This window comes from Pseudomonas sp. O230 (genome assembly GCF_045447035.1).
GTDB lineage: Bacteria > Pseudomonadota > Gammaproteobacteria > Pseudomonadales > Pseudomonadaceae > Aquipseudomonas.
Genome location: NZ_JBJGXN010000012.1, coordinates 1 through 57671, shown reverse-complemented (window position 1 = coordinate 57671; position 57671 = coordinate 1). Strand labels below are relative to the sequence as shown.

General features: G+C 59.8%; 52 protein-coding genes (1 of these 52 running past the window's edge). 27 read left to right on the top strand and 25 right to left on the bottom strand.

Going from position 1 to position 57671, the window contains the following annotated elements; genetic code table 11:
- On the bottom strand, positions 1-765 hold the 5' portion of the coding sequence (locus tag ACI77H_RS25290) for an ATP-binding cassette domain-containing protein (RefSeq protein ID WP_017336546.1). 45 nt of this gene lie to the left of the window's left edge; the window shows 765 of its 810 coding nt (coding positions 1-765); it begins with the start codon at positions 763-765; the stop codon falls past the left edge of the window.
- Between the two features lie 276 nt (positions 766-1041).
- On the opposite strand from ACI77H_RS25290, the gene ACI77H_RS25285 reads away from it, so the two are divergent.
- From ACI77H_RS25285 to ACI77H_RS25240, 10 genes are all read left to right on the top strand, one after another.
- Entirely contained in the window at positions 1042-2016 is a 975-nt protein-coding gene (locus ACI77H_RS25285) for a KpsF/GutQ family sugar-phosphate isomerase (RefSeq protein ID WP_150633259.1), read from the top strand.
- Complete coding sequence (locus ACI77H_RS25280) at positions 2016-2540, top strand: HAD family hydrolase (protein WP_019647657.1); 525 nt, start codon at positions 2016-2018, stop codon at positions 2538-2540. Before ACI77H_RS25285 ends, ACI77H_RS25280 begins: the two co-directional genes overlap by 1 nt.
- A gap of 7 nt (positions 2541-2547) precedes the next feature.
- Entirely contained in the window at positions 2548-3120 is a 573-nt protein-coding gene (gene lptC, locus ACI77H_RS25275) for an LPS export ABC transporter periplasmic protein LptC (RefSeq protein ID WP_407014345.1), read from the top strand.
- A complete protein-coding gene (lptA, locus tag ACI77H_RS25270; protein ID WP_407014344.1) occupies positions 3107-3655 on the top strand; it encodes a lipopolysaccharide transport periplasmic protein LptA in 549 nt (182 codons plus the stop codon). The genes lptC and lptA overlap by 14 nt, the downstream gene beginning before the upstream one ends.
- A complete protein-coding gene (lptB, locus tag ACI77H_RS25265; protein WP_407014343.1) occupies positions 3655-4380 on the top strand; it encodes an LPS export ABC transporter ATP-binding protein in 726 nt (241 codons plus the stop codon). Before lptA ends, lptB begins: the two co-directional genes overlap by 1 nt.
- Positions 4381-4564: 184 nt before the next feature.
- A complete protein-coding gene (locus ACI77H_RS25260) occupies positions 4565-6058 on the top strand; it encodes an RNA polymerase factor sigma-54 (RefSeq protein WP_032828652.1) in 1494 nt (497 codons plus the stop codon).
- A 74-nt stretch (positions 6059-6132) separates the two neighbouring features.
- Positions 6133-6441 (top strand): ribosome hibernation-promoting factor, HPF/YfiA family, encoded by a 309-nt coding sequence (hpf, locus tag ACI77H_RS25255; RefSeq protein WP_007941242.1) that lies wholly within the window; start codon positions 6133-6135, stop codon positions 6439-6441.
- Positions 6442-6453: 12 nt separating this feature from the next.
- Positions 6454-6918 (top strand): PTS IIA-like nitrogen regulatory protein PtsN, encoded by a 465-nt coding sequence (gene ptsN, locus ACI77H_RS25250; RefSeq protein ID WP_407014342.1) that lies wholly within the window; start codon positions 6454-6456, stop codon positions 6916-6918.
- A gap of 2 nt (positions 6919-6920) precedes the next feature.
- On the top strand, positions 6921-7778 hold the full coding sequence (gene rapZ, locus ACI77H_RS25245) for an RNase adapter RapZ (RefSeq protein WP_407014341.1): 858 nt from the start codon (positions 6921-6923) through the stop codon (positions 7776-7778).
- Between the two features lie 15 nt (positions 7779-7793).
- Positions 7794-8069: an HPr family phosphocarrier protein gene (locus ACI77H_RS25240; RefSeq protein WP_407014340.1), complete on the top strand. Its 276-nt coding sequence runs from the start codon at positions 7794-7796 to the stop codon at positions 8067-8069.
- A gap of 7 nt (positions 8070-8076) precedes the next feature.
- Here the strand turns inward: ACI77H_RS25240 and ACI77H_RS25235 are convergent, their stop codons facing one another.
- The 6 genes from ACI77H_RS25235 to pmbA all read right to left on the bottom strand — a co-directional run bounded on the left by ACI77H_RS25235 (position 8077) and on the right by pmbA (position 13423).
- On the bottom strand, positions 8077-8970 hold the full coding sequence (locus ACI77H_RS25235) for a ZIP family metal transporter (RefSeq protein WP_407014339.1): 894 nt from the start codon (positions 8968-8970) through the stop codon (positions 8077-8079).
- Positions 8971-9000: 30 nt separating this feature from the next.
- Entirely contained in the window at positions 9001-9612 is a 612-nt protein-coding gene (locus ACI77H_RS25230) for a superoxide dismutase (RefSeq protein ID WP_407014338.1), read from the bottom strand.
- Position 9613: 1 nt separating this feature from the next.
- Entirely contained in the window at positions 9614-10045 is a 432-nt protein-coding gene (locus tag ACI77H_RS25225; RefSeq protein ID WP_407014337.1) for a hypothetical protein, read from the bottom strand.
- A 27-nt stretch (positions 10046-10072) separates the two neighbouring features.
- Positions 10073-11449, bottom strand: a complete 1377-nt coding sequence (locus ACI77H_RS25220) for a class II fumarate hydratase (RefSeq protein ID WP_407014336.1) — start codon at positions 11447-11449, stop codon at positions 10073-10075.
- Entirely contained in the window at positions 11430-11837 is a 408-nt protein-coding gene (locus tag ACI77H_RS25215) for a FagA protein (protein WP_407014335.1), read from the bottom strand. Before ACI77H_RS25215 ends, ACI77H_RS25220 begins: the two co-directional genes overlap by 20 nt.
- A 239-nt stretch (positions 11838-12076) precedes the next feature.
- Positions 12077-13423 carry a metalloprotease PmbA gene (pmbA, locus tag ACI77H_RS25210; RefSeq protein WP_407014334.1) on the bottom strand — a complete coding sequence of 449 codons (1347 nt, stop codon included), beginning with the start codon at positions 13421-13423 and terminating at the stop codon, positions 12077-12079.
- Positions 13424-13531: 108 nt separating this feature from the next.
- Between pmbA and yjgA the strand changes: the two genes are divergently transcribed.
- The gene (gene yjgA / locus ACI77H_RS25205; protein ID WP_007901505.1) at positions 13532-14056 is read left to right on the top strand and encodes a ribosome biogenesis factor YjgA; all 525 of its coding nucleotides are present in this window, start codon (positions 13532-13534) and stop codon (positions 14054-14056) included.
- Positions 14057-14104: 48 nt separating this feature from the next.
- On the opposite strand, the gene tldD is transcribed toward yjgA, so the two are convergent.
- The 8 genes from tldD to mreB all read right to left on the bottom strand — a co-directional run bounded on the left by tldD (position 14105) and on the right by mreB (position 25346).
- Complete coding sequence (gene tldD, locus ACI77H_RS25200) at positions 14105-15547, bottom strand: metalloprotease TldD (RefSeq protein WP_407014333.1); 1443 nt, start codon at positions 15545-15547, stop codon at positions 14105-14107.
- 18 nt (positions 15548-15565) lie between these two features.
- A complete protein-coding gene (locus ACI77H_RS25195) occupies positions 15566-16414 on the bottom strand; it encodes a carbon-nitrogen hydrolase family protein (RefSeq protein ID WP_407014332.1) in 849 nt (282 codons plus the stop codon).
- A 70-nt stretch (positions 16415-16484) separates the two neighbouring features.
- The gene (locus ACI77H_RS25190; RefSeq protein WP_407014331.1) at positions 16485-20288 is read right to left on the bottom strand and encodes a YhdP family protein; all 3804 of its coding nucleotides are present in this window, start codon (positions 20286-20288) and stop codon (positions 16485-16487) included.
- A 75-nt stretch (positions 20289-20363) separates the two neighbouring features.
- Positions 20364-21821, bottom strand: coding sequence for a ribonuclease G (gene rng / locus ACI77H_RS25185; protein WP_008008603.1), 1458 nt, complete (start codon positions 21819-21821; stop codon positions 20364-20366).
- Positions 21822-21878: 57 nt separating this feature from the next.
- Positions 21879-22475: a Maf family protein gene (locus ACI77H_RS25180; RefSeq protein ID WP_407014330.1), complete on the bottom strand. Its 597-nt coding sequence runs from the start codon at positions 22473-22475 to the stop codon at positions 21879-21881.
- 44 nt (positions 22476-22519) lie between these two features.
- Complete coding sequence (gene mreD / locus ACI77H_RS25175) at positions 22520-23011, bottom strand: rod shape-determining protein MreD (RefSeq protein WP_084318098.1); 492 nt, start codon at positions 23009-23011, stop codon at positions 22520-22522.
- On the bottom strand, positions 23011-24168 hold the full coding sequence (mreC, locus tag ACI77H_RS25170; RefSeq protein ID WP_407014535.1) for a rod shape-determining protein MreC: 1158 nt from the start codon (positions 24166-24168) through the stop codon (positions 23011-23013). The genes mreD and mreC overlap by 1 nt, the downstream gene beginning before the upstream one ends.
- Before the next feature lie 140 nt (positions 24169-24308).
- Complete coding sequence (gene mreB / locus ACI77H_RS25165) at positions 24309-25346, bottom strand: rod shape-determining protein MreB (RefSeq protein WP_002555108.1); 1038 nt, start codon at positions 25344-25346, stop codon at positions 24309-24311.
- A 214-nt stretch (positions 25347-25560) separates the two neighbouring features.
- Between mreB and gatC the strand changes: the two genes are divergently transcribed.
- From gatC to ACI77H_RS25135, 6 genes are all read left to right on the top strand, one after another.
- Positions 25561-25848, top strand: a complete 288-nt coding sequence (gatC, locus tag ACI77H_RS25160; protein WP_007901429.1) for an Asp-tRNA(Asn)/Glu-tRNA(Gln) amidotransferase subunit GatC — start codon at positions 25561-25563, stop codon at positions 25846-25848.
- A 16-nt stretch (positions 25849-25864) separates the two neighbouring features.
- Positions 25865-27316, top strand: coding sequence for an Asp-tRNA(Asn)/Glu-tRNA(Gln) amidotransferase subunit GatA (gatA, locus tag ACI77H_RS25155; RefSeq protein WP_407014329.1), 1452 nt, complete (start codon positions 25865-25867; stop codon positions 27314-27316).
- A gap of 10 nt (positions 27317-27326) precedes the next feature.
- Complete coding sequence (gene gatB / locus ACI77H_RS25150) at positions 27327-28772, top strand: Asp-tRNA(Asn)/Glu-tRNA(Gln) amidotransferase subunit GatB (RefSeq protein WP_407014328.1); 1446 nt, start codon at positions 27327-27329, stop codon at positions 28770-28772.
- A 149-nt stretch (positions 28773-28921) separates the two neighbouring features.
- A complete protein-coding gene (locus tag ACI77H_RS25145; protein ID WP_407014327.1) occupies positions 28922-29296 on the top strand; it encodes a septal ring lytic transglycosylase RlpA family protein in 375 nt (124 codons plus the stop codon).
- 46 nt (positions 29297-29342) lie between these two features.
- Positions 29343-30404 carry a calcium/sodium antiporter gene (locus ACI77H_RS25140; protein ID WP_407014534.1) on the top strand — a complete coding sequence of 354 codons (1062 nt, stop codon included), beginning with the start codon at positions 29343-29345 and terminating at the stop codon, positions 30402-30404.
- Positions 30401-30781 (top strand): carboxymuconolactone decarboxylase family protein, encoded by a 381-nt coding sequence (locus ACI77H_RS25135; protein ID WP_109627965.1) that lies wholly within the window; start codon positions 30401-30403, stop codon positions 30779-30781. The genes ACI77H_RS25140 and ACI77H_RS25135 overlap by 4 nt, the downstream gene beginning before the upstream one ends.
- Positions 30782-30938: 157 nt before the next feature.
- Here the strand turns inward: ACI77H_RS25135 and ACI77H_RS25130 are convergent, their stop codons facing one another.
- The 9 genes from ACI77H_RS25130 to ACI77H_RS25090 form a co-directional block, all read right to left on the bottom strand.
- Positions 30939-31880, bottom strand: coding sequence for an AEC family transporter (locus ACI77H_RS25130; RefSeq protein ID WP_407014326.1), 942 nt, complete (start codon positions 31878-31880; stop codon positions 30939-30941).
- Between the two features lie 185 nt (positions 31881-32065).
- Complete coding sequence (garD, locus tag ACI77H_RS25125) at positions 32066-33619, bottom strand: galactarate dehydratase (protein ID WP_407014325.1); 1554 nt, start codon at positions 33617-33619, stop codon at positions 32066-32068.
- A gap of 11 nt (positions 33620-33630) precedes the next feature.
- On the bottom strand, positions 33631-35091 hold the full coding sequence (locus ACI77H_RS25120) for an MFS transporter (RefSeq protein ID WP_407014533.1): 1461 nt from the start codon (positions 35089-35091) through the stop codon (positions 33631-33633).
- Between the two features lie 77 nt (positions 35092-35168).
- On the bottom strand, positions 35169-36614 hold the full coding sequence (locus tag ACI77H_RS25115; RefSeq protein ID WP_407014324.1) for an aldehyde dehydrogenase family protein: 1446 nt from the start codon (positions 36612-36614) through the stop codon (positions 35169-35171).
- A gap of 61 nt (positions 36615-36675) precedes the next feature.
- Positions 36676-37587 carry a 5-dehydro-4-deoxyglucarate dehydratase gene (gene kdgD, locus ACI77H_RS25110; protein WP_407014323.1) on the bottom strand — a complete coding sequence of 304 codons (912 nt, stop codon included), beginning with the start codon at positions 37585-37587 and terminating at the stop codon, positions 36676-36678.
- A 373-nt stretch (positions 37588-37960) separates the two neighbouring features.
- Entirely contained in the window at positions 37961-38710 is a 750-nt protein-coding gene (locus tag ACI77H_RS25105) for a FadR/GntR family transcriptional regulator (protein WP_407014322.1), read from the bottom strand.
- A gap of 177 nt (positions 38711-38887) precedes the next feature.
- Complete coding sequence (locus ACI77H_RS25100; RefSeq protein WP_407014321.1) at positions 38888-40615, bottom strand: ABC transporter ATP-binding protein/permease; 1728 nt, start codon at positions 40613-40615, stop codon at positions 38888-38890.
- Between the two features lie 96 nt (positions 40616-40711).
- Positions 40712-41272 (bottom strand): response regulator transcription factor, encoded by a 561-nt coding sequence (locus ACI77H_RS25095; protein WP_150633958.1) that lies wholly within the window; start codon positions 41270-41272, stop codon positions 40712-40714.
- Positions 41265-42527 (bottom strand): ATP-binding protein, encoded by a 1263-nt coding sequence (locus tag ACI77H_RS25090; protein WP_017336510.1) that lies wholly within the window; start codon positions 42525-42527, stop codon positions 41265-41267. The genes ACI77H_RS25095 and ACI77H_RS25090 overlap by 8 nt, the downstream gene beginning before the upstream one ends.
- A 335-nt stretch (positions 42528-42862) precedes the next feature.
- Here ACI77H_RS25090 and ACI77H_RS25085 point away from each other — a divergent pair, with 335 nt between their 5' ends.
- The 10 genes from ACI77H_RS25085 to ACI77H_RS25040 all read left to right on the top strand — a co-directional run bounded on the left by ACI77H_RS25085 (position 42863) and on the right by ACI77H_RS25040 (position 56542).
- On the top strand, positions 42863-43579 hold the full coding sequence (locus tag ACI77H_RS25085) for an SIMPL domain-containing protein (protein ID WP_407014320.1): 717 nt from the start codon (positions 42863-42865) through the stop codon (positions 43577-43579).
- A gap of 343 nt (positions 43580-43922) precedes the next feature.
- Entirely contained in the window at positions 43923-45524 is a 1602-nt protein-coding gene (locus tag ACI77H_RS25080; protein WP_407014319.1) for an ABC transporter substrate-binding protein, read from the top strand.
- Positions 45525-45783: 259 nt separating this feature from the next.
- Positions 45784-47409, top strand: coding sequence for an ABC transporter substrate-binding protein (locus tag ACI77H_RS25075; protein ID WP_407014318.1), 1626 nt, complete (start codon positions 45784-45786; stop codon positions 47407-47409).
- Positions 47410-47714: 305 nt separating this feature from the next.
- Positions 47715-49316 (top strand): ABC transporter substrate-binding protein, encoded by a 1602-nt coding sequence (locus ACI77H_RS25070; protein ID WP_407014317.1) that lies wholly within the window; start codon positions 47715-47717, stop codon positions 49314-49316.
- Between the two features lie 173 nt (positions 49317-49489).
- On the top strand, positions 49490-50902 hold the full coding sequence (locus ACI77H_RS25065; protein ID WP_407014316.1) for an OprD family porin: 1413 nt from the start codon (positions 49490-49492) through the stop codon (positions 50900-50902).
- Positions 50903-50980: 78 nt separating this feature from the next.
- On the top strand, positions 50981-52576 hold the full coding sequence (locus ACI77H_RS25060) for an ABC transporter substrate-binding protein (RefSeq protein WP_407014315.1): 1596 nt from the start codon (positions 50981-50983) through the stop codon (positions 52574-52576).
- A gap of 74 nt (positions 52577-52650) precedes the next feature.
- A complete protein-coding gene (locus ACI77H_RS25055; RefSeq protein WP_407014314.1) occupies positions 52651-53661 on the top strand; it encodes an ABC transporter permease subunit in 1011 nt (336 codons plus the stop codon).
- A 10-nt stretch (positions 53662-53671) separates the two neighbouring features.
- Positions 53672-54583, top strand: coding sequence for an ABC transporter permease subunit (locus tag ACI77H_RS25050; protein WP_407014313.1), 912 nt, complete (start codon positions 53672-53674; stop codon positions 54581-54583).
- 10 nt (positions 54584-54593) lie between these two features.
- The gene (locus ACI77H_RS25045; RefSeq protein ID WP_407014312.1) at positions 54594-55562 is read left to right on the top strand and encodes an ABC transporter ATP-binding protein; all 969 of its coding nucleotides are present in this window, start codon (positions 54594-54596) and stop codon (positions 55560-55562) included.
- Positions 55562-56542, top strand: coding sequence for a peptide ABC transporter ATP-binding protein (locus ACI77H_RS25040; protein ID WP_407014311.1), 981 nt, complete (start codon positions 55562-55564; stop codon positions 56540-56542). Before ACI77H_RS25045 ends, ACI77H_RS25040 begins: the two co-directional genes overlap by 1 nt.
- Positions 56543-56724: 182 nt before the next feature.
- On the opposite strand, the gene ACI77H_RS25035 is transcribed toward ACI77H_RS25040, so the two are convergent.
- On the bottom strand, positions 56725-56982 hold the full coding sequence (locus ACI77H_RS25035) for a hypothetical protein (RefSeq protein WP_407014310.1): 258 nt from the start codon (positions 56980-56982) through the stop codon (positions 56725-56727).
- Positions 56983-57671 lie beyond the last annotated feature (689 nt).

Genomic DNA, 57671 nt, shown 5'->3' with positions numbered 1-57671 from the left:
GTGGTACGCGACCGGACCGTCGGGATCGCCGGTCATGAATTGACGAATTCGAGGCTCCTGCGAATTCATCAGCTCCTCGGGAGTGCCCTGCCCCAACACTTGCCCGTCGCCCACCACATAAATGTAATCGGCGATGCTGGCCGTCTCCGCCAGATCGTGGGAAACCACGATACTGGTGATGCCCAGCGCATCGTTGAGCAAACGGATCAGGCGCACCAACACGCCCATGGCGATAGGGTCCTGGCCGACGAAGGGTTCGTCATACATGAGAATCTGCGGATCCAGGGCAATCGCCCGAGCCAGCGCGACACGGCGCTTCATGCCGCCGGACAGCTCGTCAGGCATCAAGTCAATGGCGCCACGCAGGCCCACGGCCTGTAATTTGAGCAGGACAATGTCCCGGATCATTTCTTCCGGAAGCTCGGTATGAACGCGCAGCGGAAAGGCGACGTTCTCGAACACGTCGAGGTCGGTAAACAGTGCGCCGCTCTGAAACAGCACGCCCATGTGCTTGCGTGCGTCGAACAAATCGCTGCGCGACAGCTTCGGCAGGTTTTGACCGTTGACCCAGACTTCGCCCTTGGTGGGACGCAGCTGTGCACCCATCAAACGCAGCAATGTGGTCTTGCCACACCCGGAAGGCCCCATGATGCCGGTGACCTTGCCGCGTGGAATACGGATATCGACGTTATTGAAAATGCTGCGCGCACCGCGCTTGAAGGTCAGTCCCTTCAGCTCGACCGCGTAGGCGTTATCGGCACTCATCTAAACTCCTTGCGATGCAGCCTCTCACTCGGACGCCTGACTTTCTGGCGAAAGCACATGCCTCCCGGGCAGGCCGAACTGGCGGCGAACTATATCACTGCAATTGCCAAGCGCCCAAGCGCCAAGCCAGGCCATGTTCAGCAACATGACAGGCAAAAAGCTTCATTAGGAGGGTTATCGGTAACAGGGAATGACAAAGCGCGACGAACTTGCGTGAGGGTTTCGATCATTACCGCTATAATCGCCGCCTTTTCATCAGGCTATACGATTTCTGACATGAGCCAATCCAGCGACCTGATTCAATCAGCACAACGCACCATCCGCCTCGAACTGGAAGCCGTACAAGGCTTGCTGCCCCATATCGACGCAGATTTCGTACGCGCTTGCGAGATGATTCTGGCCAGCAAAGGCCGCGTGGTCGTGGTCGGCATGGGCAAATCAGGGCACATCGGCAACAAGATCGCGGCCACCCTGGCCAGCACCGGCACCACGGCGTTCTTCGTGCACCCAGCCGAAGCCAGTCACGGCGACATGGGCATGATCACCCGCGATGACATCATCCTGGCCCTGTCGAACTCCGGCTCCACCAACGAAATCGTCACCCTGCTGCCGCTGATCAAGCGCCTGGGCATCAAACTGATCAGCGTGACCGGCAACCCCGATTCACCGCTGGCCAAGGCTGCCGAGGTCAACCTCAACGTGCATGTCGAGCATGAAGCCTGTCCGCTGAACCTGGCACCGACGTCGTCGACCACCGCGGCGCTGGTCATGGGCGACGCCCTGGCCGTTGCGCTACTCGAAGCCCGCGGTTTCACCGCTGAAGACTTCGCGTTTTCCCACCCCGGTGGCGCGCTGGGCCGACGCCTGCTATTGAAAGTGGAAAACGTCATGCACGCCGGGCAAGAGCTGCCGCAAGTCCAGCGCGGCACGCTACTCAAAGACGCTTTGATGGAAATGACCCGCAAAGGCCTGGGCATGACGGTGATCCTCGAAGCCGACGGCAAACTCGCAGGGATCTTCACCGACGGCGATTTGCGCCGCACCCTGGACCGCAGCATCGACATCCATAGCGCGACGATCGACCAGGTCATGACCGCCCACGGCAAGACCGCCCGCGCCGAGATGCTCGCGGCCGAGGCCCTGAAAATCATGGAAGACCATAAAATCAACGCGCTGGTCGTGGTCGATAGCGAAGACCGCCCAGTCGGCGCCTTGAACATGCACGACTTGCTGCGTGCGGGAGTAATGTAATGAGCACGGACCTGCTGCAACGCGGCAAACAGATCAAACTGGCGGTATTCGACGTCGACGGCGTCCTGACCGACGGGCGTCTTTATTTCCTCGAAGACGGCAGCGAATTCAAGACATTCAACACACTCGACGGCCAGGGCATCAAGATGTTGATGGCAGCGGGCGTGCAGACGGCTATCATCAGCGGCCGCAAGACCCCGGTGGTCGAGCGACGGGCGAAGAACCTCGGTATCCCCCACCTTTATCAGGGCCGCGAAGATAAACTGGTGGTGCTCGACGAGCTACTCGCCCAGCTCAACCTAAACTATGAGCAAGTCGCCTACCTCGGCGACGACCTGCCAGACCTGCCGGTGATTCGCCGCGTTGGCCTGGGCATGGCGGTGGCCAATGCCGCCAGCTTCGTGCGTGAACACGCCCACGGCATCACCCAGGCCCGTGGTGGCGAGGGTGCCGCTCGCGAATTCTGCGAATTGATCCTGCGCGCCCAGGGCCGCCTCGATGCGGCCAACGCCGCGTACCTGTGAGCCAACTATGCTGAGCAAGAAATTTCGCAACATCCTGGTGTTCGGTTGCATCGCAGCGATTTTTGCCGCGGTCGGCTACTGGAACATCAGCCCGGAACGCTTCCTCGATAAGCCAGTGGCTACGGTCGATGAAAGCGAGATCGATTACTACGCGATCAACGCGCACAGCGTGCAGTACCTGCCGGATGGCAAACTGCAATACGAAATGACGTCCGACAAGGTTGAACACCTGAAAGCGACAGAAGTGACGCTGTTGACGAACCCGGACCTGAACCTGTTTCGCGGCACCCAGTTCCCCTGGCACGTCCAGAGCGAACACGGCGAAGTCAACCCGGACGGCACTCAGGTCGAACTGATCGACTCGGTGCGCATCACGCGTTTCGACGAGAAAAACCGCAAGACCCTGATTACTTCCACCCGCATGACCGTGTTCCCGCAACAGCAATATGCGCAGACCGAGCAACCCGTTAGAATCGACGGCGCTGGCGGTGTATCGACTGGCAAGGGAATGAAAGCGTATTTGAAAGAAAGCAGGATACACCTGCTATCGAACGTAAGAGGACAGTATGAGGCTCGTTAAAACTCTCCCTATTTTGCTCGGTCTGGGCGCAGCACTGGGAAGCGTGAGCGCCTGGGCTCTGCCGAACGATCAACAGCAGCCTATCCGCATCCAGGCCGACGACGCCCAACTGGACGACAAGAACGGTATTGCCACCTATAAAGGTGACGTGATCATCACCCAGGGCTCGATGATCGTTAAAGGCAATACTGTGACCATGACCCGCACCCCTGCGGGCGACATCGACGTGGTGACTTCGGTGGGCAACCTCGCCTATTTCGAACAACTGCAAACGGCGGGCGACACCAAGCCGGTCCAGGGTTGGGGCGTCACTATCCAGTACCACGCTTCGCAAGACCGCGTCGTGCTGATCGATAAGGCAAAAGTTGTCGACAAGGACGGTAACGTCACCCAAGGCGAGAAAATCGTCTACGACACCAACAAAAAGCTTGCCAGCGCCGGTCGTGCCACAGGCACCAACGTGACCGAGTCGCGTCCGCGCATCGACATGGTGATCCAGCCGAAAAAGAAAACCGAAGAGCAAAAGGCCCCTTAATGGCAACTCTGAAAGCTCAGCATCTGGCCAAGAGCTACAAGAGCCGTCAGGTCGTGCGCGACGTCAGCCTGTCCATCGACAGCGGTCAGATCGTCGGCCTGCTTGGCCCTAACGGCGCCGGTAAAACCACCTGCTTCTACATGATTGTCGGCCTGGTTCAGGCCGATCAGGGCCGCGTCCTGATCGATGATCTGGACGTCAGCCACCAGCCGATGCACGGTCGCGCGAAGGCCGGTATCGGCTATCTTCCGCAAGAAGCATCGATCTTCCGCAAACTCTCGGTCGCCGATAACATCATGGCAATCCTCGAGACCCGCAAGGAACTCGACAAGGCCGGTCGTCGAAAGGAACTGGAAAGCCTGCTGCAGGAATTTCACATCACCCACATCCGCGACAACCTCGGCATGAGCCTCTCCGGTGGCGAACGCCGTCGTGTGGAAATCGCCCGCGCACTGGCAACCAACCCGAAATTCATCCTCCTCGACGAACCGTTCGCCGGCGTGGACCCGATTTCGGTGGGCGACATCAAACAGATCATCTACCACCTCAAGGCCAAGGGCATTGGCGTGCTGATCACTGACCACAACGTCCGTGAAACCCTGGATATCTGCGAAACGGCCTACATCGTCAACGATGGCCAACTGATCGCCGAAGGTGATTCGGCTACCATCCTGGCCAACGACCTCGTGAAAGAAGTCTATCTGGGCCATGAGTTCCGCCTGTAAGCACTGAGGTGTCTGGCTGGTTGCCCGAGCGCTTGTCTCGATAAAAAATCAATACTTTTTTATTGTTACAGCGCTCTAGGCAAACGCTACGGTTTCGGGCATATAATTTGCTTATGTTTGGCGCTTCGGCGCCCTGTAGTGGATGGCGCATGTGCGCCGGCGAATAAGGTGTTTAGCCCCTGCCATGAAACCATCGCTAGTCTTGAGAATGGGCCAGCAGCTGACGATGACACCGCAGCTGCAACAGGCCATCCGCCTGCTCCAATTGTCGACCCTGGACCTGCAACAGGAAATCCAGGAGGCCCTGGAGTCCAATCCGATGCTCGAACGCCAGGAAGAAGGCGACGACTTCGATAACGCCGACCCCTTGGCCGACAAAGCCGAACAGCAACCTAACGCCGACGTCTCAGAACCCTCTTATCAGGAAACCGCCCCGACGGTGGACAACCTCGAGGAAGGTGACTGGAACGAGCGCATTCCCAACGAACTGCCCGTCGACACCGCATGGGAAGATGTCTACCAGACCAGCGCTAGCAGCCTGCCGAGCAACGATGACGACGAGTGGGATTTCACTACCCGTACATCCGCCGGTGAAAGCCTGCAAAGCCATCTGTTGTGGCAACTGAACCTGGCGCCGATGTCCGACACCGATCGCCTGATCGCCGTGACCCTGATCGATTGCATCAACAATCAGGGCTACCTGGACGAAACTCTCGAGGAAATCCTCGAAGCCTTCGATCCGGAACTCGACATCGAGCTGGACGAAATCGAAGCCGTCCTGCACCGCATCCAGCAATTTGAACCGGCCGGCATCGGCGCGCGCAACCTGGGTGAATGCCTGCTGCTGCAATTGCGCCAACTGCCTGCCAAGACACCTTGGCTGGCCGAGGCCAAGCGCCTGGTCACCGATTACATTGACCTGCTCGGCAGCCGCGACTACAGCCAGTTGATGCGCCGCATGAAGCTCAAGGAAGACGAACTGCGCCAGGTGATCGAGCTGGTTCAGAGCCTCAACCCGCGCCCTGGCTCGCAGATCGAGTCCAGTGAAGCCGAGTACGTCGTACCCGACGTGATCGTGCGCAAAGACAATGAGCGCTGGCTGGTCGAGCTGAATCAGGAGTCGGTGCCACGGCTGCGGGTCAACGCCCAATACGCCGGTTTCGTGCGCCGCGCCGACACCAGCGCCGACAACACCTTCATGCGCAATCAGTTGCAAGAGGCCCGCTGGTTCATCAAGAGCCTGCAAAGCCGTAACGAAACCCTGATGAAAGTTGCCACCCAGATCGTCGAGCATCAGCGCGGTTTTCTGGAATATGGCGACGAAGCGATGAAACCGCTGGTCCTGCATGACATCGCCGAAGCGGTGGGCATGCACGAATCGACGATTTCGCGGGTGACCACGCAAAAATTCATGCATACCCCTCGGGGCATATATGAGTTGAAATACTTTTTCTCTAGCCACGTCAGCACCTCCGAAGGCGGCGAATGCTCGTCCACGGCAATCCGCGCGATCATCAAAAAACTGGTTGCTGCGGAAAATCAGAAAAAGCCGTTGAGTGACAGCAAGATCGCTGGTTTACTGGAGGCACAAGGCATTCAGGTGGCTCGCCGCACCGTCGCCAAGTACCGCGAATCCCTCGGGATCGCGCCTTCGAGCGAACGCAAGCGGTTGATGTAGAGCCACGCCACAGCGTTCCAGTGGTAGATCATCTGGTCTACCGCTTTATGCACTGGCAACGAAGGAGAAGCTGTATGCAAGTCAACATCAGTGGACACCAACTGGAAGTGACCGAACCTCTTCGCACCTACATCGGCGAAAAACTCGAACGGTTAGAGAGGCATTTCGACAAGATCACCAACGTGCAGGTCACGATGACGGTCGAAAAGCTGAAGCAGAAAATCGAAGCCACGCTGCATATTCCCGGCAATGAAGTGGTCGCAAACGCGGAGCATACCGATATGTACGCGGCGATCGACGCATTGACCGACAAGCTGGATAAACAACTCAAAAAGCATAAGGAAAAGACCCAAAGCCTCCTCCAGGGCGCGACCGGTCGTTAACACTCCCAACCCATGATCCGACTTGAAAGCATCCTGACCCCCGGCCGTTCCATCGTGAACGTGCCGGGCGGCAGCAAAAAGAAAGCCCTCGAGCAAATTGCCAACCTGATCGCCCGGGAAGTGCCGGATCTGGAGATGCAAGTTGTCTTCGAGGCTTTGATTGCCCGTGAAAAACTCGGTTCGACCGGTTTTGGCAACGGCATCGCCATTCCTCACTGCCGTCTCAAAGGCTGTAACTCGCCCATCAGTGCCTTGATGCACCTGGACGCCCCCATCGATTTCGACGCCATCGACGGTGCTCCGGTTGACCTGCTGTTCGTTCTGCTGGTCCCGGAAGCCGCTACCGATGCGCACCTTGAATTGCTCCGCCAGATCGCCAGCATGCTCGATCGCAAGGAAGTCCGTGATCGCCTGCGTAGCGCCGTGAGCAATGAAGCCTTGTATCAGGTTGTCCTGGACGAGCAAAACGGGCACTAATCATGCGCTTGATCATCGTCAGTGGCCGTTCCGGCTCAGGTAAAAGTACCGCGCTCGATGTTCTCGAGGACAACGGCTATTACTGCATCGACAACCTGCCCGCCGGGTTGTTGCCGGAACTGGCCGAGCGCGCGCTGATCCACACCGAACTGGCGCAGCCGCTGGTGGCCGTTTCCATCGACGCGCGCAACCTGCCCAGCCACTTGAGCCGGTTTCCGGAACTGCTCGAAGAAGTTCGCAGCCGGCATATCCAGTGCGATGTCCTGTACCTGGACGCCGACGAAGAAACCTTGCTGAAGCGCTTTTCGGAAACTCGTCGTCGCCACCCGCTGAGCAGCGCCAACCGCTCACTGGCAGAAGCGATCAACGATGAAACCAGCCTGCTCGGGCCGATTGCCGACCTCGCCGATCTCAAGGTCAATACCACCAACCTGAACCTGTATCAGCTGCGCGATACCATCAAGTTGCGCCTGCTGAACCAGCCGGAACCCGGTACTGCGTTTTTGGTGGAGTCTTTCGGATTCAAGCGCGGCATGCCGGTGGACGCCGATCTGGTGTTCGACGTGCGCTGCCTGCCGAACCCCTATTGGAAGCCGGAGCTACGCGATCAGTCCGGGCTTGATCTGCCGGTTGCCGAGTACCTGGCGGCCCAGCCGGACGTCGAGGAGATGTTCCAGGACATCTCCACGTACCTGCTCAAATGGCTGCCCCGCTTTGCCGCCAGCAACCGTGCTTATGTCACCATTGCCATTGGCTGCACCGGCGGGCATCACCGCTCCGTCTACCTGACCGAACGTCTGGGCCAGGTCCTGCAAAAATCCCTGAAGAACGTCCAGGTTCGCCACCGCGACCTCAGCTAAAGGATTCACATCGCGATGCCTGCTCTGGAAATCGAAATCATCAACAAGCTGGGCCTACATGCCCGTGCTTCCGCCAAGTTCGTCGGCGTGGCCGGTCAGTTCAAGGATTGCACGATCAGGGTAGGACGCACGCCGGAATCCACGGTCGACGGCAAAAGCATCATGGCCATGATGATGCTGGCTGCAGGCAAAGGGACCAAAATCCATCTGAGCACGGAAGGCCAGCAGGAACAGGAAGCGCTGGACGCGCTGGTCGCGCTGATCAACAACTTCTTCGACGAAGGCGAGTAACGCTCGCCTAGGCGAGCGCCGTATCCATCACCATCATCAGACAAAACCCGATCAGCAGCCCAAGGCTGGCAAGCTTGTCGTGACCATTGCGGCGCGACTCGGGGATGACTTCATGCGTGACCACCAGCAGCATGGCCCCAGCCGCCAGCGCCAGCCCCAACGGCAAGAGCAACTCGGCAAGGCTCACCAGCCAGGCGCACAACAGCGCAAAGACCGGTTCGACCAACCCTGATGCCGCGCCGATCAGGAACGCCTTGACCCGCGACATCCCTGCCCCGGCCAACACCAACGCAATCACCAATCCTTCCGGCACATCCTGCAAGGCAATGCCCATCGCCAGGCTATCAGCGTCGGGCATGCCGCCACCCGCCGAGACACCGACCGCCATGCCTTCGGGGATGTTGTGAGCAATGATGGCAAACACGAACAACCAGATCCGTGGAGGAATGACCGGCCGCTCCAAGGTGCCGACGAGCATTTCCGGCGAAGCGCCGGAGACCTTCCGATCCACCAGATACAACCCGAACGCGCCAAGCATGATGCCGAAACTGATCAGCCCGCTGGCCGCCCAGGGTGTCAGCCCCAGGCTTTCAGCGGCGGCAATGCCTGGAACGATCAGCGAAAATGCCGTCGCGGCGAGCATCACCCCGGCGCCGAAACCGAGCAGCGTATCGCTGACCGCCTGGGGCATGCGTCGAATCACCAGCACCGGCACCGCGCCGAGGGCCGTGCCCAAGGCGCAAATCGCCCCGCCTTGCAACGCACGCAGCAGTTTCGGCTCAAGATCCAGCCACGCCAGGCCTTGGACGACCAATAAGCTCATGCCCGCCAGCAGTAACAGCGATCCAAACGCGTAACGAAACATCCGCCCACTTCCGATCGCCAGTGTTTCAGTGCCCATAGTCCGCCCAGGATTGTTTTTACAGAAGACTTAAACCAGTGCAGCCCGATAGCGCGCAGCGACTTCGGGCCAATTGACCACGTTGTAAAACGCGCTGATGTATTCCGGCCGGCGGTTTTGATACTGCAGGTAATAGGCATGCTCCCAGACATCAAGCCCCAGAATCGGCGTATTGCCATTCATCAGGGGGCTGTCCTGGTTGCCGCTGCTTTCAACCACCAGTGTCTTTTGCGGCGTCACACTCAGCCAGGCCCAGCCACTGCCGAAACGGGTCAGCGCGGCTTTGGTGAAGGTTTCCTTGAAACGGTCCAGGCCGCCCAACTGGTCCTCGATGGCCTTGGCCAACTCGCCGTCCGGCTGCCCGCCACCGTTGGGCGCCATCACTTCCCAGAACAACGAGTGGTTGGCATGACCACCACCCTGATTGATCACCGCCGCACGGAGTTTTTCCGGCAGTTGCTGGACAGCTGCCACCAGTTTTTCCACCGGCCACTCGGCGAATTCGGTGCCTTCGACGGCAGCGTTGAGGTTATTGATGTAAGTCTGGTGATGCTTGGTGTAGTGGATTTCCATGGTCTGCGCATCGATGTGCGGTTCCAGGGCATCGTAGGCGTACGGCAAGGCAGGCAAGCTAAAAGCCATTTCAGTGGACTCCATGGTGTAGAGGCGCAGGGGGCGACGCGGCATCGATGTGCAGTAAACGATGAGTGCGTGGGTATTCGCCGTGCTCGCTGATGAAATTCAGCAGTTCGACGTAGGTTTTGCTGCTCTGACGCAGCGCGGCTTCACGCAATGCAGGCGCCAGTCGCGGGTCCTGCATGGTCTTCAATAACCGCTGGTGGATGGCACACAGGTATTCGGCGCTCTCCTCCGGCTGGTTCAGACGCAAATGCAGGTCCGCCAGGTTGTGGTGGGAAATGACGCAAGCCGCCACCGCTTCGCCGGCATCCGCCCAGCGCTCGAACAACACTTGGGCCAGGGCCAATGCTTGTAAATAAGCCTCGCGGGCATCGACGTATTCGCCCAGCATGAAACAGCGGTTTGCCCTTTCGATCGTGCGTTTCCAATGCTCCATGGTGAACCTCCAAAGCGGTTGCGGTGATTACACGCCGCCTGCGGTGAGCTTTTCCGGATTGAGCAACACTTCCAGTTGGCTGCGCGACAGATCGGTGTGCTCCAGAGCGACATCGATCACCGGCCGCCCCTGCTGATAAGCCTTCTTGGCGATCTCCGCAGCTTTTTGGTAACCAATGATCGGGTTGAGTGCGGTGACCAGAATCGGGTTGCGCGAGAGCGCTTCCTTGAGCCTGGCTTCGTTGACCTTGAAGCTGGCGATAGCCTTTTCACCCAAGAGGTGGCTGGCGTTGGCGAGCAATTCGATGCTGCTCAGCAGGTTCTGGGCGATGATCGGCAGCATCACGTTCAGCTCGAAATTGCCCGACTGGCCGGCGATGGTGATGACTGTGTCATTGCCGATCACTTGCGCGGCGACCATCGCGGTGGCTTCCGGGATCACCGGATTGACCTTGCCAGGCATGATCGAAGAACCGGGCTGCAGGGCTTCAAGTTCAATTTCGCCGAGGCCGGCCAGTGGACCAGAGTTCATCCAACGCAGGTCATTGGCGATTTTCATCAGCGAAACAGCGGTGGTTTTCAACTGCCCGGAGACCGCAACGGCGGTGTCCTGAGAGCCGATCAGTGCAAACAAATCGGTGCCCTGCGTGAATTGCACCTGAGTCAACCTGGTCAGTTGCTGGCTGAAAATCCCGGCGAATTCAGGATGCGCATTGATACCGGTGCCCACCGCCGTGCCGCCCTGAGCCAGGGATTGCAGGCTCGGCAACAGATCCTGCAGATGGCCGATGTTGGCCTTGAGTTGTTGCGCCCAACCGTTGAGCACCTGACTCATGCGCACCGGCATCGCATCCATCAAGTGAGTGCGACCGGTTTTGACGTGCTGGTGAACCTCTTCGGCCTTGTGCTCGATCACCTGTACCAGACGCACCAGCGCCGGCAGCAGTTGCTCATGCAACGCGAGTGCTGCACTGACGTGGATGGTGGTCGGGATGATGTCGTTGCTGCTCTGCCCGCAGTTGACGTGATCGTTGGGGTTCACCGGCTCGCCGAGCAGACGACTGGCGAGGGTGGCGATCACTTCGTTGGCGTTCATGTTGGAACTGGTGCCGGAACCGGTCTGGAAGATATCCACCGGGAAATGCTGCATGAAGTCGCCCTGAAGCAAGCCCAGTGAAGCATCGACGATGGCGGCGCCCTGGGATTCGCTGATTTGCTTGAGTTCGACGTTGGCGCGGGCGGCGGCGGCCTTGGCCAGGATTAGCGCGCGAATGAATTGCACCGGCATCGGTTTGCCGCTGATCGGGAAGTTGTCCACCGCACGCTGGGTCTGTGCGCCGTAGAGGGCGTCCACCGGGACCTGAAGCTCGCCCATGCTGTCGCGCTCAATACGAGTCTTGTTCATCAGAAAATCCTTGCACCAGTTCTATGAGAGGAATCGAGGGCTGCAACTCGCAGGTCGCCAGTTGCCAGGTGTAGCTTTGCCAGCACTTGAGGCGGCACTTGCACAGAGTGAGGCGTTCGAGTTCGCGCAGCGGGCGCCACGCCTGGTCCAGGCAATACGTTCGCCAATGCCACGGCAGCGCGACATCGGCGGCGGTGTCGAGCAGCAAACGGAAAGAGGTTTCGGCGATGGTCCAGGGGGAAGTCACGGTGCAACACGCCAGATACTGGCCTTCGGCCAGGTAGTGCTCGATCAGGCGAGGCTCGTCAGGGTCCATCCCGCAACGGATCTGGCGACTCATCCAGCGCCAGCTTTCGAGGTAAGGCTGCTCGTGCAAGGCAGAACTCATGATCCGGGCTCATTCGGTAATGAGATTTATTATTATATGATAATGAGAACCAAAACAAGAGACCAAGTACGCTCCCTTGTAGGAGCCAGCTTGCTGGCGATCGCGATCTGGCATTCAGCATCGCTGTCGACTGATTGACCGCAATCGCCAGCATGCCGGCTCCTACAGGTGTGTTGTACAGGCATAAAAAAGGCGCGCCACCCGTTGGGTGGCGCGCCTTTTGTGTAACGGTCAGAGGGTCAGCTACCCGCCACCGTCATCCGCTCAATCAACACCGAACCGGTGCGAATGTTGCTGCGCAATTCCAGGTCATTACCCACCGCAACGATCTGCTTGAACATGTCGCGCATGTTGCCGGCGATGGTCACTTCCTGGACCGCAAACTGGATTTCGCCGTTCTCGACCCAGTAACCCGCCGCGCCACGGGAGTAATCGCCCGTGACCATATTCAGGCCCTGGCCCATCAGCTCGGTGACCAGCAAGCCACGCCCCATACGGCGGAGCAAGGCCGCTTGATCTTCATCGCCATGGGTGACGAACAGGTTGTGTACGCCGCCGGCGTTGGCCGTGCTCGGCATGCCGAGTTTGCGACCGGAATAGGTGCCGAGGATGTAGGACACCAGCTCACCTTTTTCGACGAACGGTTTGGCGTAGGTCGCCAGACCATCGCCATCGAACGCCGAACTGCCCATGGCGCGCATCAAGTGCGGGCGTTCATCGATGGTCAGCCATTCCGGGAACAGCTTCTGACCGAGCGTGCCTTCAAGGAACGACGATTTGCGATACAGATTGCCGCCGGAAATCGCCGAGAGGAAACTGCCGAACAAGCCACCCGCCAGCTCAGCGGAAAACAGCACCGGCACTTCACAGGTCGGCACCGGACGCGCGCCCAGACGGCTCGCCGCCCGTTGCGCAGCACGCTGGCCAATGCTCGCCGGGTCGGCCAGCAAGCTGCCCTGGCGACTCACGTCGTACCAGTAATCGCGCTGCATCTGGCCATCGGCTTCGGCGATCATGACGCAGCTCAGGCTGTGACGAGTCGATGCATAACCGCCGATAAAACCGTGGCTGTTGCCGTAGACGCGGCAGCCCTGATGCGTGCTGAGGGTGGTGCCATCGGCATTCTTGATCCGACTGTCAGCGGCAAATGCCGCGGCCTCACAGCTCAGGGCCATCTCGATGGCTTGCTCCGGCGTGATGTCCCATTGGTGGAACAAGTCGAAATCCTGCAGATCCTTGGCCATCAGCGCGGCGTCCGCCAGGCCCGACGCTTCGTCTTCGGAGGTGTGCTTGGCGATGGCCAGCGCCGCAGCGACGGTTTCACGAATCGCTTCAGGACCGCTGGCCGAGGTGCTGGCCGAGCCCTTGCGCTGTCCGACGTACAAGGTGATGCCAAAGCCCTGATCGCGGTTGAATTCGACGGTTTCGACCTCGCGCTGACGCACCGATGTGGACAGGCCCTGCTCCAGGGACACCGCCACCTCACAGGCACTGGCGCCCTGGTGCTTGGCTTCAGCGATGATCTGCTCGACTTGTTCTTGCAGTGCCGGCAACGCTTGTGGGCCGACGCTTTCAACTGCACTCATGCTGTTCTCCACTCAAATTCTGCTTTCGGCTAGGGCCTTCGAGCGACCGGGCCGGACAAGCGGCCCCCGACTGGTTATCATGGCGGCGTTTCTTTGCGGACGGCCACCATGGTTGATTCTTACGACGACTCCCTCGATACGGGAGAAAAAAGCAAATCCCAGGTTAAACGCGAGCTGCACGCTCTGGTTGACCTCGGCGAGCGCCTTACAACGCTCAAGCCTGACTTGCTGGCAAAACTGCCATTGACCGACGCTATGCGCCGGGCTCTGGCCGATGCGCCCAAGCACACCGCGAATATCGCGCGTAAACGGCACCTCATGTTCATCGGCAAACTGATGCGCGATCAGGACACTGACGCCATTCTGACTTTGCTCGATCAACTCGATGCCTCCACCCGGCAGTACAACGAACGTTTCCATGGCCTTGAACGCTGGCGCGATCGCTTGATCGCGGGCGACGATGCAGTCCTGGAGAAGTTCGTGCTCGACTACCCGGAGGCTGATCGTCAGCAGTTGCGCTCCCTGATCCGTCAGGCCCAGCACGAACTGGCGACCAACAAGCCACCGGCATCGAGCCGTAAAATTTTCAAGTACATCCGTGAGCTGGACGAGACTCAACGCGGTCTGCGTTAAGTCCCGAATCGGGTGAGTTGCCTCGCAACTCACCCGAAGCTCCATCCCTTACGATCCTGTGCCACCCACAGTGATCGCATCGATTTTCAGCGTTGGCTGGCCGACACCCACCGGCACCGACTGCCCATCCTTGCCGCACGTCCCCACACCACTGTCCAGCGCCAGATCGTTACCGACCATCGAGACCTTGCTCATGGCTTCCGGGCCGTTGCCGATCAACGTCGCGCCTTTGACCGGGGCGGTAATCTTGCCGTCTTCGATCAAATACGCTTCGCTGGTGGAGAACACGAATTTGCCGCTGGTGATGTCCACCTGCCCGCCGCCGAGGTTGGCGCAGTAGATGCCGCGCTTCACCGAGGCGATGATTTCCGCCGGATCGCTTTCGCCGGCCAGCATGTAAGTGTTGGTCATGCGTGGCATCGGCAGGTGCGCGTAGGATTCGCGACGACCGTTGCCGGTGCGGGCCACGCCCATCAGGCGCGCGTTGAGCTTGTCCTGCATGTAGCCCTTGAGTACGCCGTTTTCGATCAGCGTGGTGCATTCCGTCGGCGTGCCTTCATCGTCGACACTCAGCGAACCGCGACGGCCAGCCAGCGTGCCGTCATCGACGATGGTGCAGAGCTTGGACGCAACCATCTCGCCCATGCGACCGCTGTAAGCCGAGCTGCCCTTGCGGTTGAAATCGCCTTCCAGACCGTGGCCGACCGCTTCGTGCAGCAGTACCCCGGACCAGCCCGAACCCAATACCACCGGCAACGTACCGGCCGGCGCCGGAATCGCTTCAAGGTTGACCAGCGCCTGACGCAGCGCCTCACGGGCGTAGCCCATGGCACGGTCTTCGGCGAGGAAATACCGGTAATCGGTCCGACCGCCACCGCCATGACCACCGCGCTCGCGGCGACCGTTCTGCTCGACGATCACGCTGACATTGAAACGCACCAGCGGCCGCACGTCCGCCGCCAGGCTGCCGTCGGTCGAAGCGACAAGAATGCGTTCCCAAACGCCGGCCATGCTCACGGTCACTTGCTGGATACGCGGGTCGAGGGCGCGAGTGGCGACGTCGATACGCTTGAGCAATTCGACCTTCTCGGCACGGCTCAGCACTTCCAGCGGGTTATCCGGCCCGTACAGCTGGGCGACATCCTGAGTGGTGAACGCCTGCACCGTGCCGTTCTGCCCGGCGCGGGAGATCGAACGCGCCGCGCGGGCCGCAGCGCCGAGGGCTTCGAGGGTGATGGCATTGCTGTAGGCAAAACCGGTTTTCTCACCCGATTGCGCGCGCACGCCAACGCCCTGGTCAAGGTTGAAACTGCCTTCCTTGACGATGCCGTCTTCCAGCGCCCAGGACTCGGAAATCTGCCCCTGGAAATACAGGTCGGCGGCATCGATACCCGGGCCGGCCAAATCGCCGAGCACACCTTGCAGGCTCTCGATCGTTACGCCGCCGGGCGCCAGGAGGTGTTCACTGACTGAGGACAACAACTCGCTCATATGCTTTACGCCTTAAATTCATCGTTCTGAGGCAGGTCGCCGGGCGCCCTGCGAGAAAAAGCGCCGGTGACTGGACACCGGCATCCGCGCCCTGATGGACGCCTGTTCGCTGCTATCGCGTTCGGCCAGCAGCACGGCCTCGCCTTGATCCTGTTGCGCCAGCACACGCCCCCATGGATCGACAATCGCGGCATGGCCATACGTTTCTCGCGGCCCCGGATGCGTTCCACCCTGGGCAGCCGCGAGCACATAACACTGGGTCTCGATGGCCCGCGCACGAATCAGCACATCCCAATGCGCCGCGCCGGTCACCGCGGTAAAGGCTGACGGCGCGGTAATCAACTGCGCACCGGCAGCGCGCAATTCGCTGTACAGCTCCGGGAAGCGCAGGTCGTAGCACACTGTCAGGCCGACTCGACCGACAGGCGTGTCCGCGACCACCACGCCACTGCCATAAGCATAGTCATCAGACTCCCGGTAACGCCCGCGATTGTCCGCCACGTCCACGTCGAACAAGTGCAGTTTGTCGTAGCGTGCCACCGTCTCGCCCTGGTCATTGACCAGCAGTGAGCAGGCATGCACTTTCGCCGTCGGCTGATCCAGCGGCGGCAACGGCAATGTGCCGGCCACTATCCATAACTTGAGGTCGCGGGCGGTCTGTTTCAACCATGGCAGGATCGGACCTTCGCCCAACGCCTCGGCGCGACCGATGTCGGCGATGTCGCGTCGGCCCATGGCGGCGAAGTTTTCCGGCAGTACGGCCAGTGTCGCGCCACCGTTTGCCGCCTGCTCAAGCAGGCGCCGGGCCTGGGCCAGATTGTCCAGCACGTCGCTCTGGCTGACCATTTGAATCACCGCTACAGACATGGCGCGCTCCTGAATAGACAGGCGTCCATGCTACTCCATAGGCTTGGAACGTGGGTTCGGAAAAAGCGTGTCAAAAAGGTTTGTCGAAAGTGATTTTCGGCTCTTTCCACGGACCTTTAACGGTGTACTTCACGCTGGCAAAACGTGCCACGCGGTCACCGATCAGCTTGTCGATCAGGAACAATGCCCCGCCGATGGCCGGTGCGCCGACGATCAGCGCGGCAATCGGCAGGTTGTTGGTGACCGGCAAGGTCACCAGCAGTTTCGCATCGACCTGATCACCCACCAGATCCAGCGTGCCATTGAGCTCGATGTTGCTCGACGGGCCGGTCATCAGGATCGGCTCGCGGGTCACGTAAACCCCATTGGTCGCGACCAACAGGCCTTTGACCCGGTCGTAACTCAAGCCTTTGCCAAACAGATCGGAGAAATCCAGCCGCAAGCGCCGGCCGATGGAGTTGAAGTTGAGCAGGCCAAACACCCGCAACGCCTGAGCGCCACCCTCGACTTCAACGAACTGGCCTTTATTCAACGACGCATCCAGCGTCCCGGAAAAACGCTTGGTGGCCAGCCAGGCCGGGGAGCCGGGCCAGCGGCCGTCGACGTCCATATGAAACTCTTCGCTAGTGACACTCGGCGCAAAGCCCCAGCCTTTCAACACGTCAGCAAGGTTCTTGCCGCTGATTCGGCCCTTGTACCAACTGGAGGAGGAACCGGGCACACCTTCCCAGCCGCCACTGCCCTGCAACGAAATGCCCTTGAGCCCCAAATCCAAGGCATTGAGCGCAATGCCCTTGGCGGTCGGACGCACTTTCAGCGACCAGCCCCCCACCAGATCCTGCCCCTGGAACAGTTGATTGATGGTGATATCCAGTGCCGGGATCGTGGTCGGGTCCACAGAGGCCAAAGGATCCAGCGAATTTTCATCAGCCAGAACCGTCGGATCCGGTGCCGGCAAACGCACGTATTGCAGATTGATCGCAATCGGCGCGGCTTTCGCATCGGGGATAACGGCGGTGCCCTTGACCTGCTGGCTGTCTAGCTGCAAGGCCCATGCGGTCGGCTTGCGGTTCAACTGCAGCGAGGCCTGATCCAGCGTGGTACCGATGCCGCTGAGCTTGCCAACCTTGAAATCCGCACTGCTGAGCAACTGCTTGGCGCTGCCGCCCGGATCCTGACCGGCATACTTGTCGACCAGATCCTTCCAAGGGCCGACATCCAGCTCCGACAGCACCCCGCGCACCCGCAGGCCTTTGGCCCCGGGTAACACGGCTTCGCCGCCTCCGAGGAACAGTTCGCCGCGACCGTCGGCAAAGTTGCCCGGCGGTGCTGCAAACGTGAAGCTCGCCAATTCGCCGTACTTGACCCAGTAACGCCGTTCCTGCCCTTGCAGGGTCATGCGGAACATCGTGTCGCGCCCGACGTCGGCCGTCATGCCGAACGGTGCCGGCAAGTCGACAGCCACGCCTTTGAGGCTGGAATTGACCATCAATTGGCTGTCTGCGCCATCCAGGTTCAGTTGCAGCTGATAGGGGATCAGGCCGGACACCGGCAGCGGCTGCGTGACGCTCAGCCAATCGGTCAGTTTCTTGACCTCGACCTGGCCGGAAGCGGTGACGCGCGTCTTGATATTGCCCGGACCGCCATCGGCGAAAATTTGTGCGCTGACCGGTTTGTCAAAGGCCCGCGCCGTGATGTTCTGGCCGCTCAAACCTTTGGCGCTGTCGAAACGGAAATCGCCTTTGAGCTGAGTCAGCTCCAGCGGTGGCTCGGCCAACTTCAAACGCGCCTTGGCGGTCTTGAAGTCGACGAGAATCTTCGGCTGCTCGCCTTTGTCCAGCGGAATATCCAGTTTCAATTTGCCTTGCAGATCGCCCTCGCCTTCCCATCCAGCGAAGGTCGCGGCGGTGCCGATCGGCGCTTCCTGCAGGATCGTCACGCCATCGCCCAACCCGCCGGCGAACGCGCCGTCGAGGAACAGGTGGGTGGTTTGCCCGGCAGGCACGTGGGGAATATTGACGTAGATATCGCTGACCTGCGTGTTAAGCAACTGGCCTTTGCTGGCCAGAATCCGCACGCCACTGTCTTCGATGAACACGTCGCCAGAGACCTTGCTCACATGCGGCCAACCGGGCTGGAACGCCAGCTCGGCATCGTGCACCTTGAAGAACAGGCTGATGCTGCGGGCGGTGTCAGCGGCGCCATGGTTCAGCGAGCCTTGATACTGGAAGAAGCCCTGGTCCACCGCGCCTTTCAGAATCGCCGTACGCAACCATTCGTCGAGTGCAGGGCTGAGCACTTCCGGCAGATACTTGGCGGTGTACTTGCCATCGCCCTCCACCAGGCCGACCCGCAGGTCCATGTAGTCTTCCTGGCTGTGATCGAAATGCAGGCGGATCAGGAAATCGCCGGCGATCTTGCCCTCCTCGCCCAGCACCTTCAGGTACGGCGCGATCAAGGTGAATCCTTCTTTGTCGAGCTTCCAGGTCAGCCGGGCGTTGGCCTGAATGTATTGCCATGGCTTGGCGAAAATCGGGTCCAGGTGCAGGGAAAAATCCTTGCTGTCCATGCGCAACTCGCCATGGCCGAGGTCACCACTGATGCTGCCGCTGACATTCCGCGCTGCCGGGGCGCCGTGATAGGCGTCGAAGCCGACCTGGTCGAGGTTCGCGGCGAAGCTGACCTTGCTGTCGTCGGTGACGTTGGGCCGGAAGTCCATCAGCACGTTGCGTAAGCTACCGGTCACTTTGAGCCGCTCGACGGCGGTGGCAACACCTTCGGGCAATGGTCCCAGGGCATTCAGCAGCGGGGTCAGCGGGGTGAGGTCGAGACGGTCGGCTTGCAGATGCCAGAGCTCTTCGGCCTTGTCGGTGGCCAGGCTCTGTTTGAGTTGCAGGTGCGATTCCCAACGGGTTTCGCCAAAGTTCATCGCCAACGAATCCAGGGTCACCAGGAGGCCTTCGGAGCCGCGCTGGAAGTAGCCGTTCAGTGCCAGATTGTTGATCTGGATCGGCTTGCGCTCGGCGTAAGCGCCCTTGACCTGCGGCGCGTTGAAGCGGATGGCGGCGCTTTGCAGAGCACCTTTATCCCAGTTGACCCAGAGTTCGCCGCCGGCCTTGAACTCGGAGAAGTTCCACTGTCGGGTCACGCGTTCGGGCAGCCATTTCGACCAGTCGCTCTGCGGCAGGCTCAGGTACGCATCTGCGGCACCGTCCTGCCACTGGCTGGCGCGAATGCGGGTGCGCACACTCATGGCGACCGGCTGGCCATCGGGCAGGGTCAGCCGCGCGTCGAGTCGCTGCCGGGAAACGCCGGTTCTCAGATTCAGGCCAACGTAAGTCAAGGTCAGCGGCGGGTGATCCAGGGGTTGCAAGGTCACCTGACTGTCGAGCACCGACAACTGCTGGACCATCTGCATGCGATTGAGCAGTTGTTCCGGGTCCAGCGGCTGATCCTGCTGCACCGGCAACCCTTCCAGCGCCCAACGACCGTCCTCGCCTTCCTTGAGGCTGATCTTCAGACCGTTGAGCTCCAGATGAGCGATGCGCACTTCGCGGGCCAGCAGGCTGGCCCAGAGGTCCGGCACCGCGCGTACCTGATCCAGACGCAGGGCATTGGCGCCCTCGCCGACCATCACGTCGTGAGCCAGCAAAATGGGTGCGAAGCCGCTCCAGTTACCTTCCAGCTCACCGATATGCAGCGGCATGCCGAGGGCTGCGCTGGCTTTGGTTTCGACTTCGGCGCGGTACTCGGCCACCAGCGGCGTCAGCTCGCGACCGAGACTGACGTAAAGCGCCATCAGCACCAAAGCCAACGCGCACAGGCCCAGACCCCAGCGGGTCAGTGCGGCCAAAATGCGTGTCAGACGGTCCATGTCAGTTGGCTCCCATGGCAAAAATACTGCAAAAAGCTGAGGCCAGCTGTTCTAGTCGGGTGCAAATACAGCGATTCAGAGCAGCACCACGTCGTATTGTTCCTGGGAATACATGGTTTCCACCTGGAACCGAATGGTGCGTCCGATAAAACCTTCCAGCTCGGCGACGTTGCCCGATTCCTCATCAAGCAAACGGTCGACGACTTTCTGATTCGCCAATACACGATAGCCTTCCGCTTGATAGGCGCGAGCCTCGCGGAGGATTTCGCGGAAAATTTCGTAGCAAACCGTTTCCGGCGTCTTCAGCTTGCCGCGCCCCTGGCAACTGCTGCACGGTTCACACAGCACTTGTTCGAGACTTTCACGGGTGCGCTTGCGGGTCATCTGCACCAGGCCCAACTCGGTGATGCCGATAATGTTGGTCTTGGCGTGGTCGCGCTCCAGTTGCTTCTCCAGCGTGCGCAGCACCTGACGTTGGTGCTCTTCGTCTTCCATGTCGATGAAGTCGATGATGATGATCCCGCCCAGGTTGCGCAGACGCAGCTGGCGAGCGATGGCGGTCGCGGCTTCGAGGTTGGTCTTGAAGATGGTTTCTTCGAGATTGCGATGACCGACGAACGCCCCGGTGTTGACGTCGATGGTGCTCATGGCTTCCGCCGGGTCCACCACCAGATAACCGCCAGACTTCAGCGGCACTTTGCGTTCAAGGGCTTTCTGGATTTCGTCTTCGACGCCGTACAGGTCGAAGATCGGCCGCTCGCCCGGATAATGCTCCAGGCGATCCGCGATTTCCGGCATCAGTTCGGCAACGAACTGCGTGGTTTTCTGAAAGGTTTCCCGGGAGTCGATGCGGATCTTCTCGATCTTCGGGCTGACCAGGTCGCGCAAGGTGCGCAGTGCCAGGCCAAGGTCTTCGTAGATTACGCTTGGTGCGCTGATGGTTTTGATCTGCTCGTTGATCTGGTCCCAGAGCCGGCGCAGGTAACGGATGTCCATGAGGATTTCATCGGCCCCGGCGCCTTCGGCGGCAGTACGCAGGATGAAGCCACCGGCTTCCTTGATGCCTTCTTTGGCCACGCAATCGGTGACCACTTGCTTGAGGCGCTCGCGCTCGGCTTCGTCTTCGATTTTCAGCGAAATGCCGACATGCGCGGTACGCGGCATGTACACCAGATAACGCGAAGGAATCGACAGTTGTGTGGTCAGGCGTGCGCCTTTGGAGCCGATCGGGTCCTTGGTGACTTGGACTACCAGGCTTTGGCCTTCATGGACCAGCGCGCTGATGCTTTCGACCGCAGGCCCTTCGCGCAGGGAAATTTCCGAGGCATGAATGAACGCGGCGCGGTCCAGGCCGATGTCGACGAAGGCCGCCTGCATGCCCGGCAACACCCGCACGACTTTACCTTTGTAGATGTTGCCGACGATCCCGCGCTTTTGCGTGCGTTCGACGTGGACCTCTTGCAGGACACCGTTTTCAACCACCGCCACGCGCGATTCCATCGGCGTGATGTTGATCAGGATCTCTTCACTCATGGCAGGGTCTCGTTCAGGCATGTTCACGATAATGGCCGCATCTTGTCAGTACGACGCTCAGCGCGCGTTAAGGGTTTGCCAACAGGGTATGCCGAAATGGCCAAGCAGCTCAGCGGTTTCGCACAGCGGCAGTCCGACCACCGCCGAGTAGCTGCCAGTGAGACCGGCGACAAACACCGCGCCCAGTCCTTGAATGCCATAGCCGCCGGCCTTGTCCTGCGGTTCGCCGCTGGCCCAGTAGGCCGCCGCTTCATCGCGGCCGATGGGGCGAAAACGCACCAGGCTGCGTACAACACGCGATTCGCAACGCTCACCGTCAAGCATGGCAATGGCAGTCAGCACTTCATGCTCTTGCCCTGCCAACATCATAAGCATGGCGCACGCGTCGGCTTCGTCCACCGGTTTGCCAAGAATTTTCCCGTTGAGCACCACGGCGGTATCGGCGCCCAGCACGCAAAATGCTGCGTCGGACACGACCGTGCCGCGTCCGGCTTCAGCCTTGCCGCGCGCGAGGCGCTCGACATAGGCCGACGGCGATTCATTATTCAAAGGGGTTTCGTCGATGTCCGCGCTGATGGCGGAGAACGGCACGCCGATCTGCGTGAGCAGTTCACGCCGACGCGGCGAGCCTGAGGCGAGGAATAGTTGTTTCATCAAGACATCTCCCTTGTCGTGGTGTGGGCAAATGCCTGACCGAATCAGTTGATTTTGTAACGTCGACGCAGACCGCGCAAACCGAAGCTGATCCACGGCCAGAGCAATGCGCTGACCAGTGCCGGCAAGACCAGCGCCAGCGTTGGTTGACGGTTGCCGGTCAGGGCGCTGAGCCACAGTTGAACGAGCTGCGCGAGGCCGAAGATCACCAGGATCACCAGACTCTGTTGCCACATCGGGAACATCCGCAGCCGCTGCTGCAGCGACAGCACCAGGAATGTGATGAGCGTCAGGATCAGCGCGTTCTGGCCCAGCAACGTGCCGTAGAGCACATCTTCAGCCAGGCCCAGGCACCACGCAGTGACCATGCCGACTTTCTGCGGCAAGGCCAACGCCCAGAACGCAAGCAGCAAGGCGAGCCATAGCGGGCGGAGGATTTCCATGAATTGCGGCAGCGGCGAAACGCTGAGCAACATGCCGATGGCGAATGTCAGCCAGACCATCCAGTCGTTTCGGGATGCGGTAGCACCGACCATTATTCTCTTCCCCCAGTGGTAGCCGGTGCAGAGACAGGCGGTTTGGCAGCAGGCTTCACGACAGCGGGTTGCGTCGCCGGTGGTTTGGCGGCGGGTACAGTCGCGGGCGGCTTGGCGGCGGCTGGGTGTGCGGCCGCTGGTTTAGCCGGGGTTGTGGCAGCAGGTTTGGCCGGGGTCGCAGCGGCAGGTGCCGTCGCTGGAACGGCGGGGGCAGCAGCGGCAGGCGCGATCACGGCAGCAGGTTTCGGCACGGTGGCTGGAATGATTGGACCGCCGCCTTGCGCATCGAGGTTTTCCTGGGCCTGGGCGGCATCGTTTGCACGCTCTTCCGGCGTACGGGTATCGCTGAACACCAGCAACAGGTAACGGCTACGGTTCAAGGCAGCGGTCGGCACGGCGCGGACAATGGCAAACGGCTGGCCGGAATCGTGAATCACTTCCTTGACCGTCGCCACTGGGTAACCTGCCGGGAATCGCTGGCCGAGACCGGAGCTGACCAGCAAATCGCCTTCCTTGATATCCGCCGTGTCGGCCACGTGACGCAGTTCCAGACGCTCCGGGTTGCCGGTGCCGCTGGCAATCGCCCGCAGACCGTTACGGTTCACTTGCACCGGGATGCTGTGGGTAGTGTCGGTGAGCAACAGTACACGGGAGGTATACGGCATCAACTCGACCACTTGGCCCATCAGGCCGCGGGCATCGAGCACCGGCTGACCGAGGACCACACCGTCGCGCTCACCTTTATTGATGATGATGCGATGAGTGAAGGGGTTTGGGTCCATGCCGATCAACTCGGCCACTTCGACCTTCTCGTTGACCAGCGCAGAGGAATTGAGCAACTCGCGCAGCCGAACGTTCTGCTCGGTGAGGGCGGCAAGCTTTTGCATGCGACCCTGCAGCAGCAGGTTTTCGGTCTTGAGTTTTTCGTTTTCGGCGACCAGCTCGGTACGGCTGCCAAATTGGCTGGCCACGCCTTGCCATAGCCGCTGCGGCAGGTCGGTGATCCAGTAAGACTGCATCAGCACCAGCGACATCTGGCTACGCACTGGCTTGAGCAGTGTGAAGCGGGCATCGACCACCATCAGCGCGACCGATAGCACGACCAGCACCAACAAGCGCACGCCCAGTGAAGGCCCTTTGGTGAAAAGCGGTTTAATAAGCCGCTCCTCCCAGGCAAATGTTTTGTTTATTCATACGGCAGACCGGCCTGGATACAGACTGACAGAAGGTAAACGCAAACAGGCAGCACTGCAAAGTGCCGCCTGCGCGCTCAACAGCATAGAAGCGATCCGGCGACTTATTCGCTGGAAAGCAGGTCCATGGTGTGTTTATCCATCATTTCCAATGCACGGCCACCGCCGCGAGCAACACAGGTCAGCGGGTCTTCGGCAACGATCACCGGCAGACCGGTTTCCTGGGCCAGCAACTTGTCGAGGTCACGCAGCAAGGCGCCACCACCGGTCAGTACCAGGCCACGCTCGGCGATATCGGAAGCCAGCTCCGGAGGCGATTGCTCCAGTGCACTTTTCACTGCCTGAACGATGGTGGCCAGGGACTCTTGCAGAGCTTCCAGCACTTCATTGGAGTTCAGGGTGAATGCGCGTGGAACGCCTTCGGCCAGGTTGCGGCCACGAACGTCGACTTCGCGAACTTCGCCGCCAGGGTAGGCGGTACCGATTTCCTGTTTGATGCGCTCGGCGGTGGATTCGCCGATCAGGCTGCCGTAATTGCGACGCACGTAGGTGATGATCGCTTCGTCGAAGCGGTCGCCGCCAACCCGCACGGATTCGGCGTAAACCACACCGTTCAGGGAGATCAGCGCGATTTCAGTGGTACCACCACCGATATCGACGACCATCGAACCGCGTGCTTCTTCAACCGGCAGGCCGGCACCGATCGCAGCAGCCATTGGCTCTTCGATCAGGAACACTTCACGTGCACCGGCACCAAGGGCCGATTCACGGATGGCACGACGCTCAACCTGAGTGGATTTGCACGGAACGCAGATCAGCACACGAGGGCTAGGCTGCAGGAAGCTGTTTTCGTGAACCTTGTTGATGAAGTACTGCAGCATCTTTTCGCAGACGCTGAAGTCGGCAATGACGCCATCCTTCATCGGACGAATGGCCGCAATGTTGCCCGGCGTACGACCGAGCATGCGCTTGGCCTCGGTGCCGACAGCAACGACACTTTTCTGGTTACCGTGTGTCCGAATAGCCACAACCGATGGCTCATTCAGGACGATTCCGCGCTCGCGCACGTAAATAAGGGTGTTGGCAGTGCCCAGGTCAATGGAAAGATCGCTGGAAAACATGCCACGCAGTTTCTTGAACATGGGAAAGGGACCCTAGGCAACGCGTGGGTAAAAAAGTGCGGCAAACTCTAACAACGACAGGGATTTTGGGCAAGGCGCCAATATGTTAAATTGGCCGCTTTTCTGTGCACCAACCCCCACAATCGCGGCCTTATGACCGTAGAAATGCGGTAGTGTTCCGACAATCTAACACACGGATAGCCTCCGTTCTGTTTTCCTTCCACTGGAGAATCCCATGGCGCTTGAACGCTCCGACGTGGAAAAAATCGCTCATCTGGCCTGCCTTGGCCTTAATGATGCCGATCTTCCACACATCACTTCGGCCCTTAACAGCATTCTCGGGCTGGTCGACGAAATGCAGGCGGTCAATACCGACGGTATCGAGCCGCTCGCCCACCCACTGGAAGCCAGCCAGCGCCTGCGTGCAGACGTCGTGACCGAGACCAATCATCGCGAGGCCTATCAGTCCATCGCACCAGCGGTCGAAAACGGCCTGTACCTGGTTCCGAAAGTCATCGACTAAAGGGAAAGAGCCTGCAATGCATCAATTGACTCTGGCCGAGATCGCCCGCGGTCTCGCCGATAAAAAATTTTCTTCCGAAGAGTTGACCAAAGTCCTGCTGGCGCGCATCGCCCAGCTCGATCCTCAGCTCAACAGCTTCATCAGCCTCACCGAAGACCTGGCGCTCCAGCAGGCGAAAGCCGCTGACGCACGCCGGGCCAATGGTGAGAGCGGCGCCCTGCTCGGCGCGCCGATCGCCCACAAAGACCTGTTCTGCACCCAAGGCATCCGCACCAGCTGCGGCTCGAAGATGCTCGACAACTTCAAGGCACCGTACGACGCCACCGTGGTCGCCAAACTGGCCGCTGCCGGCGCGGTGACGCTGGGCAAGACCAACATGGACGAATTCGCCATGGGGTCGGCCAACGAGTCGAGCTACTATGGCGCGGTGAAAAACCCGTGGAACCTGGAACACGTGCCGGGCGGTTCGTCTGGTGGTTCGGCTGCGGCCGTGGCGGCTCGTCTGCTACCGGCGGCCACCGCCACCGATACCGGCGGTTCGATTCGCCAGCCCGCAGCGTTCACCAACCTGACCGGTCTGAAACCGACGTACGGTCGCGTTTCGCGCTGGGGCATGATCGCTTATGCGTCCAGCCTCGATCAGGGCGGCCCACTGGCGCGCACGGCCGAAGACTGCGCGATCCTGTTGCAAGGCATGGCCGGTTTCGACAGCAATGACTCCACCAGCATCGACGAGCCCGTGCCGGATTACAGCGCCAGCCTCAACGACTCGCTGAAAGGCCTGCGCATCGGCGTGCCGAAGGAATACTTCAGCGCTGGTCTCGACCCGCGTATCGCCGAGCTGATCCACAACAGCGTCACGGAGCTGGAAAAGCTCGGTGCCGTGATCAAGGAAATCAGCCTGCCGAACATGCAGCACGCGATTCCTGCGTACTACGTGATCGCTCCGGCAGAAGCCTCTTCCAACCTGTCGCGTTTCGACGGCGTGCGTTTCGGCCACCGCTGCGCCGATCCGAAGAACCTGGAAGACCTGTACAAACGTTCCCGTGGCGAAGGTTTTGGCCCGGAAGTGCAGCGCCGGATCATGGTCGGTGCCTACGCGCTGTCGGCCGGTTACTACGACGCCTACTACCTGAAGGCGCAGAAGATCCGTCGTTTGGTGAAGAACGACTTCATGGCCGCTTTCACTGAAGTCGACATCATCCTCGGCCCAACCACGCCGAACCCGGCCTGGAAGATTGGTGCCAACAAAAACGATCCGATCGCCGAGTACCTGGAAGATATCTACACCATCACCGCCAACCTCGCGGGTCTGCCGGGCTTGTCCATGCCAGCCGGTTTTGTCGACGGTCTGCCGGTCGGCGTGCAATTGCTCGCCCCGTATTTCCAGGAAGGTCGCCTGTTGAACGTGGCCCATCAGTATCAGTTGAACACTGACTGGCACACCCGCACCCCAACCGGCTTCTGAGGAGAAACACATGCAATGGGAAGTCGTGATCGGGCTGGAGATTCATACCCAGCTCACCACCCGGTCGAAAATCTTTTCCGGTAGCTCCACCACGTTCGGTTCCGAGCCGAACACCCAGGCCAGCCTCGTAGACCTGGGCATGCCCGGCGTACTGCCGGTGCTGAACCAGGAAGCGGTGCGCATGGCGGTGATGTTCGGTCTCGCTATCGATGCCGAAATCGGCCAGCACAACGTGTTCGCCCGTAAAAACTATTTCTACCCGGACCTGCCCAAGGGCTACCAGATCAGCCAGATGGAATTGCCGATCGTTGGCAAGGGCCACCTGGACATCGCCATGGAAGACGGCACGATCAAACGTGTCGGCGTGACCCGTGCGCACCTGGAAGAAGACGCCGGTAAAAGTCTGCACGAGGAGTTCAACGGTGCCACCGGCATCGACCTGAACCGTGCCGGCACGCCGCTGCTGGAAATCGTTTCCGAGCCGGACATGCGCAGCGCCAAGGAAGCCGTGGCCTACGTCAAGACTGTCCACGCGCTGGTGCGTTACCTGGGCATCTGCGACGGCAACATGGCCGAAGGCTCTCTGCGTTGCGACTGCAACGTGTCGATCCGTCCGAAAGGCCAGGTTGAATTCGGCACCCGCTGCGAGATCAAGAACGTCAACTCGTTCCGCTTCATCGAGAAGGCGATCAACAGCGAAGTGCAGCGTCAGATCGAGCTGATCGAAGACGGCGGCAAGGTGATCCAGCAAACGCGCCTGTACGATCCGAACAAGGACGAAACCCGTCCGATGCGCAGCAAAGAGGAAGCCAACGACTACCGTTACTTCCCCGATCCGGACCTGCTGCCGGTGGTGATCGAGGACTCGTTCCTCAATGACGTGCGCGCCACCCTGCCAGAATTGCCACCGCAGAAACGCGAGCGTTTCCAGGCGCAGTTCGGTCTGTCGGTCTACGACGCCAGCGTCCTGGCCACCAGCCGCGAGCAAGCCGATTACTTCGAGAAAGTCGCGAGCATCGGCGGCGACGCCAAACTGGCGGCCAACTGGGTCATGGTTGAACTGGGCAGCCTGTTGAACAAACAAGGCCTGGACATCGAGCAGTCACCGGTTTCGGCCGAGCAACTGGGCGGCATGTTGCTGCGCATCACCGACAACACCATCTCCGGCAAAATCGCCAAGGTGGTGTTTGAAGCGATGGCCAACGGCGAAGGCAGCGCGGACGAGATCATCGACAAGCGCGGCCTCAAGCAAGTGACCGACAGCGGCGCCATCTCGGCGGTGCTGGACGAAATGCTTGCGGCCAACGCCGAGCAGGTCGAGCAATACCGCGCGGCAGACGAAGCCAAACGCGGCAAGATGTTCGGCTTCTTCGTCGGCCAGGCCATGAAAGCCTCCAAAGGCAAGGCCAACCCGCAACAGGTCAACGAACTGCTGAAAAGCAAGCTCGAAGGCTGATTGCCATGGAGCCAGTTCTCAAGCCTGGCTCTAACCCCTGTGGGAGCGGGCTTGCTCGCGAAAGCGTCGTATCAGTCGATACATATGTCGACTGGCACAGCGCTTTCGCGAGCAAGCCCGTTCCCACATTTGTTTTGTGGATTCCTTTTATGAAGCGTCTACTCGGCGCCTGCGCCCTGCTCTCTTTGCTCGCCGGTTGCGCCAGCAATGAAATGATCGACCCTCACGGCTACGACCAGACCGGCATGGCCTCCTATTACGGCGCCAAGCACCACGGCAAACGGACCGCCAGTGGCGAGCCGTTCAACCAGAACGCCCTGACCGCCGCCCATCGCCAGTTACCCTTTGGCACACGGGTGAAGGTCACCAATTTGAACAACGATAAATCCTGCGTGGTGCGCATCAACGATCGCGGCCCGCATACCCGTGGGCGCCTGATCGACCTGTCCCGTGAAGCCGCCTCGCGGCTGGGCATGGTCAGCAGCGGCACCGCGCGGGTTCGCGTACAAGCCCTCGACGATTGATGGAGCCCCGACCATTTACGGACTAGCCGACATCCCCCTGCTCAGCCTGATTGAGCTGATCAGCGGCCTGTTGCTGCTGATCGCCGGTGCCGAGCTGATGGTGCGCGCCGCCGTACGCCTGGCCGCGCGACTGCATGTGCGACCGCTGATCATCGGCCTGACCATCGTCGCCCTCGGCAGCAGCGCTCCGCAAATGGCCGTCAGCCTGCAAGCCACGCTGGCGCAGAACGCCGACATCGCCGTCGGCAGCGTGATCGGCAGCAGCATCTTCAACATTCTCGTCACCCTCGGGCTCTCGGCACTGATCATCCCGTTGCGGGTCTCGCGGCAACTGGTGCGCCTGGACATTCCGCTGATGATCGGCGCCAGCCTGCTGGTGTTCGTTCTGGCGTGGAATGAAGAACTGACTCGGGCCGATGGCGTGATGCTGCTGATGGCGCTGGCGCTGTATCTGGGCTTGTTGCTGCGCCAGTCGCGGCATTCGGCGCGCCCACAATCGCCACTCCACGAAGGCCCGCAAGTGCCGTGGACCAGCAGCCTGCTGCTGATCGTCGCCGGCCTGGCGATGCTGATCTACGCCGGGCATTTGCTGTTGGGTGCAGCAGTGTCGGTCGCCACGGACCTGGGGCTGTCGGAACGGATCATCGGCCTGACCATCGTCGCCGTCAGTACCTCGTTACCGGAACTGGCGACGTCGTTGATCGCGGCATTGCGGGGTCAGCGCGACATCGCCGTCGGCAACGTGATCGGCAGCAACCTGTTCAATCTCTTGGGCGTGCTGGGCGTTACCGCACTGATCGCGCCGTCGCCGTTGTCGGTCTCGCCCAACGCGCTGGATTTCGACTTGCCGGTGATGCTCGGCGTCGCGGCGCTGTGCCTGCCGGTGTTTTATTCCGGCTACCGGGTGACCCGCGCCGAAGGTCTGCTGTTTTTGGGTTTGTACCTGGCTTACGGTCTGCACGTGGTGTCGTTCACCACCGGCATGCCGCTGGCCGGCAAACTTGAACACCTGATGCTGTTTTTCGTCCTGCCGGCGCTGGTGGCGTTTTTGCTGTTCACGTCGCTGCGCGCCTGGCGTCGCCAACACCACAAGAAGGAATTGCCATGACCGACAATAAAAAACCCGGCGTTGAAGTCCGCCGCCAAGTGATGGGCGATGCTTTCGTCGATCGCGCCTTGGGCAATGCCACCGAGTTCACCCAGCCGCTGCAGGATTTCGTCAACGAACACGCCTGGGGCAGCGTGTGGAATCGCGAAGGGTTGCCGCTGAAAACCCGCAGCCTGATCACCCTTGCCGCGCTGACCGCGCTGAAGTGCCCGCAGGAATTGAAAGGTCACGTGCGCGGCGCGCTGAACAACGGGTGCACGGTGGAAGAGATTCGCGAGGCACTGCTGCATTGCGCGGTGTATGCGGGCGTGCCGGCGGCGATCGATGCGTTTCGGGCGGCGCAGGAAGTGATTGATACCTATCAGAAGCCCGAGTAACAGTCTGGCTTTTGCAGTGACATTGAAATCGCTATCGCGGGCCAGCCCGCTCCCACAGGGGATCTTCTTTGCTGCACTAATTGTGTGAACACTGAAGATCACTGTGGGAGCGGGCTTGCCCGCGATGAGGCCCTTAGGATCACTGCAAATCGTAAAGCTAGATCCACCCACCCCACTGCAACAAAAAGATCCCGATGTTGGTGGTCACCGCCGCCATCAACGTGGTGATCACAATAATCGCCGCCGCCAGTTCATGATTACCGTTGGCCTGACGCGCCATGACAAAACTGGCCGCAGCAGTAGGGCTGCCGAAGTACAGGAACAGAATCCCCAGCTCCGCGCCGCGAAAGCCCCAGAGCCACGCACCCAGCGTCGCCAGCACCGGCAGGCCGATCATCTTCACCAGGCTGGAACTGAGCGCCATGTTGCCGCTTTTGCGCATCGCCGCCAGCGACAGCGTGCCGCCGATGCAGATCAATGCCAACGGCAACGTGGTTTGCGCCAGATACTGACCGGACGTCTCCAGCCAGCCCGGCAAACCGATCTTGAAATACGCAAACGGCGCCGCCGCAAACACGCTGATGATCAACGGGTTGATCATCACGCTTTTGCAGATACTCCACGGGTCGGACTTGATCACCGGGCTGTACACCGCCAGCACAATGGTCGAGAGCGTGTTGTAAAACAGGATCACCAGTGCCGCGAGAATCGCCCCGAGGGAAATCCCGTAATCGCCGTACATGCTCGCTGCCAGTGCGAGGCCGATCACCCCGTTGTTGCCGCGAAACGCACCCTGGGTGTAGATCCCGCGGTCTTCACGCGGACACTTCCAGATCGCCCAACCCCAGGCGATGGCGAAGCACACCAGCGTCGCCATCGAGAAATAGATCAGCAGCGCCGGTTGCAGTGCGGCGTGCAGGTCCGCATGAAGGATGCCCAGAAACAGCAACGCCGGCATGGTGACGTTGAACACCAGAGCCGACGCGGTGTGGATGAAATTGTCGTTGATCCAGTCGATGCGTTTGAGCAGCACACCCAGAAACAGCATGGCAAACACCGGCGCGGTGATGTTCAGGGTTTCGAGGAAGATAGCCAGCATGCCGGGGGTCACCTTGGGTGGGCGTCGTTAGGGGGCTTATGATAAGCCACCCAGTCCTTTGGCGTCTGGTAGACCTCCTTCGCGAGCAAGCCCGCTCCCACATTGGCTTGTCGGGGTACACAAATTTTGCGTTCGACACCGGTCAATGTGGGAGCGGGCTTGCTCGCGAAGCAGGCGACTCGGTATTACGTGATCGGCGCCGGGTTGAACAACGTGATGTCGTTATGCAGCCTGTGCCGCTCGGCCCACGTCTGTTTCTTGCCGCTGGCCACGTCCAGATAGTAGTGAAACAACTCCCAGCCGAGATCTTCGATGGAAGCGCGCCCGGTCGCGATCCGCCCGGCATCGATGTCGATCAGGTCCGGCCAGCGCTGCGCCAGTTCGGTCCGGGTCGACACCTTCACCACCGGCGCCATCGCCAAACCATACGGCGTACCGCGCCCGGTGGTGAACACGTGCAAGTTCATCCCGGCCGCCAACTGCAGCGTCCCACAGACAAAATCACTGGCCGGAGTCGCGCAAAAAATCAGCCCTTTGCGCTTGAACCGCTCGCCAGGGCCCAGCACGCCGTTGATCGCGCTGCTGCCGGATTTGACGATCGAGCCCAAGGACTTCTCGACAATGTTCGACAGCCCGCCCTTCTTGTTGCCTGGCGTGGTGTTGGCGCTGCGATCCGCTTCGCCCTTGGCCAGGTAACGGTCGTACCAGTCCATTTCCCGTACCAGTTCCTGAGCGACTTCCTCGGTTTCGGCACGAGAGGTCAACAGGTAAATCGCGTCGCGCACTTCGGTGACTTCGGAAAACATTACCGTCGCACCGGCGCGCAGCAACAGGTCAGAGGCGTAACCCAGCGCCGGGTTGGCGGTGATACCGGAGAACGCATCGCTGCCGCCGCACTGCATGCCGAGGATCAGCTCGGACGCCGGCACGGTTTCCCGGCGACGTTGATCGAGCTTCTTCAAACGAGTCTCGGCCAGCGCCATGATCTGCTCGATCATCTCGCTGAAACCGTGACTCGAATCCTGCAAGCGGTACAACCACGGCTCGCTCAAATCCACCGAGCTGTCGTTGTCGTGCATCACCTGCCCGGCCTGCAATTTCTCGCAGCCCAGACTGATCACCAGCGCTTCGCCGCCCAGGTTCGGGTTGCGCGCCAGGTTGCGCACGGTGCGAATCGGGATGTACGCGTCGGTGGCGGTGATCGCCACGCCGCAGCCGTAGCTGTGGGTCAGCGCGATCACGTCATCGACGTGCGGATAAAGCGGTAGCAACTCATCCTTGATGCGCTTGACTGCATGATCCAGAACGCCAGTGACGCACTGCACCGTGGTGGTGATCCCGAGAATGTTGCGCGTGCCGACGGTGCCGTCTGCGTTGCGATACCCCTCGAACGTGTAGCCGTCCAGCGGTGCCTGCGCGGCCGGCACTTCGGTGGACAGTGGCAAGCTGTCCAGCGGTGGCGCGGTGGGCATGCGCAGTTGATCTTCCTTGACCCAACTGCCCCGTGGAATCGGCTGCAACGCGTAGCCAATGGTCTGGCCGTAACGAATCACCTGACCGCCCTCGGGAATGTCCTCGAGGGTGACCTTGTGGCTCTGCGGCACGAAGTCCACGGTAACCAGGCCATCGGGGAACTCGGTGCCGGCCGGAACGCCCTGATCGTTGACCACGATCACGACGTTGTCCCGCTCGTGCAGGCGGATGTAGCGCGGCGAATCGGAATGTTCAATCAACTGCATGACGCCGCTCCTCAGGAATGCGCTTGTGACAATTTGTTGTGTGTTTCAGGGCCGTTGACCGGCGGCTCTTTGAGCACCACACGCTTGATCGGGCCAACAATCACCAGGTAGCTGAACACTGCGACCAGTGCGTTGCAACCAACAAACACCAGCGCCCATTTGAACGAACCGGTGGAGCTGATGATGTAGCCAATCACGATCGGCGTGGTAATCGACGCGATGTTGCCGAAGGTGTTGAACAGGCCACCGCTGAGCCCGGCGATCTGTTTCGGCGAGGTGTCCGACACCACAGCCCAACCCAACGCCCCCACGCCTTTGCCGAAGAAAGCCAGGGCCATGAAGCCGACGACCATCCACTCAACATCCACATAGTTGCAGGCCACGATGCTGCTGGAGACCAGCAAACCGGCGATGATCGGCGCCTTGCGGGCGAAGGTCAGGGAATGGCCCTTGCGCAGCAGGTAATCGGAAATCACCCCGCCGAGCACACCACCGATGAAGCCGCAGATCGCCGGCAACGAGGCGATGAAACCGGCCTTGAGGATGGTCATGCCGCGTTCTTGCACCAGGTACACCGGGAACCAGGTCAGGAAGAAGTAGGTGATGCCGTTGATGCAGTACTGGCCGAGGTACACGCCGAGCATCATGCGGTTGGTCAGCAACTGGCGGATGTAGTCCCACTTCGGACCGTCGACCTTCTTGCCTTTGCCTTTGTCCTGATCCATATCGACCATGCCGCCGTTGTCGGCGATGTGCTTGAACTCCGCGTCGTTGATCATCGGGTGCTGGCGCGGGCTATAGATCACCTTCAGCCAAATGCCCGAGAAAATGACGCCGATCACGCCCATCACAATGAACACGTGCTGCCAGCCGAAGCTGTAGACAATCCAACCCATCAGCGGCGCGAACAACACGGTGGCGAAGTATTGCGCCGAGTTGAAGATCGCCGAAGCGGTGCCGCGTTCAGCGGTCGGGAACCAGGCCGCGACGATGCGCGCGTTACCGGGGAAAGACGGCGCTTCGGCCAGGCCCACCAGGAAGCGCAACATGAACAGCGCAACCACTGCCGTGGACATGCCGAACTCGCCGACATAGCCCTGCAGCACAGTGAACAGCGACCAGGTGAAGATGCTCAGCGCATAGATTTTTTTCGAGCCGAAACGGTCGAGCAGCCAGCCACCGGGAATTTGCCCGGCCACGTAGGCCCAACCGAATGCAGAGAAGATATAACCGAGGGTGACCGCGTCGATGCCGAGGTCTTTTTGCAGGCTGGAGCCGGCGATGGCGATAGTCGCCCGGTCCGCGTAGTTGATCGTGGTCACCAGAAACAGCATGAGCAGGATCAAATAGCGGACGTGAGTCGGCTTCTGAGTCGATTGCATGTAGATGTACTCCCACTGATTATTTTTATGCGGGTCATAACGATGTTTTGTAGGCGCTGACTTCCTGTGGGAGCCGGGCTTGCCCGAGATGCAGGCACCGCGCAGTGTCAGTCACTTCGCGGTGATGCTATCGCTGGCAAGCCAGCTCCCACAGGTACGGCGGTGAATCAGGAGCCGATGTAGGAGGTTTTCACCACGGTGTAGAACTCTTGCGCATAGCGACCCTGCTCGCGCGATCCATAGGATGAGCCTTTACGGCCACCAAACGGAACGTGGTAATCCACGCCAGCCGTCGGCAGGTTGACCATCACCATCCCGGCCTGGGAGTGGCGCTTGAAGTGGTTGGCGTACTTCAGCGATGTGGTGGCGATGCCCGCCGACAGACCGAATTCGGTGTCGTTGGCCATGGCCAGTGCCGCGTCGTAATCCGCCACGCGAACGATGTTGGCCACCGGGCCGAAGATCTCTTCGCGGCTGATGCGCATCGCCGCTTCGCTGTCGGCAAACAGCGTCGGCGCGAGGTAGTAGCCTTCGGTGTCGCAAGTCACCAGACCGCCGCCGCTGACCAGACGTGCACCTTCGGACTGGCCGATGTCGATGTACTTCATGTCCTGTTCAAGCTGAGCTTGCGAAACCACCGGACCGATGTCGGTGCCGGTTTTCAGCGCGTGGCCGACCTTGATCGACTTCATGCGCTCGGCCATGGCTTCGACGAATTTGTCGTGAATCCCGGCAGTGACGATGAAGCGGCTCGAAGCGGTGCAACGCTGGCCGGTGGAGTAGAACGCGCTCTGTACCGACAGCTCGACCGCTTGCTTGAGGTCGGCGTCGTCGAGAATGATCTGCGGGTTCTTGCCACCCATTTCCAACTGAACCTTGGCCTGACGCGAGACGCAGCTGACCGCGATCTGACGACCGACACCGACGGAACCGGTAAAGCTGATGCCATCGACTTTCGGGCTCTGCACCAGCGCATCGCCAACTACACGACCGCTGCCCATCACCAGGTTGAACACGCCAGCCGGGAAGCGCGCGCGGGAGATGATTTCGGCCAGCGCCCAGGCGCAACCCGGGACCAGATCCGCCGGTTTCAGCACCACGCAGTTGCCATAGGCAAGGGCCGGGGCGATTTTCCACGCAGGGATGGCAATCGGGAAGTTCCACGGGGTGATCAGGCCAACCACACCCAAGGCTTCGCGCGTCACTTCGACGTTGACGCCCGGACGTACCGACGGCAAGTAGTCGCCGGACAGACGCAGGGTTTCACCGGCGAAGAACTTGAAGATGTTACCGGCGCGAGTCACTTCGCCGATGGCTTCAGGCAGGGTCTTGCCTTCTTCACGGGCCAGCAAGGTGCCGAGCTCTTCGCGGCGAGCGAGGATTTCAGTACCGACTTTATCCAGCGAGTCGTGACGCGCCTGAATGCCCGAAGTGGACCAGGCCGGGAACGCGGCGCGAGCGGCGTCGATGGCGGCGTGGACCTGGGCCAGATCAGCCTTGGCGTATTCACCGATGGTGTCGGTCAGTTCGGACGGGTTGATGTTGGCGCAGTAATCACTGCCCACAACCCACTCACCGTTGATGTAGTTATCAAAACGCTTTGCATTTGCCATTTAGAAATCTCCTCACGCAAAAGGCCGCTGATTGCTCAGCGGCCTTGTTTAATCGGGTGTGTTACTGCGCACCTTGCTTGTCGATCAGCGCGGCGAGCATTTCGTACTCTTCGCCGGTCAGTTCGGTCAGCGGCGCACGCACAGGACCTGCGTCATAGCCGGCAATTTTCGCACCCGCCTTGACGATGCTCACCGCGTAACCGGCTTTGCGGTTACGGATGTCCAGGTACGGCAGGAAGAAGTCGTCGATGATCTTGCCGACGGTGACGTGATCTTCGCGGGCGATGGCGTGGTAGAAATCCATCGCGGTTTTCGGGATGAAGTTGAACACCGCCGAGGAGTAAACCGGCACGCCCAACGCCTTGTAAGCAGCGGCGTAGACTTCGGCGGTCGGCAAACCGCCCAGGTAGCTGAAGCGATCGCCGAGGCGACGACGGATCGACACCATCAACTCGATATCGCCCAGGCCATCCTTGTAGCCGATCAGGTTCGGGCAGCGCTCGGCCAGGCGTTCCAGCAGCGGCGCGGTCAGGCGGCAGACGTTACGGTTGTAAACCACCACGCCGATCTTCACCGATTTGCATACCGCTTCAACGTGGGCGGCAACGCCGTCCTGACTGGCTTCGGTCAGGTAGTGCGGCAGCAGCAACAGGCCTTTGGCGCCCAGACGCTCGGCTTCCTGTGCGTATTCGATGGCTTGACGGGTCGAACCGCCAACGCCAGCCAGGATTGGCACGCTGGTTTCGCAGGTGTCGACGGCGGTCTTGATGATTTCCGAATATTCGCTGGCCGCCAGAGAGAAGAACTCACCGGTGCCGCCTGCGGCGAACAGAGCCGAGGCGCCGTATGGGGCCAGCCATTCGAGACGCTTGATGTAGCCCGCGCGATTGAAGTCGCCCTGAGCATTGAAATCGGTAACCGGGAAAGACAACAGACCGGAAGAGAGGATGGACTTCAGTTCTTGTGGATTCATTATTCGAACACCCTGGGTAGCAACGTTTGTTTGTGTGAGAAAACCGTTCAGCCTGCGCCGAAGTTGTATGTCATCGTACAACTTAAAAAACAACCGTCAACTGCATTTCATCGCCAGGACGTAAATTTCATTTGGGGAATGAGGTGGAAGGCAGGTGTTCAGGCAGGAAAATGCTGCCGCAGAGCCTGTTTGGCAGCGGTGGTATGTTGTCGGAGGAGAGGCGACGTATTGAAGTTTTGCGAGAGGGCGGTCGGCCCCTTCGCGAGCAGGCTCGCTCCCACATTGGATTTGCGTACGAACACGATCAAATGTGGGAGCGAGCCTGCTCGCGAAGGCGACCTGTCAGGAAATAAAGATCTTAACCGGGGAAAACCTACCCCCGCTGCGCCTCAGCCTCTTCATGCGCATGGCGCAACCGCTCGCGGCTGTTCGTCAGGTGCAAGCGCATCGCCGCTCGCGCAGCATCGGAATCCTGGCGTGCGATCGCATCGTAGATTTCTTCGTGCTCACGGCTCAGGCGACCCATGTAGTGCTGCTGGTCGTCATGGGCCAGGCGCGCCGAGTTCAGACGCGTACGCGGAATGATGCTGGTGCCCAGGTGGGTCATGATGTCGGTGAAATAGCGGTTGCCGGTCGACAGTGCGATCTGCAGGTGAAACTGGAAGTCAGAGGCCACGGCATCGCTGGCGTGGGACGCGCTTTCGTTCAAGGCGTCCAGCGCGGCGCGCATCAGGGCCAACTGTTCGGCGCTGCGGCGTTGTGCGGCGAGACCGGCAGATTCCACTTCGAGGCTGATGCGCAGCTCCAGAATCGCCAGCACATCACGTAGCGTCACCACCGTCGCCGGGTCGATACGGAAACCACTCGGGCTTGGGGTATCAAGCACAAAGGTGCCGATGCCGTGGCGGGTTTCCACCTGCCCGGCTGCCTGCAAACGGGAAATCGCCTCGCGCACCACAGTGCGGCTGACGCCATGGGCATCCATGATCGCCGACTCGGTGGGCAATTTGTCGCCGCGTTTGAGGTGACCGTCGCGGATCTGCTCGGAGAGCACCGTCACCAATTCCTGTGCGAGGCTGCGGCGCTTGCGAGGGAGGCGTGGGGCGTCGATCGGGTTTTCCATGGTGAACGTCTGTCTCGAAAAGTTCGGCTGAAACCGCATCATAGCGCATGCGAGTTGTACGATCACCACCGCCCCTGTAGGAGCAAGCTTGCTCGCGATAGCCCTGACGCGGTTTCCCTGAAGAACCGCGTTATCGTTCATCGCCGGCAAGCCGGCTCCTACAAGGGGCGGTGGTGCTCAGGCGGTCACGGTTTGGTCCACCAGATGGCCGTTATCGATGCGCACATGCCGTGGGTGGAAACGTTTCAGGCTGCTGCGATGCCCGACGCTGACGATGCTCAGCCCCGGAATTTCATCGATCAACGCCTGATACAGCGTCGCTTCATCCTCTTCATCCATCGCCGAAGTCGCTTCGTCCATGTACAGCCATTGCGGCGCATAAAGCAGCGCGCGAGCGAAGGCCAGACGTTGCTGTTCACCCGGTGAGAGCATGCGCTGCCAGTGATTCGCTTCATCCAGGCGCGAAACCAGGTGCGGCAAACGGCAGGTTTCCAACACATGAACGTAGCGTTCGTCCGGATAGGTCTCGCCAGGCTGTGGATAACTCAACGCCTCGCGCAACGTGCCAATTGGCAGGTAAGGCTTTTGCGGCAGGAACAGATAACGCGCCGCCGGCAGACGAATGCTGCCGTGGCCCGCTGGCCACAAATGCCCCATCGCTCGCAGCAACGTGGACTTGCCGCTGCCGGAACGGCCGCTGAGCATCACGCGCTCGCCCTCCTCTACCGTCATGTCGGCATTGGTCAGCAGATGCCGACCGTCCGCCAGATCGAGGCCAAGGTTGTGCACCTTCAACGCATCACCTTGATTTTGCACGTCGATCGCCGGCGCACGCTCTTCATTGTCGGTCATGGCCTGGCGGAAACTTAGCAAACGATCGCAGGTGGCACGCCACGACGCGAGGTTCTGGTAAGCGCTGATAAACCAGCTGAAACTCTCCTGCACGTTGCCGAACGCCGAACTGATTTGCATCAGCTCACCGAGTTCGATCTTGCCCGCGAAGTAACGCGGTGCGGCGACCATGAACGGAAAGATGATGGCAGCCTGTTGATAACCTGACGTGAAGAACGTCAGACGCTTGGACACCTTCATGATGTCCCAGAAGTTGTGCCAAACCAGTCCGAAGCGGCTGCTCAAGCGACGGTTTTCATTGGGCTCGCCGTTGTACAGCGCGATGCTTTCGGCATTCTCGCGAACCCGGACCATGGAGAAACGCAGGTCGGCTTCGAAGCGTTGTTGGTTGTTGTTGAGGCCGATCAAGCGCCGACCGATCAAGTGGGTCAGCCAGCTGCCGATCACGGCATACACCAGCACACACCAGAACATGTAGCCGGGAATGGTAAAACCGAGCACTTCGATACTGCCCGACACGCCCCACAGAATGATCGAGAACGACACCAGGCTGACAATGTTGCGCAGCAAACCGATGCCCAGTTCCAGGGTATTGGAGGTGAAATTATTGAGGTCTTCGGAGATCCGCTGGTCCGGGTTATCGGTGTAACCGCCCTGCTCCAGCTGGTAGTAATTCTTGTTGCCGAGCCAGCGGGCGAAATGCTTTTCGGTGAGCCAGGCACGCCAGCGAATGGTCAGCATCTGCGTCAGGTATTGCCGATACACGGCACCGATAATCGCCACCGCCGCAATCGCGCAGAAATACAGGATCAGCCGCCAGAACGCCGCCTCGTCCTTTTGCTGCAACGCGTTGTAGAAATCCTTGTACCAGGTGTTGAACCACACCGAGATCCCGACGCTGACCAGCGACAATGCAATCACCGCGATCAGCAGCGTCCAGGCTTTGACCTTCTCTTCGCTGCGCCAGTAAGGCGTGATCATCGCCCAGACTTTGCGAAAAAACTGCCCGCGCACCGCGTCGTTGACCGCGGAATATTCAGCGTTCTGATTCATGGAAAAGGCTCGATAAAGAAAAGAACACACACGAACCGATCATAGATGATCGGCTCGGTTTGTCGCGAGGCGCGCCGGCATTCGTTCAGCGCAGGTTCAGCGGCGAACGGGACGCTTTTGCAGTTTGCGCTGCAGCGTGCGCCGGTGCATGCCCAGGGCGCGGGCGGTGGCGGAGATGTTGCCTTCGTGTTCGGTCAACACGCGCTGAATGTGCTCCCACTGCAGGCGGTCCACCGACATCGGGTTTTCCGGCACCAAGGTGTCGAGGTCGGCGTGCTCGGAGAGCAGCGCGGCCAGTACGTCGTCGGCATCCGCCGGTTTGCACAGGTAGTTGCAGGCACCGCGCTTGATCGCCTCGACGGCGGTGGCAATGCTCGAGTAACCGGTGAGGATGACCACGCGCATGTCCGGATCGAGTTCGAGCAGTTTAGGCAACAACACCAGGCCTGAATCGCCGTCCATTTTCAGATCCAGCGCGGCGTAATGCGGGATATCGGCCTGGGCGATGGTCAGGCCTTCTTCGGCGGAGCCGGCGGTGCTGACGCGAAAACCACGGCGAGCCATGGCGCGCGCCATCACGCGGGTAAACGTGGCGTCGTCATCTACCAGCAGCAAATGCGGCAGTTCTTCGCCTTCGACTTGGATCTCTTCACTCATGTTCGTCTCCTCGGGCGACACGGGGCAGGCGCAGCTCGGTGAGCGTGCCGCCTTCCTCATGACTGTAGAGTTTCACTGAGCCGCCGGCGCGTGTCACGCTGGCCTTGCTCAAAAACAGGCCCAGGCCGAAACCTTTGCCCTTGGTGGTAAAAAACGGTTTGCCGATCTGTTCGGCAATGGCCAACGGCACACCGGCGCCGTGGTCGCGAATGCTGATGGTCAAGTCCTCGGCATTCCAGTCCAGCGTCACTTGCAGCCCTTCGGGGCACGCATCGGCGGCGTTGTTGAGCAAATTCAGCAGCGCCTGGGTCAGGTCCGGCGGTGGCGCCATGCGCGGCACGGTGCCCTGGCCCAGGCGCTGGAAGCGGTAACTGGCCTCCGGACGCATCAGGTGCCAGCGGTTCAGCGCTTCGTCGAGCCAGTCGGTGACGTCCTGCATTTCCACCGCCAAACGGCGATTGGCTTCCGCCGCCCGAACCAGCTGCTGCAAGGTCTCTTTGCAGAGTTTGACCTGATCCTGCAGCACGCTGAGGTCGTCCTGCAACATCGGGTCGTGGTGGTCCTGACGCATTTCCTTGAGCAGCACGCTCATGGTCGCCAGCGGCGTGCCCAGTTCATGGGCGGCACCGGCGGCCTCGGTCGCGACGGCCAGCAATTGCTGGTCACGCAGGCCTTCTTCGCGACGGATAGCGCGCAGCTCTTCCTGCCGGCGCAGCTCTTCGGCCATGCGCGCGGCAAAGAAGGTGATCACCGCCGCCGCGAGGGCAAAGCTCAGCCACATCCCGTAGACCTGCAGGTTTTCCCGGGCAATCGGGAAGGTTTGCAACGGATAGAAACCCGCCAGGAGCAAGGTGTACATCGTCAGCGCGATGCCCGACAGAATCACCGAATAACGCCACGGCAGCGTTACGGCGGCGATGGTCAGCGGCACCAGGTAATAAGAGACGAAGGGGTTGGTCGAACCGCCGGAGAAATACAGCAAGGCACTGTGGATAAACAGGTCGCAGGCCAGTTGCACGGCGTATTCGAGCTCGGTGACCGGCCATGAGGTGCGCAGGCGAATCGCCGTGAACGCGCACAGCAACATCGAGCAACCGAGGGTCGCAGCCAGTTGAAACCAGGGCAGCGGCAGCAAATCTAGCCAGTAGGCCAGGCCCACCGAACCGGCCTGGGCGGCCAGCACCAAGGTGCGGATGAACGTCAGCCGCCAGAGATTCTGGCGGGTTGCAGAAGTGATTTGAACGGGGGCGAGCATGAGCTCTCCTGATGAGCGCTCCAGGCGGATCGCACGGAGTATAACCAAGCACGGGGGCCGACAGGCAAAAGTGCGGCAAACGGCCACATGGCAGAAAACAACCGCGCCCCCTGTCGGAGCTGGCTTGCCAGCGATAGACGTCAACGATAACGCGTGCATTCAGGATAAGCGCGGCGCCTATGACCCCTTCGCTGGCAAGCCAGCTCCTACAGATCGATGGGCCACCAATGATCTGTATAGAAGTTGTAACTGGGCGAACCGGATCATTAACGCTAGAGTCTGATGGTTTCACGCAGGCTCGGACCTAACCCCTGCGCATCGTCCAAGGAGTTTTCATGCACACTTTCCGCCGCAGCGCCGCCCTTCTCGCCCTCAGCGTTGGTACCGTCGCCAGCCTCCCGGCCCTGGCCGCCGACGAGCTGCATTACAACCAGATTTCCCTGCGCGCCGAAGTCAGTCAGGAAGTCGCCCGCGACCTGATGATCGTGACCCTCTACACCGAAGAACAAAACACCGACCCGGCCAAACTCGCGGCCGACGTCAGCACCACCATGAACAAGGCGCTGGCCCAGGCCAAGCAAGTCAAAGACATCACCCTGCGCCAGGGCAGCCGCAACAGCTACCCGATCTACGACACCAAGGGCCAGAAAATCACCGGCTGGCGTGAACGCGCCGAGCTGCGCCTGGAAAGCTCGGACTTCGCCGCGCTATCGAAACTGACCGGCGAATTGCTGACCGACCTGAAAATGGGCGGCATGGACTTCGCCATCGCCACGCCAACCCGCAAGGCCAGCGAAGACGCGCTGCTGAAAGACGCCGTGACCGCCTTCAAGTCCCGCGCGCAACTGGCCACCGATGCGTTGGGTGGCAAGGGTTACAAAATCGTCAACCTGAACCTCAACAGCAACGGCTACCCACAACCGTACATGCGCGGGCCGATGATGATGAAAGCCGAGAGCATGGATGCCGCGCCGGTGACCCCGGAAGTCGAGGCCGGCACCAGTCAGGTCAGCATGACGGCGGATGGGTCGATTGAAGTGTTGATGCAGTGATTCGATAACCCATATAAAAAACGGCGATCACCGAAGTGATCGCCGTTTTTTATGGCCCGGGAAAAGTCGGCGGTGGGACTGCCTGACGGCTGGGAGTGGTTCATAGATCCTGTAGGAGCCGGCTTGCTGGCGAAAAACTCAGGATTTTGCGGTGCTATTCAGGACGCCATCGCCGGCACGCCAGCTCCTACATTTTTAGCGGTGTACATCAAAGCTGCCAATCCCGACAAACAGCCTGAATATACCGAGATAGAGGGGTCGACCTCAAAAACAGATATTTCCGCCCGCCCCGCCTACGACGCTACTCTGAGGAGAACACCACCGCCCAACTCCCGGGGACTCCATGGAAAGAACCACCGTCAAACCACTCCTGCTCGCGCTGGCCCTCGCCACCACCGCCCCATTCGCCCAAGCCGCCACCACCCTGGTCTACTGCTCCGAAGCCAGCCCCGCCGGTTTCGACCCCAGCCAATACACCAGCGGCACCGACTTCGACGCCTCGGCCGAAACCGTCTTCAACCGTCTCACCCAATTCAAACGCGGCGGCACAGAAGTCGAACCCGGTCTGGCCACACGTTGGGAGGTCTCGACTGACGGCCTCACCTACACCTTCCACCTGCGCGACGGCGTGAAATTTCACACCACCGACTATTTCACTCCGACCCGGGATTTCAACGCCGACGACGTGCTGTTCACCTTCCAGCGCCTGCTCGACCCGGAAAACGCCTTCCGCAAAGCCTATCCCGCCGAATCACCCTATTTCACCGACATGGACCTGAACAAAACGATCAAGAGCGTCGACAAAATCGACGAGCACACCGTGCGCTTCAGCCTGAACAACATCGACGCCGCCTTCATCCAGAACCTGGCGATGAGTTTCGCTTCGGTGCAATCCGCCGAGTACGGTGCGCAACTGTTAAAGGAAGGCAAGGCAGCCGACATCAACCAGAAACCCGTCGGCACCGGCCCGTTCGTGTTCAAGCGTTATCAGAAGGACTCGCAGATCCGCTACGTCGCCAACAAGGCGTACTGGAAACCCGAGGACGTGAAAATCGACAACTTGGTGTTCTCGATCACTCCGGACGCCGCCGTGCGCTTGCAGAAGCTCAAGACCGGCGAATGCCAGGTCAGCGGTTACCCGCGCCCGGCCGACATCGAGGTGATGGAGAAAGACCCGAACCTGCGCGTGCTCAAGCAGGCCGGGTTCAACCTCGGCTTCCTGGCCTACAACGTGACGCACCCGCCGCTGGACCAGCTCAAGGTGCGTCAGGCCCTGGACATGGCGATCGACAAACCGGCGATCATCAAGGCCGTCTACCAGAGTGCCGGGCAACTGGCGCAAAACGCGCTGCCACCGGCGCAATGGTCGTATGACCCGAGCATCAAGGACGCGCCCCACGATCCGACAAAAGCCAGGGCGCTACTGAAAGAAGCAGGGGTTGCACCCGGTACCACCATTAATTTGTGGGCCATGACTGTGCAACGCGCCTCCAACCCCAATGCGCGGATGTCGGCGCAGATGATCCAGCAGGATTGGGAGAAGGTCGGCATCAAGGCCAACATCGTCAGCTATGAATGGGGCGAGTACATCAAACGCGCCAAAAACGGTGAACATGACGCGATGATTTACGGCTGGACCGGCGACAACGGCGACCCGGACAACTGGCTCGGCGTGCTCTACAGCTGCGCGGCCGTGAAGGGCAGCAACTATGCCAAGTGGTGCGACCCGGCTTACGACAAACTCGTCCAGCAGGCCAAGGTGTCCACGGACAAACAGCAGCGGGTCAAACTGTATCAACAGGCCCAACAAATCCTTAAGCAACAAGTACCTATCACGCCGATCGCCAACTCGACGGTGTTCCAGCCACTGCGCAAGGAAGTCACCGACTTCAAGATCAGCCCGTTCGGCCTCACGCCCTTCTATGGTGTGGGTATAAATAAGTAACACCACGCTCCAACCGGGTGCGCCGCGCGCCCCGGTTGCCCCTCGCCGGTGCGCAGTTTGCACTGAAAAAAACCTGCGCAAACGGTCAAATGCGCGTGAATTTATACATATGCGACATTAAGGTACGTTCTTGCCACTGTTTAACGCCTGTGGTCGTTCAGGATCTTGCATTGGGTATGGCCCCTGCATAAGTATCCGCAGGCGCGGCTCACGAGGTCGTCCTCTAATTCCAAAAATGACAACAAATCATGAGGCCAACATGCTTAAACACGCGGTCATTCCGTTTTTAGTCGGCGCCAGCTTGTTAGCTGCCGCACCTTTCGCCCAAGCGGCGACTAACCTGGTGTTTTGCTCCGAAGGGAGCCCGGCCGGTTTTGATCCTGGTCAGTACACCACCGGAACCGACTTCGACGCCTCTGCAGAAACCATGTTCAACCGTCTGACCCAGTTCGAGCGCGGCGGCACCGCCGTAATTCCTGGTCTGGCGACCAAGTGGGACATCACCGACGATGGCCTGACTTACACCTTCCACCTGCGTGAAGGCGTCAAGTTCCACACCACCCCGTACTTCAAGCCGACTCGCGAGTTCAACGCCGACGACGTGCTGTTCACCTTTAATCGCATGATTAACAAGGATGATCCGTTCCGTAAGGCGTACCCGACCGAATTCCCGTACTTCACCGACATGGGGATGGACACCAACATCACCAAGATCGATAAAGTCGACGACCACACCGTCAAGTTCACTTTGAAAGAAGTGGATGCCGCGTTCATCCAGAACATGGCCATGAGCTTCGCCTCGGTGCAGTCCGCCGAGTACGCCGCTCAACTGCTGAAAGAAGGCAAAGCCGCCGACATCAACCAGAAGCCGGTCGGCACTGGCCCGTTCGTGTTCAAGAGCTACCAGAAAGACTCCAACATCCGCTACACCGGGAACAAGGACTACTGGAAGCCTGAAGACGTCAAGATCGACAACCTGATCTTCGCCATCACCACCGACCCGTCGGTACGTATTCAGAAGCTGAAAAAGGGCGAGTGCCAGATCACTCTGTTCCCACGCCCGGCTGACCTGAAGGCGCTGCAAGAAGACAAGACCTTGAAGGTGCCTAACCAGGCTGGGTTCAACCTGGGTTACATCGCCTACAACGTGATGGACAAAATCAAGGGCAGCACCGAGCCGAACCCGATGGCCCAGCTGAAAGTGCGTCAGGCACTGGACATGGCCGTCAACAAGCAGCAGATCATTGACTCGGTTTACCAGGGTGCAGGTCAACTGGCGGTCAACGCCATGCCGCCGACCCAGTGGTCTTACGACACCACCATCAAGGATGCGCCGTACAACCCTGAGAAAGCCAAAGAGCTGCTCAAGGAAGCGGGCGTCAAGGAAGGCACCGAGATCAACCTGTGGGCGATGCCAGTGCAGCGTCCGTACAACCCGAACGCCAAGCTGATGGCTGAAATGCTGCAGTCGGACTGGGCCAAGGTCGGTATCAAGGCCAAGATCGTGACCTACGAGTGGGGCGAGTACATCAAGCGTTCCAAAGGCGGCGAAAACGGCGCGATGCTGATTGGCTGGAGCGGCGACAACGGTGACCCGGACAACTGGCTCAACGTGCTGTTCGGCTGCGACTCGCTGGAAGGCAACAACTTCTCCAAGTGGTGCGACAAGAAGTTCGACGGCATCGTCAAAGAAGCCAAGCGCACGACCGATCAAGGCAAGCGCACCGAACTGTACAAGCAGGCGCAACACGTCCTCAAAGACGCTGTTCCGATGACACCTATCGCTCACTCGACGGTGTTCCAACCCATGCGCAACGAAGTGCAGGATTTCAAGATCAGCCCGTTCGGCTTGAACTCCTTCTACGGCGTTAGCGTCAGCAAATAAGATTTGGCAACGGCGACGTTTTTGACGTCGCCGTTGCTTTTTTCTGCCGAGAAGTTAGGAAAAAGCCTACATCCATTTCCGCCGAGTATTACGACGGCGGCGTCGGACGCGTTGAACTTTCCTACGAGTCTTTAGGACTTTACGCATTTACTGCCAGACCCACGGCTCATACCGTCGGGATCTGACCAGTGCATGCGTGGGTTCTCGGTTTTGCTGCACGTCATGGCTTGAGATCAATGATGCCTCCACGTCCCCGGACGGGAGCGGCTCATTGAAAATACTTAGAAAGAGAAAAAGGGAGCGTCATGCGCCATACCTTGGTTTTATCCGCATTGCTGGGCACCGGCTTGCTGGCCGCCACTTCCATCAGCCAGGCCGCCAACAACAGCCTGGTGTTCTGCTCCGAAGGCAGCCCGGCGGGCTTCGACACCGCGCAGTACACGACCGCGACCGATAACGACGCCGCCGAGCCGTTGTACAACCGATTGGCAGAATTCGAAAAAGGCGCCACCAACGTCGTACCAGGCCTGGCAACAAGCTGGGATATTTCCGAGGACGGCCTCAAGTACACCTTTCACCTGCGCGAAGGGGTGAAATTTCATACGACCAAGTACTTCACGCCGAGCCGTGATTTCAACGCTGACGACGTGCTGTTCACCTTCAACCGCATGCTCGATCCGCAGCAACCTTTCCGTAAGGCCTATCCCACCGAATTCCCGTACTTCAACGGGATGAGCCTGAACAAGAACATCGCCAAGGTCGAAAAGAACGGGCCGCTGACCGTGGTCATGACGCTCAACAGCGTGGACGCCGCGTTCATCCAGAACATCGCCATGAGCTTCGCCGCTATCCTGTCCGCCGAGTACGCCGACAAGCTGCTGGCCGAAGGCAAACCGAGCGACATCAACCAGAAGCCGATCGGCACCGGGCCGTTCGTGTTCAAGAGCTACCAGAAAGACTCCAACATCCGTTACAGCGGCAACAAGCAGTACTGGGACCCGAGCCGGGTCAAGCTCGACAACCTGATTTTCGCCATCAACACCGACGCGTCGGTGCGGGTGCAGAAGCTCAAGGCCAACGAGTGCCAGATCACCCTGCACCCGCGTCCTGCCGATGTCGAAGCGCTGAAGAACGACACAAAACTCAAGCTCATCGAGAAGCCTGGCTTCAACCTCGGTTACATCGCCTACAACGTGCGCCACAAACCATTCGACCAGCTCGAAGTGCGCCAGGCGCTGGACATGGCGGTGAACAAGCAAGGCATTCTCAATGCCGTTTACCAAGGCGCCGGGCAACTCGCGCAAAACGCCATGCCACCGACCCAATGGTCTTACGACGACACCATCAAGGACGCCGCCTACAACCCGGAAAAAGCCAAGGAACTGCTCAAGGCTGCCGGCGTGAAGGAAGGCACCGAAATTACCCTGTGGGCGATGCCGGTTCAGCGTCCCTACAACCCCAACGCCAAATTGATGGCCGAGATGCTCCAGGCCGACTGGGCGAAGATCGGCCTCAAAGTGAAGATCGTCAGCTACGAATGGGGCGAGTACATCAAGCGCACCAAGAATGGCGAGCACGACGTCAGCCTGATTGGCTGGACCGGTGACAACGGGGACCCGGACAACTGGCTCGGCACGCTTTACAGCTGCGACGCCATTGGCGGCAACAACTACTCCCAATGGTGTGATCCGGCTTACGACAAGCTGATCAAGCAGGCCAAGGTCGTCACCGACCGTGACCAGCGCACCGTGCTCTACAAACAGGCTCAGCAGTTGCTCAAGCAGCAAGTGCCGATCACGCCTGTCGCCCACTCGACGGTCAACCAGCCGTTGAGCGCCAAAGTCGAAGGATTCAAGGTGAGTCCTTTCGGCCGCAACGTGTTCTCGGGCGTCAGTATCGACCAATAACCGATTAGCCAAAAACGCTGGGGGCGGATTCCGCCCTCACGCAAGCGTATTGCCGTTATTTGCCGATCAGGCCGAAAGCAAACGTTTGCGAAGCCTTGTATGCGTTTCAAAACCAATAGCCGGATCACAAAAAAAGACCGGCATAAAAAAAAAGAAAGAAAGGAGCTTCACCCATGAAACTGAGCAGCACCGCGTTATTGGCCCTGGCCATCAGCAGCGTTACCGCCACGGCCTACGCAGAATCCCAGAGCCAGGCTTTCACACCGGTTACCGTGAAAGAGAAGAGCGCCCAAAGCGAAGCGACGGGCTTTGTCGAAGGTCAATCGATCACCGGCACTACCCGTAACTGGTATGCCAACGAACAACTGAAACGTGGCGACAAATTTTCCTACAACAAGAATGGTGTATTGACCCCGACTGATCGTCGTATCAACTGGGTTCAGGGCACCATCATCAAGTACAACTCAGGCTTCACCGAGGGGACCGTCGGTTTCAGCACTGAAGTAGCGGCCTACAATGCCATCGCCCTTGATCGCGATAAAGAAGACCTGGCCTCCCGCTTCGGTGGTGCGCCGGGTGATCGTGCGAAGCCTGGCTACAACCGTACGCTGACCAAAGAAGGCGGCGACGCCGTGGGCCAGTGGAGCAAACTGGGGCTGGCCAACGTCAAGGCCCGCGTCTCCAACACCACGCTGACCGCCGGCCGTCAGAACTTCAGCAGCCCGCAGGTAGACGTCATTGGCAACCGTGCTTTGCCTTCGAGCTTCGAGGGTGTGTCGATTCACAGCGAAGAACTGGAAAACCTGGCCTTCGACCTGGCCACCTTTGATCGCAACTCCCCGCGTACCGAACAAAGCCAGCGTAAGTTCCGCACCGAATACGCGGACGGCATCATTGAAAGCGATCACGTCAATACGGCTGGCCTCACTTACACACCTTTCGCCAGCCTGACCACCAGCCTCTGGGCGACACAAGCCGAAGACATCTGGAACCAGTACTACTTTGGCGCCACTCACGTACTGGGCGACAGCTCGGTCCTGAGCCTGACCACCGGCCTGAACTACTACAAAACCGTCGACGAAGGCAAAAAGTTGATGGGTGACATCGACAACGACACCTACTCCCTGTCATTCGGCCTGACTCACCAGGCCCACAGCCTGACCTTCTCGTACCAGGAAGTGGCCGGTAACGAGTACTTCGACTACCTGCACGAAACCAACGGCATCTACCTGGCCAACTCCCTGCTGTCGGACTTCAACGGTCCGAACGAGAAGTCCTTCCAGATCGCCTACGGTCTGAACATGGCCGAATACGGCGTGCCTGGCCTGAAGTTCAACATCTACCAGGCTCGCGGCTGGGGCATCGACGGTACTCATTACACCGGCACCGCCTACGACGTTAAGAACATGGACGGCGAACACCATTACGAGTACGGCATCGGTGCTTCCTACGCACTGCAAAGCGGCCCGCTCAAGGCCACCACTGTTCGCGCGACCTACACCACGCACCGTGCCAGCGAAAACCAGTCTGACGGCAACATCAACGAGTTCCGTCTCGTGACCACCATCCCGTTCAACATTCTGTAATGCACCTGCCGAATGGCTGATTCAGTGATGAATCGGCCGTTCGGCTTTTGTCCTTCAACCGATTGCAGAGGGTTCTTGATGAAAATGCTTCCCCTACGTGCGGCCATCGCTGCCGCGTTGCTGAGTGTTGCCGTTGGCGTCTCGGCCAAACCCCTGGTAGTTTGCACCGAAGCCAGTCCGGAAGGCTTCGACATGGTTCAGTACACGACTGCAGTCACAGCCGATGCGGTGGCCGAAACCATCTTCAACCGCCTGGCCGACTTCAAGCCCGGCACCACGGAAGTGATTCCGGCGCTGGCCGACTCCTGGGACATCAGCGAGGACGGTCTGACCTACACGTTCCACCTGCGCAAAGGCGTCAAGTTCCACACCACCGAATACTTCAAGCCGACCCGCGACATGAACGCCGACGACGTGGTCTGGAGCTTCCAGCGTCAACTGGACCCAAACCACCCCTGGCACAAACTGTCGAGCGTGGGCTTCCCGTACTTTGAAAGCATGGGCTTCAAGGAACTGCTGAAAAGTGTCGAGAAGATCGACGACAACACCGTCACCTTCACCCTGACCCGCCGCGAAGCGCCATTCCTGGCCGACATCGCCATGGCCTTCTCCTCGATCTACCCCGCCGAGTACGCTGACCAGTTGCTCAAGGCGAACAAGACCGGCGATCTGAACAACAAACCGGTCGGCACCGGCCCGTTCATTTTCCAGCGTTACGCCAAGGACGCTCAGGTTCGCTTCAAGGCCAACCCGGACTACTTCCGTGGCAAGCCGCCGGCGGACTCGTTGATCCTGGCCATCGCCACCGACAACAACGTGCGCCTGCAAAAGCTCAAGGCCAACGAGTGCCAGATCGCGCTGTATCCGAAGCCGGATGACATCCCGAGCATCAAGAAAGACACCAACCTGAAAGTTGACGAGCTGAACGCGATGACCGTTTCGTACATCGCGATGAACACCACGCATAAGTACATGAGTGATGTGCGGGTGCGCAAAGCCATCGACATCGCCTTCGACAAAGAGGCTTATGTCAACGCGCTGTTTGGTAAAGGCAATGCGACCGTGGCGGTCAACCCGTTCCCGGACACGCTGCTGGGCTACAACCACAGCCTGAAAAACCCGGCCCGTGACCTGGACAAGGCCCGCGCCCTGCTCAAGGAAGCCGGCGTACCGGAAGGCACCACCCTCACCCTGTTCACCCGCAACGGTGGCGGCCCGACCAACCCGAACCCGATGCTCGGCGCGCAGATGATGCAGGCTGACCTGGCCAAAGTCGGGATCAAGATCGACATCCGCGTGATGGAATGGGGCGAAATGCTCAAACGCGCGAAAAACGGCGAGCACGATATGGTTTCCGCCGGATGGGCGGGCGATAACGGCGACCCGGATAACTTCCTGACGCCTATGCTCAGTTGCGAAGCCGCGAAGAACGGCGAAAACTACGCGCGCTGGTGCAATGACAAGTTCCAGGCGCTGATCGACCAGGCTCGCGAAAAAACCGATCCGGCCGAGCGGGCAGCGCTGTACGAACAGGCTCAGGTTATTTTTAACCAGGACCAGCCATGGATCAGCATGGCGCACACTAGAATGTTCACCGCCATGCGCAACAACGTAGAGGGCTATCACATTAGCCCGCTCACCACTAATAACTTCGCCACCACCCAGGTGAAGTAGATAAGAAAACTCCCGGTGTCCCTGACTCCAGGGACACCAGGCACGCCTAACCGGCTGATGAGGTACACCACACGATGTTTAGTTTTATTGCCCGCCGATTGGGGTTATTGATCCCCACGTTCTTCGGCATCACCTTGCTGACTTTCGCGTTGATTCGCATGATTCCTGGCGACCCCGTGGAAGTAATGATGGGCGAACGACGAGTCGACCCCGAAATGCATGCTCAGGCAATGGAACGCCTAGGTCTGAACAAACCGCTGTATGCCCAATACCTGGATTACATCGGCAAACTGGCCCACGGCGATCTCGGAGAATCCCTGCGAACCCGTGAAAGCGTGTGGAGCGAGTTCAGCTCTCTATTCCCCGCGACCCTGGAACTGTCCATGGCCGCCCTGTTGTTCGCCGGCATCCTGGGCCTCCTGGCCGGGGTGATCGCGGCACTCAAGCGAGGATCCCTGTTCGACCATGGGGTGATGGGCATCTCCCTGGCGGGATATTCGATGCCGATCTTCTGGTGGGGCCTGATCCTGATCATGTTCTTCTCGGTGTCCCTGGGCTGGACCCCGGTGTCCGGGCGGATCGACCTGCTCTATGACATCGAACCGCGCACCGGCTTCATGCTGATCGACACGCTGCTGGCCGATGACGTCGGCGCGTTCTTCGACGCCCTGCATCACCTGATCCTGCCGGCCATCGTGCTCGGCACCATCCCGCTGGCGGTGATTGCGCGGATGACCCGTTCGTCGATGCTCGAAGTGTTGCGTGAAGACTACATCCGTACCGCCCGCGCCAAAGGCCTGTCGCCGTCGCGTGTGGTGTTCGTGCATGGCCTGCGCAACGCGCTGATTCCGGTACTGACCGTGGTCGGCCTGCAAGTCGGCACATTGCTGGCCGGTGCGGTCCTGACCGAAACCATCTTCTCCTGGCCCGGCATCGGCAAATGGCTGATCGAAGCCATTGGCGCGCGGGATTATCCCGTGGTGCAAAACGGCATTCTGTTAATCGCCTGCCTGGTGATTCTGGTGAATTTCATCGTGGACATCCTCTACGGCTTCGCCAACCCACGCATCCGTCACCAGCGCTGAGATCATGACCATGACCACTCCAATTCCAGCGGTAGCAGTCGATCAAAGCCTGCTGTACCCGTCTCCGTACAAAGAATTCTGGCAAGCGTTTTCCAAGAACAAAGGCGCCGTCGCCGGCCTGATGTTCATGTTGCTGGTGATCTTCTGCGCGCTCTTCGCGCCGTGGGTCGCGCCGCATAACCCGAGCGAGCAATACCGTGACTTCCTGCTGACCCCGCCAGCCTGGCTGGAAGGTGGGCAGATCCAGTTCCTGCTCGGCACCGATGAACTGGGTCGCGACCTGCTGTCGCGCCTGATCCAGGGTTCGCGCCTGTCGTTGCTGATCGGTTTGTCGTCGGTGGTGATGTCGCTGATCCCGGGCATCCTGCTCGGTCTGTTCGCCGGGTTCTTCCCGCGCCTGCTCGGCCCGACCATCATGCGTCTGATGGACATCATGCTGGCCCTGCCGTCCCTGCTGCTGGCCGTGGCGATTGTCGCCATCCTCGGCCCTGGCCTGATCAACACCGTGATCGCGATCGCCGTGGTGTCCCTGCCGTCCTACGTTCGTCTGACCCGCGCTGCGGTGATGGGCGAGCTGAACCGCGACTACGTGACCGCCGCGCGCCTGGCCGGTGCCACGCTGCCGCGCCTGATGTTCATCACCGTGCTGCCCAACTGCATGGCGCCGCTGATCGTTCAGGCCACCCTGAGTTTCTCCTCGGCGATTCTCGATGCCGCAGCCCTGGGTTTCCTCGGCCTTGGCGTACAACCGCCAACCCCTGAGTGGGGCACCATGCTGGCTTCGGCTCGCGACTACATCGAACGCGCCTGGTGGGTGGTAAGCCTGCCTGGTCTGACCATTTTGCTCAGCGTGCTGGCAATCAACTTGATGGGCGACGGCCTGCGCGATGCGCTGGACCCGAAACTCAAGAACGCCGCCTGAGGAGATTCAAATGTCACTGTTAGAAATCAAGAATCTCAACGTTCGCTTCGGCGACAAGAACGCCGTTCCGGTGGTCGACGGGCTCGACATCTCCGTGGACAAGGGCGAAGTGCTGGCCATTGTTGGCGAGTCGGGGTCGGGTAAATCCGTGACCATGATGGCGCTGATGGGCCTGATCGAACATCCGGGGATCGTCACTGCCGACGCCCTGAATTTCGATGGCAAGAACATGCTCAAGCTCAGCAACCGTCAACGTCGGCAAATCGTCGGCAAAGACCTGGCCATGGTTTTCCAGGACCCGATGACCGCGCTGAACCCGAGCTACACCGTCGGTTTCCAGATCGAAGAAGTGCTGCGCCTGCACCTGAAAATGTCCGGCAAGCAAGCCCGCGCCCGCGCCATCGAACTGCTGGAAAAAGTCGAAATCCCCGGCGCCGCCAGCCGTATGGACGCCTACCCGCATCAACTGTCGGGCGGTATGAGCCAGCGTGTCGCGATCGCCATGGCGATTGCCGGCGAGCCGAAACTGCTGATCGCCGACGAACCGACCACCGCACTGGACGTGACGATTCAGGCGCAGATCATGGACCTGCTGCTGGCGTTGCAGAAAGAGCAGAACATGGGCCTGGTGCTGATCACCCACGACCTCGCGGTCGTGGCCGAAACCGCCCAGCGTGTGTGCGTGATGTACGCCGGCCAGGCGGTCGAAGTCGGTCAGGTGCCGCAGCTGTTCGACATTCCGGCACACCCGTACAGCGAAGCGCTGCTCAAGGCGATTCCGGAACACAGCCTCGGCGCCACGCGTCTGTCGACCCTGCCGGGCATCGTTCCCGGTCGTTATGACCGTCCGCAAGGCTGCCTGTTGTCGCCGCGCTGCCCCTACGTGCAAGACAGCTGCCGCGCGCAACGTCCGACCCTCGACCCGAAAAGCAACAGCCTCGCCCGCTGCTTCTACCCGCTGAACCAGGAGGTGGCGTAATGGCCGTCGTACTTACCGCCCGCGACCTCACCCGTCACTACGAAGTGTCCCGTGGCCTGTTCAATGGCCATGCGACCGTCCGCGCCCTGAACGGTGTGTCGTTCGAACTGGAAGCCGGCAAGACCCTCGCCGTCGTCGGCGAATCGGGTTGCGGCAAATCCACCCTGGCCCGCGCCCTGACGCTGATCGAAGAGCCGTCTTCCGGCTCCTTGAAAATCGCCGGGCAGGAAGTCGCCGGTGCCGACAAGGCGCAACGCAAGCAACTGCGCAAAGACGTGCAAATGGTGTTCCAGAGCCCGTACGCCTCGTTGAACCCTCGGCAGAAAGTCGGTGATCAACTCGCCGAACCGCTGCTGATCAACACCAGCCTGAGCGCCTCGGAACGTCGCGAGAAAGTGCAGGCGATGATGAAGCAGGTGGGTTTGCGCCCCGAGCATTACCAGCGTTATCCGCACATGTTCTCCGGCGGTCAGCGCCAGCGGATCGCCCTCGCCCGCGCAATGATGCTGCAACCAAAAGTGCTGGTGGCGGACGAACCCACCTCGGCACTCGACGTGTCGATCCAGGCCCAGGTGCTGAACCTGTTCATGGATTTGCAGCAAGAGTTCAACACCGCCTACGTGTTCATCTCCCACAACCTGGCCGTGGTGCAACACGTTGCCGATGACGTGATGGTGATGTACCTCGGTCGCCCGGTGGAAATGGGACCGAAGAACGACATCTACGCCCGTCCGCTGCACCCGTACACCCAGGCGTTGCTGTCGGCCACCCCGACCATTCACCCGGACCCGAACAAGCCGAAAATCAAGATCGTCGGCGAGCTGCCCAACCCGCTGAACCCGCCGTCGGGCTGCGCTTTCCACAAGCGCTGCCCGTACGCGACCGAGCGCTGCAGCACCGAAGAGCCGGCCTTGCGCCTGCTTGACAGCCGTCAGGTGGCTTGCCACTACGCCGAGCAGTTCCTCGACGGGGCGGCATAAAAATGTGGGAGCGGGCTTGCTCGCGAAGAGGCCGTGTCAGTCGACATTGCTGTTGAATGACACACCACTTTCGCGAGCAAGCCCGCTCCCACAGGGATTGCGGTGCTAATACTTAGTTGACCAAACCCCTTCTCCTGGATGGCGCATCAGTCCGGTAGAAGGGGTTTTCTTTTGTCTGCGAATTACGATTGGCCATCGCCTTCCTCGTCATCGTCGGTCTCAGGCTCCTCGGTGGTAGAGTCGTCATCATCGGCGCTGCCACCCTGCCCTTTATCACCGCCCTCCGATTCGGATTTGGCGATCATCATGCCTTTGTGCACCACTTGCCCGCTCGAAGCCTGTTCACCATGTGCCGGGCAATCGGCCCACGCCGCCGACATGCCCACTGACAGCATTACCAAAACCTTCAGCAACACCACAACGCGTTGAAAAATGCTCATAGCCGATTCCATCCTTTTTGAGATGCAGCATGGGTGCCTGACGGCGCATGACCCGATTGCCGTGGCGCTGAATGAAATCTAGTTCCGATCGGCCGGGTTCTCTATACAGCGAGCCCGCGATAGGATTATAAATTCCGCTAACAGGAAGATCAGTTTGGAATAGCAAACATAACAAAATGTTATTTAGACGTGAAACTTTCGCAGAATCAACTTCACCTCAAAGCTTAAATACAATAAAAACCCTAACCAAGAGAAACGCTCTTGGTAAGTACCGCAACCCTGACAATATGCATAGTTTCCACAGATAAAATCAGCGATATAAAAAACGACCACCTCAATAAATCTGACTCAATCAAACAAACTGAAATCAGTCGGAAAACAAAAAAAACATCCAATAGGAAACTTGGCAAACGAGCCACAAATATGTAGTATATCGAGCTATACCACAGGATTCGCCCAACAGGAGTTATGTGTGGCCCATACTATAAATATAGCAGAATTCAAAAAAGGCTTTTCTTGCGGAAGTGACCTAGTCGAAAGCTACTGCAGACTAATAGCTATAGAGCTAAAGAGCTATAGAGCTAAAGAGCTAAAGAGCTATAGAGCTAAAGAGCTATAGAGCTATAGAGCTAAAGAGCTAAAGAGCTAAAGAGCTAAAGAGCTAAAGAGCTAAAGAGCTAAAGAGCTAA

Excerpts from the sequence above, each read along its gene's own strand:
- ACI77H_RS25285 (WP_150633259.1), top strand. The coding sequence starts at position 1,042 with ATGAGCCAATCCAGCGACCTGATTCAATCAGCACAACGCACCATCCGC.
- ACI77H_RS25280 (WP_019647657.1), top strand. The coding sequence starts at position 2,016 with ATGAGCACGGACCTGCTGCAACGCGGCAAACAGATCAAACTGGCGGTA.
- lptC (WP_407014345.1), top strand. The coding sequence starts at position 2,548 with ATGCTGAGCAAGAAATTTCGCAACATCCTGGTGTTCGGTTGCATCGCA.
- lptA (WP_407014344.1), top strand. The coding sequence starts at position 3,107 with ATGAGGCTCGTTAAAACTCTCCCTATTTTGCTCGGTCTGGGCGCAGCA.
- lptB (WP_407014343.1), top strand. The coding sequence starts at position 3,655 with ATGGCAACTCTGAAAGCTCAGCATCTGGCCAAGAGCTACAAGAGCCGT.
- ACI77H_RS25260 (WP_032828652.1), top strand. The coding sequence starts at position 4,565 with ATGAAACCATCGCTAGTCTTGAGAATGGGCCAGCAGCTGACGATGACA.
- hpf (WP_007941242.1), top strand. The coding sequence starts at position 6,133 with ATGCAAGTCAACATCAGTGGACACCAACTGGAAGTGACCGAACCTCTT.
- ptsN (WP_407014342.1), top strand. The coding sequence starts at position 6,454 with ATGATCCGACTTGAAAGCATCCTGACCCCCGGCCGTTCCATCGTGAAC.
- rapZ (WP_407014341.1), top strand. The coding sequence starts at position 6,921 with ATGCGCTTGATCATCGTCAGTGGCCGTTCCGGCTCAGGTAAAAGTACC.
- ACI77H_RS25240 (WP_407014340.1), top strand. The coding sequence starts at position 7,794 with ATGCCTGCTCTGGAAATCGAAATCATCAACAAGCTGGGCCTACATGCC.
- ACI77H_RS25235 (WP_407014339.1), bottom strand. The coding sequence starts at position 8,970 with ATGGGCACTGAAACACTGGCGATCGGAAGTGGGCGGATGTTTCGTTAC.
- ACI77H_RS25230 (WP_407014338.1), bottom strand. The coding sequence starts at position 9,612 with ATGGCTTTTAGCTTGCCTGCCTTGCCGTACGCCTACGATGCCCTGGAA.
- ACI77H_RS25225 (WP_407014337.1), bottom strand. The coding sequence starts at position 10,045 with ATGGAGCATTGGAAACGCACGATCGAAAGGGCAAACCGCTGTTTCATG.
- ACI77H_RS25220 (WP_407014336.1), bottom strand. The coding sequence starts at position 11,449 with ATGAACAAGACTCGTATTGAGCGCGACAGCATGGGCGAGCTTCAGGTC.
- ACI77H_RS25215 (WP_407014335.1), bottom strand. The coding sequence starts at position 11,837 with ATGAGTTCTGCCTTGCACGAGCAGCCTTACCTCGAAAGCTGGCGCTGG.
- pmbA (WP_407014334.1), bottom strand. The coding sequence starts at position 13,423 with ATGAGTGCAGTTGAAAGCGTCGGCCCACAAGCGTTGCCGGCACTGCAA.
- yjgA (WP_007901505.1), top strand. The coding sequence starts at position 13,532 with ATGGTTGATTCTTACGACGACTCCCTCGATACGGGAGAAAAAAGCAAA.
- tldD (WP_407014333.1), bottom strand. The coding sequence starts at position 15,547 with ATGAGCGAGTTGTTGTCCTCAGTCAGTGAACACCTCCTGGCGCCCGGC.
- ACI77H_RS25195 (WP_407014332.1), bottom strand. The coding sequence starts at position 16,414 with ATGTCTGTAGCGGTGATTCAAATGGTCAGCCAGAGCGACGTGCTGGAC.
- ACI77H_RS25190 (WP_407014331.1), bottom strand. The coding sequence starts at position 20,288 with ATGGACCGTCTGACACGCATTTTGGCCGCACTGACCCGCTGGGGTCTG.
- rng (WP_008008603.1), bottom strand. The coding sequence starts at position 21,821 with ATGAGTGAAGAGATCCTGATCAACATCACGCCGATGGAATCGCGCGTG.
- ACI77H_RS25180 (WP_407014330.1), bottom strand. The coding sequence starts at position 22,475 with ATGAAACAACTATTCCTCGCCTCAGGCTCGCCGCGTCGGCGTGAACTG.
- mreD (WP_084318098.1), bottom strand. The coding sequence starts at position 23,011 with ATGGTCGGTGCTACCGCATCCCGAAACGACTGGATGGTCTGGCTGACA.
- mreB (WP_002555108.1), bottom strand. The coding sequence starts at position 25,346 with ATGTTCAAGAAACTGCGTGGCATGTTTTCCAGCGATCTTTCCATTGAC.
- gatC (WP_007901429.1), top strand. The coding sequence starts at position 25,561 with ATGGCGCTTGAACGCTCCGACGTGGAAAAAATCGCTCATCTGGCCTGC.
- gatA (WP_407014329.1), top strand. The coding sequence starts at position 25,865 with ATGCATCAATTGACTCTGGCCGAGATCGCCCGCGGTCTCGCCGATAAA.
- gatB (WP_407014328.1), top strand. The coding sequence starts at position 27,327 with ATGCAATGGGAAGTCGTGATCGGGCTGGAGATTCATACCCAGCTCACC.
- ACI77H_RS25145 (WP_407014327.1), top strand. The coding sequence starts at position 28,922 with ATGAAGCGTCTACTCGGCGCCTGCGCCCTGCTCTCTTTGCTCGCCGGT.
- ACI77H_RS25135 (WP_109627965.1), top strand. The coding sequence starts at position 30,401 with ATGACCGACAATAAAAAACCCGGCGTTGAAGTCCGCCGCCAAGTGATG.
- ACI77H_RS25130 (WP_407014326.1), bottom strand. The coding sequence starts at position 31,880 with ATGCTGGCTATCTTCCTCGAAACCCTGAACATCACCGCGCCGGTGTTT.
- garD (WP_407014325.1), bottom strand. The coding sequence starts at position 33,619 with ATGCAGTTGATTGAACATTCCGATTCGCCGCGCTACATCCGCCTGCAC.
- ACI77H_RS25115 (WP_407014324.1), bottom strand. The coding sequence starts at position 36,614 with ATGGCAAATGCAAAGCGTTTTGATAACTACATCAACGGTGAGTGGGTT.
- kdgD (WP_407014323.1), bottom strand. The coding sequence starts at position 37,587 with ATGAATCCACAAGAACTGAAGTCCATCCTCTCTTCCGGTCTGTTGTCT.
- ACI77H_RS25105 (WP_407014322.1), bottom strand. The coding sequence starts at position 38,710 with ATGGAAAACCCGATCGACGCCCCACGCCTCCCTCGCAAGCGCCGCAGC.
- ACI77H_RS25100 (WP_407014321.1), bottom strand. The coding sequence starts at position 40,615 with ATGAATCAGAACGCTGAATATTCCGCGGTCAACGACGCGGTGCGCGGG.
- ACI77H_RS25095 (WP_150633958.1), bottom strand. The coding sequence starts at position 41,272 with ATGAGTGAAGAGATCCAAGTCGAAGGCGAAGAACTGCCGCATTTGCTG.
- ACI77H_RS25090 (WP_017336510.1), bottom strand. The coding sequence starts at position 42,527 with ATGCTCGCCCCCGTTCAAATCACTTCTGCAACCCGCCAGAATCTCTGG.
- ACI77H_RS25085 (WP_407014320.1), top strand. The coding sequence starts at position 42,863 with ATGCACACTTTCCGCCGCAGCGCCGCCCTTCTCGCCCTCAGCGTTGGT.
- ACI77H_RS25080 (WP_407014319.1), top strand. The coding sequence starts at position 43,923 with ATGGAAAGAACCACCGTCAAACCACTCCTGCTCGCGCTGGCCCTCGCC.
- ACI77H_RS25075 (WP_407014318.1), top strand. The coding sequence starts at position 45,784 with ATGCTTAAACACGCGGTCATTCCGTTTTTAGTCGGCGCCAGCTTGTTA.
- ACI77H_RS25070 (WP_407014317.1), top strand. The coding sequence starts at position 47,715 with ATGCGCCATACCTTGGTTTTATCCGCATTGCTGGGCACCGGCTTGCTG.
- ACI77H_RS25065 (WP_407014316.1), top strand. The coding sequence starts at position 49,490 with ATGAAACTGAGCAGCACCGCGTTATTGGCCCTGGCCATCAGCAGCGTT.
- ACI77H_RS25060 (WP_407014315.1), top strand. The coding sequence starts at position 50,981 with ATGAAAATGCTTCCCCTACGTGCGGCCATCGCTGCCGCGTTGCTGAGT.
- ACI77H_RS25055 (WP_407014314.1), top strand. The coding sequence starts at position 52,651 with ATGTTTAGTTTTATTGCCCGCCGATTGGGGTTATTGATCCCCACGTTC.
- ACI77H_RS25050 (WP_407014313.1), top strand. The coding sequence starts at position 53,672 with ATGACCACTCCAATTCCAGCGGTAGCAGTCGATCAAAGCCTGCTGTAC.
- ACI77H_RS25045 (WP_407014312.1), top strand. The coding sequence starts at position 54,594 with ATGTCACTGTTAGAAATCAAGAATCTCAACGTTCGCTTCGGCGACAAG.
- ACI77H_RS25040 (WP_407014311.1), top strand. The coding sequence starts at position 55,562 with ATGGCCGTCGTACTTACCGCCCGCGACCTCACCCGTCACTACGAAGTG.
- ACI77H_RS25035 (WP_407014310.1), bottom strand. The coding sequence starts at position 56,982 with ATGAGCATTTTTCAACGCGTTGTGGTGTTGCTGAAGGTTTTGGTAATG.